Origin of the sequence: Parashewanella curva (assembly GCF_003675895.1) — a bacterium.
Taxonomy (GTDB): Bacteria; Pseudomonadota; Gammaproteobacteria; order Enterobacterales; family Shewanellaceae; genus Parashewanella; species Parashewanella curva.
The window spans coordinates 1-44,622 of the sequence record NZ_ML014786.1 but is presented as its reverse complement, the minus strand read 5'-3'; the positions used below and the strand labels follow the sequence as shown (position 1 = coordinate 44,622).

At 39.2% G+C, this 44,622-nt stretch carries 39 protein-coding genes and 3 tRNA genes; 30 read left to right on the top strand and 12 right to left on the bottom strand.

All coding sequences use genetic code 11. The features are described 5' to 3' along the window. Positions 1 to 139: 139 nt before the first annotated feature. Positions 140 to 745 carry a Yip1 family protein gene (locus tag D5018_RS12750; protein WP_121839386.1) on the bottom strand — a complete coding sequence of 202 codons (606 nt, stop codon included), beginning with the start codon at positions 743 to 745 and terminating at the stop codon, positions 140 to 142. An 834-nt stretch (positions 746 to 1,579) separates the two neighbouring features. On the opposite strand from D5018_RS12750, the gene D5018_RS12740 reads away from it, so the two are divergent. From D5018_RS12740 to miaE, 9 genes are all read left to right on the top strand, one after another. Further along, entirely contained in the window at positions 1,580 to 2,734 is a 1,155-nt protein-coding gene (locus D5018_RS12740) for an aromatic ring-hydroxylating oxygenase subunit alpha (RefSeq protein ID WP_121839384.1), read from the top strand. 265 nt (positions 2,735 to 2,999) lie between these two features. After that, entirely contained in the window at positions 3,000 to 4,037 is a 1,038-nt protein-coding gene (locus D5018_RS12735; protein ID WP_121839383.1) for a 2Fe-2S iron-sulfur cluster-binding protein, read from the top strand. Positions 4,038 to 4,509: 472 nt separating this feature from the next. Next, positions 4,510 to 4,821 (top strand): hypothetical protein, encoded by a 312-nt coding sequence (locus tag D5018_RS21555; protein WP_133309289.1) that lies wholly within the window; start codon positions 4,510 to 4,512, stop codon positions 4,819 to 4,821. Positions 4,822 to 5,068: 247 nt separating this feature from the next. Next, positions 5,069 to 6,511: a hypothetical protein gene (locus tag D5018_RS12730; protein ID WP_121839382.1), complete on the top strand. Its 1,443-nt coding sequence runs from the start codon at positions 5,069 to 5,071 to the stop codon at positions 6,509 to 6,511. A 229-nt stretch (positions 6,512 to 6,740) separates the two neighbouring features. Further along, a complete protein-coding gene (locus D5018_RS12725) occupies positions 6,741 to 8,177 on the top strand; it encodes a hypothetical protein (RefSeq protein ID WP_121839381.1) in 1,437 nt (478 codons plus the stop codon). A 105-nt stretch (positions 8,178 to 8,282) separates the two neighbouring features. Next, positions 8,283 to 8,597, top strand: a complete 315-nt coding sequence (locus tag D5018_RS12720; protein ID WP_121839380.1) for a hypothetical protein — start codon at positions 8,283 to 8,285, stop codon at positions 8,595 to 8,597. After that, positions 8,594 to 8,830, top strand: coding sequence for a hypothetical protein (locus D5018_RS12715; protein ID WP_121839379.1), 237 nt, complete (start codon positions 8,594 to 8,596; stop codon positions 8,828 to 8,830). Before D5018_RS12720 ends, D5018_RS12715 begins: the two co-directional genes overlap by 4 nt. Positions 8,831 to 9,111: 281 nt before the next feature. Further along, a complete protein-coding gene (locus D5018_RS12710) occupies positions 9,112 to 10,683 on the top strand; it encodes a hypothetical protein (RefSeq protein WP_121839378.1) in 1,572 nt (523 codons plus the stop codon). Between the two features lie 142 nt (positions 10,684 to 10,825). After that, positions 10,826 to 11,584 carry a tRNA isopentenyl-2-thiomethyl-A-37 hydroxylase MiaE gene (gene miaE, locus D5018_RS12705; RefSeq protein WP_121839377.1) on the top strand — a complete coding sequence of 253 codons (759 nt, stop codon included), beginning with the start codon at positions 10,826 to 10,828 and terminating at the stop codon, positions 11,582 to 11,584. Between the two features lie 8 nt (positions 11,585 to 11,592). Here miaE and D5018_RS12700 read toward each other — a convergent pair whose 3' ends face one another. Then, positions 11,593 to 12,303 carry a UDP-2,3-diacylglucosamine diphosphatase gene (locus D5018_RS12700; RefSeq protein WP_121839376.1) on the bottom strand — a complete coding sequence of 237 codons (711 nt, stop codon included), beginning with the start codon at positions 12,301 to 12,303 and terminating at the stop codon, positions 11,593 to 11,595. A gap of 9 nt (positions 12,304 to 12,312) precedes the next feature. Continuing rightward, complete coding sequence (locus tag D5018_RS12695) at positions 12,313 to 12,807, bottom strand: peptidylprolyl isomerase (protein WP_121839375.1); 495 nt, start codon at positions 12,805 to 12,807, stop codon at positions 12,313 to 12,315. Positions 12,808 to 13,019: 212 nt separating this feature from the next. Here D5018_RS12695 and cysS point away from each other — a divergent pair, with 212 nt between their 5' ends. Next, positions 13,020 to 14,399, top strand: a complete 1,380-nt coding sequence (gene cysS, locus D5018_RS12690; RefSeq protein ID WP_121839374.1) for a cysteine--tRNA ligase — start codon at positions 13,020 to 13,022, stop codon at positions 14,397 to 14,399. 62 nt (positions 14,400 to 14,461) lie between these two features. On the opposite strand, the gene folD is transcribed toward cysS, so the two are convergent. Next, the gene (gene folD, locus D5018_RS12685) at positions 14,462 to 15,316 is read right to left on the bottom strand and encodes a bifunctional methylenetetrahydrofolate dehydrogenase/methenyltetrahydrofolate cyclohydrolase FolD (RefSeq protein WP_121839373.1); all 855 of its coding nucleotides are present in this window, start codon (positions 15,314 to 15,316) and stop codon (positions 14,462 to 14,464) included. 361 nt (positions 15,317 to 15,677) lie between these two features. Between folD and D5018_RS12680 the strand changes: the two genes are divergently transcribed. From D5018_RS12680 to ppiD, 9 genes are all read left to right on the top strand, one after another. After that, positions 15,678 to 15,754 (top strand) — tRNA-Pro (locus D5018_RS12680). An 85-nt stretch (positions 15,755 to 15,839) separates the two neighbouring features. Continuing rightward, positions 15,840 to 15,916 (top strand) — tRNA-Arg (locus D5018_RS12675). Between the two features lie 37 nt (positions 15,917 to 15,953). Beyond that, a tRNA-His gene (locus D5018_RS12670) sits at positions 15,954 to 16,029 on the top strand. 253 nt (positions 16,030 to 16,282) lie between these two features. Next, on the top strand, positions 16,283 to 17,593 hold the full coding sequence (gene tig, locus D5018_RS12665) for a trigger factor (RefSeq protein ID WP_121839372.1): 1,311 nt from the start codon (positions 16,283 to 16,285) through the stop codon (positions 17,591 to 17,593). 92 nt (positions 17,594 to 17,685) lie between these two features. After that, positions 17,686 to 18,297: an ATP-dependent Clp endopeptidase proteolytic subunit ClpP gene (gene clpP, locus D5018_RS12660; RefSeq protein WP_121839371.1), complete on the top strand. Its 612-nt coding sequence runs from the start codon at positions 17,686 to 17,688 to the stop codon at positions 18,295 to 18,297. A gap of 83 nt (positions 18,298 to 18,380) precedes the next feature. Next, entirely contained in the window at positions 18,381 to 19,661 is a 1,281-nt protein-coding gene (clpX, locus tag D5018_RS12655; protein ID WP_121839370.1) for an ATP-dependent protease ATP-binding subunit ClpX, read from the top strand. A gap of 169 nt (positions 19,662 to 19,830) precedes the next feature. Next, positions 19,831 to 22,200: an endopeptidase La gene (lon, locus tag D5018_RS12650; RefSeq protein WP_121839369.1), complete on the top strand. Its 2,370-nt coding sequence runs from the start codon at positions 19,831 to 19,833 to the stop codon at positions 22,198 to 22,200. A 245-nt stretch (positions 22,201 to 22,445) separates the two neighbouring features. Continuing rightward, positions 22,446 to 22,718 carry a nucleoid-associated protein HU-beta gene (gene hupB / locus D5018_RS12645; RefSeq protein ID WP_121839368.1) on the top strand — a complete coding sequence of 91 codons (273 nt, stop codon included), beginning with the start codon at positions 22,446 to 22,448 and terminating at the stop codon, positions 22,716 to 22,718. A 248-nt stretch (positions 22,719 to 22,966) separates the two neighbouring features. Then, the gene (gene ppiD / locus D5018_RS12640) at positions 22,967 to 24,853 is read left to right on the top strand and encodes a peptidylprolyl isomerase (protein WP_121839367.1); all 1,887 of its coding nucleotides are present in this window, start codon (positions 22,967 to 22,969) and stop codon (positions 24,851 to 24,853) included. 63 nt (positions 24,854 to 24,916) lie between these two features. Here the strand turns inward: ppiD and D5018_RS12635 are convergent, their stop codons facing one another. From D5018_RS12635 to D5018_RS12605, 7 genes are all read right to left on the bottom strand, one after another. Beyond that, entirely contained in the window at positions 24,917 to 26,113 is a 1,197-nt protein-coding gene (locus D5018_RS12635; RefSeq protein WP_121839366.1) for a hypothetical protein, read from the bottom strand. A 244-nt stretch (positions 26,114 to 26,357) separates the two neighbouring features. Then, positions 26,358 to 27,560: an enoyl-ACP reductase FabV gene (gene fabV, locus D5018_RS12630; protein WP_121839365.1), complete on the bottom strand. Its 1,203-nt coding sequence runs from the start codon at positions 27,558 to 27,560 to the stop codon at positions 26,358 to 26,360. A 104-nt stretch (positions 27,561 to 27,664) separates the two neighbouring features. Beyond that, on the bottom strand, positions 27,665 to 28,438 hold the full coding sequence (locus D5018_RS12625) for a peptide ABC transporter ATP-binding protein (RefSeq protein WP_121839364.1): 774 nt from the start codon (positions 28,436 to 28,438) through the stop codon (positions 27,665 to 27,667). Then, a complete protein-coding gene (locus D5018_RS12620; protein ID WP_121839363.1) occupies positions 28,435 to 29,427 on the bottom strand; it encodes an oligopeptide/dipeptide ABC transporter ATP-binding protein in 993 nt (330 codons plus the stop codon). The genes D5018_RS12625 and D5018_RS12620 overlap by 4 nt, the downstream gene beginning before the upstream one ends. A 12-nt stretch (positions 29,428 to 29,439) precedes the next feature. Continuing rightward, positions 29,440 to 30,330, bottom strand: coding sequence for an ABC transporter permease subunit (locus D5018_RS12615; protein ID WP_121839362.1), 891 nt, complete (start codon positions 30,328 to 30,330; stop codon positions 29,440 to 29,442). After that, the gene (locus tag D5018_RS12610; RefSeq protein ID WP_121839361.1) at positions 30,317 to 31,348 is read right to left on the bottom strand and encodes an ABC transporter permease; all 1,032 of its coding nucleotides are present in this window, start codon (positions 31,346 to 31,348) and stop codon (positions 30,317 to 30,319) included. The genes D5018_RS12615 and D5018_RS12610 overlap by 14 nt, the downstream gene beginning before the upstream one ends. A gap of 2 nt (positions 31,349 to 31,350) precedes the next feature. Beyond that, entirely contained in the window at positions 31,351 to 32,976 is a 1,626-nt protein-coding gene (locus D5018_RS12605) for an ABC transporter substrate-binding protein (protein ID WP_121839360.1), read from the bottom strand. A gap of 195 nt (positions 32,977 to 33,171) precedes the next feature. On the opposite strand from D5018_RS12605, the gene D5018_RS12600 reads away from it, so the two are divergent. After that, positions 33,172 to 33,405, top strand: coding sequence for a hypothetical protein (locus tag D5018_RS12600; RefSeq protein ID WP_121839359.1), 234 nt, complete (start codon positions 33,172 to 33,174; stop codon positions 33,403 to 33,405). A gap of 58 nt (positions 33,406 to 33,463) precedes the next feature. On the opposite strand, the gene pspF is transcribed toward D5018_RS12600, so the two are convergent. Next, positions 33,464 to 34,537 carry a phage shock protein operon transcriptional activator gene (gene pspF / locus D5018_RS12595; RefSeq protein WP_121839358.1) on the bottom strand — a complete coding sequence of 358 codons (1,074 nt, stop codon included), beginning with the start codon at positions 34,535 to 34,537 and terminating at the stop codon, positions 33,464 to 33,466. Between the two features lie 174 nt (positions 34,538 to 34,711). Between pspF and pspA the strand changes: the two genes are divergently transcribed. The 10 genes from pspA to D5018_RS12545 all read left to right on the top strand — a co-directional run. Beyond that, positions 34,712 to 35,392: a phage shock protein PspA gene (gene pspA / locus D5018_RS12590; RefSeq protein WP_121839357.1), complete on the top strand. Its 681-nt coding sequence runs from the start codon at positions 34,712 to 34,714 to the stop codon at positions 35,390 to 35,392. Positions 35,393 to 35,418: 26 nt separating this feature from the next. Then, the gene (gene pspB, locus D5018_RS12585) at positions 35,419 to 35,661 is read left to right on the top strand and encodes an envelope stress response membrane protein PspB (protein ID WP_121839356.1); all 243 of its coding nucleotides are present in this window, start codon (positions 35,419 to 35,421) and stop codon (positions 35,659 to 35,661) included. After that, positions 35,645 to 36,040 carry an envelope stress response membrane protein PspC gene (gene pspC, locus D5018_RS12580; protein ID WP_121839355.1) on the top strand — a complete coding sequence of 132 codons (396 nt, stop codon included), beginning with the start codon at positions 35,645 to 35,647 and terminating at the stop codon, positions 36,038 to 36,040. The genes pspB and pspC overlap by 17 nt, the downstream gene beginning before the upstream one ends. A gap of 48 nt (positions 36,041 to 36,088) precedes the next feature. Next, complete coding sequence (locus D5018_RS12575) at positions 36,089 to 37,534, top strand: YcjX family GTP-binding protein (protein WP_121839354.1); 1,446 nt, start codon at positions 36,089 to 36,091, stop codon at positions 37,532 to 37,534. A gap of 1 nt (position 37,535) precedes the next feature. Next, positions 37,536 to 38,561, top strand: a complete 1,026-nt coding sequence (locus D5018_RS12570) for a TIGR01620 family protein (RefSeq protein WP_121839353.1) — start codon at positions 37,536 to 37,538, stop codon at positions 38,559 to 38,561. A 128-nt stretch (positions 38,562 to 38,689) separates the two neighbouring features. After that, positions 38,690 to 39,868, top strand: coding sequence for a trans-sulfuration enzyme family protein (locus D5018_RS12565; protein ID WP_121839352.1), 1,179 nt, complete (start codon positions 38,690 to 38,692; stop codon positions 39,866 to 39,868). A 111-nt stretch (positions 39,869 to 39,979) separates the two neighbouring features. Beyond that, on the top strand, positions 39,980 to 40,291 hold the full coding sequence (locus tag D5018_RS12560; RefSeq protein WP_121839351.1) for a ComEA family DNA-binding protein: 312 nt from the start codon (positions 39,980 to 39,982) through the stop codon (positions 40,289 to 40,291). Between the two features lie 117 nt (positions 40,292 to 40,408). After that, the gene (locus tag D5018_RS12555; protein WP_121839350.1) at positions 40,409 to 41,536 is read left to right on the top strand and encodes a 4-phosphoerythronate dehydrogenase; all 1,128 of its coding nucleotides are present in this window, start codon (positions 40,409 to 40,411) and stop codon (positions 41,534 to 41,536) included. Between the two features lie 2 nt (positions 41,537 to 41,538). Beyond that, complete coding sequence (locus tag D5018_RS12550; RefSeq protein ID WP_121839349.1) at positions 41,539 to 42,555, top strand: aspartate-semialdehyde dehydrogenase; 1,017 nt, start codon at positions 41,539 to 41,541, stop codon at positions 42,553 to 42,555. A 142-nt stretch (positions 42,556 to 42,697) separates the two neighbouring features. Then, on the top strand, positions 42,698 to 44,622 hold a 1,925-nt coding region (locus tag D5018_RS12545), incomplete at its 3' end, for a FimV/HubP family polar landmark protein (protein WP_121839348.1).

Genomic DNA, 44,622 nt, shown 5'->3' with positions numbered 1-44,622 from the left:
GATGGGACTGTACTCGTTGTTAGAAGGGTACAAGACGTTAGCAGTATAATTGGAACCGCCGTATGCGACATCGCTTGTACGGTGGTGTGAGAGGACGGGAGCCGTGAGGCTCCCTCCTACTCGATTTTAGCAATTGAACCTATCCGCCTGCTAATTCTGGGCCAAAGCCATTACTCCATAAAATTACGCTTGTTGCCATTAATGCTACTAGTAGACATAGGCCACATGTGACGAGAGAACTCGAATAAATAAAGCCCTTTTCTTCAGGTATATTCATAATGATGGGAACGCCTGTGTAGAGTAAGTATACAGAGTAAGCAACCCCAAATAGTCCTACTGTCATCATAAACCATAGCTCTGGATAGAGTGCCGATAATCCGACCATAAACATGGGAGTAGCGGTATATGAAGCTAATTCAATGGCTTGAGTAAAGGTAGGTTTAGCATCAAAGGTTTTTGCCATCCAATGGGCTAAATATGCGAGAGCAAACACGCCAACCAATAAACCGAAGTACATAGCAATAGACATTAAAATCGCGCTATGAGTAGTTAAAAATAATTTCTCTGAGCTTGCTACAGGATTCCAACCAATATGAGCAGAGCCGATATATGCACAAAGTGCAGGAATTAAAGCAACTAATAACACATGAGATAAACTACTTTGTAGCGATTCATGGTTTTTTTCAATGTTTTGCCACTCTTTCTTAGGTTGGGTATATAAACCCATTAGGTGATTTAAGATCATTATAATTATCCCTTTTCATTACTCGTTTACCATCCATGGTCATTATTAGCTAATGATCCACGGTGCCTCGGACAAGGTATCAATTGCCTTAACCAACTCCCGAATAAACAAATAATGGTTTAGACAATTTTTACGTCTCACACCACAGTGCAGGAAACCTGCACAAACCTTATGGTTATAGTCTATTTATTGAACAAAAATTTAAAAGAGTCAAGCTATATAGCTAAATCAATATAAAATGACGCACTCAGCTGGAATTAAAAGAAGTTTAGGCAAGGCAAATCGGTGAATACATAGTTGTTACCGACATACAAAGCTGTCGTTATTACATTGCTACGTTGAGACGATTTAACACAGCATAAATTTCTTTTAAACCAGCCTGCTAGGAGCTTCTGTGGAGGCACACTTTTTTGTTACATCAATTTATAAGGTATCTACATTATTGTATTGATGCGCCTCAAATTGTGTCTCCACAGAAAGCTCTGAGAAAGTCATTTTATATTGGTTTAGCTATAGATATAAATCAGCCTCTATTCGGTGGCATAATTGACTCTATTTAATGTTATGGTATATTTATTTTCATTGTGACAATTTATATTTGAGGTTCAATTATGTTCATGTCTTTACCTTGGAGCTATTGGCTTGGTTTTTTCCTTATTTTATGGCTGTTATTCGACTTGGTTCGAGGAGAGGCCTATATCTGGCAATCTTATAAACGTGAGGAAGAACCAGGGATGTACTGGTTTACCATGTTAATTTGGGCTGTAGTTGCAGCGAGTTGCTTCATCTTTGTGTAGTTTTTCGTTGTTATGATGCATTCTTTAGGAAGTTAGTATGAATAAAAATGATGTGATTCCGCTAAAAGCCTATACCGATCCCGAGTGGTTCGATTTGGAAATGAAGCATATTTTTTCCAAGAATTGGTATTTTGCTGGTTTGATGGAGGATATTACTGAGCCGGGTCAGTACAAATCTATTCAAGCAGGTTTGAACAGCATCATTATCGTAATGGGGCGAGATCATCGCTTAAGAGCTTTCCACAATATGTGTCGTCATAAAGGAACTCAATTATTAAGAGCAGAAGGAAAGGCACAAAAATCGATAACTTGTCCATATCATGATTGGACTTACGATCTCGAAGGTGAGCTTATATCTGTACCGAAAATGGCGGCTGAGTTTGCGAACTTAGATAAAAGTTGCCTTGGACTGAAACGTGCTTCAGTCGATATTTGGCGAGGTATGCTTTGGGTGCATCCAGATGAAAATCCTATGTCTATCACTGAATGGTTTAGCCCAGTTGAAAGCTTGCTAGGGCCACACCAAGTAGAAAAATTAATTGAAGCGAAAGATTATAAAGTTGTTGAAGAAATAAATGCTAACTGGAAAATCGTGGTTGAGAACTATATCGACCATTACCATCTTGCTCAACTTCATAGTGGTACGCTAAATATGTATGATCACTCAAAAGCGGAATTTGGTTTTGCTGGACCACACTTTGCATTTTGGGAACCTCTCGATGAGGAGTATGCCGCAAACCTTGAAAAACACTCTTCAATGCCATTGATTGATCATATCCCAAAAGAGTTACTTGGTGCTTACGTCCCTATGTTGTTTCCAGGGATTGGATTAGGTGAATCAGAAGCGGCTTGGTCAGTATTCCATGTTATTCCTGTCTCTGTAGATAAAACACGAGTTGAAGTCAGAACCAAAGTGATGCCAGCATCGGATTGGGAGTTTGCCAAATATAGTATGCGTTCGGCTTCTTTTTGGCAGAAACGAATCACGGCCAAATATCCAAATGAAGACAGCAAGCACCCGCTTGGTTCAGCTGATTTTATGCAAGAAGACATTTATGTTTGTGAGCAGCAACAAAAATCATTTCAAAGTCCTTATTTTGAACTCGGACCTTCGGCTGAGAATGGGGAATCGCCTGTTCGGGAGCATCAACAAGTGGTGTTAGAGTATTTGAAGCCGTATTTGTCGGAATAATACCAATCCGCATTGAAATGTGCTCACTCAGCAAGAAACAAAGGCTTGCAGAGCAAGGCACCAGTTTGAAATACTATTGAGATAATATGAAAACTTGTAACATAGCTATGAAAGCCTTTGTCCTTGCCCTCGGGAGCTTGCCAGTGTCACAATTACTGCCCTAAATTTCTTTGACGTAGTGCAGCTATGTCTGCATCAATTTAGATTGTACTTGCACCACTGGCACAGCTCTGAGCTGTTCACATCTCAATAAGGATTGGTATAAATGCACTGGTATGATTTAACTGTTTCGAATATTTCACAAGAAACAAAAGATTCTGTTTCTGTGTGTTTTTCAATTGCTGATAATTTAAAGGATTTATTTCATTGGAAAGCTGGGCAGCATATCAGGCTTCAATTCGAAGTAGCTGGAGAAAGTTATACTCGAAACTATTCAGTCTCATCGGATAAACCCAACAAACTTAGAATTACCGTAAAAAAGGTTAAGAAGGGCAGAGTTTCAACATACATCAATGAGGGATTAAGTGTTGGTGAACTAGTTAAAGCGACTCAGCCAAATGGAAACTTTGTTTTAGAGCCAGAACAGAGCAAAAGAAGAAGTCATTATTTTTTTGCGGCAGGCTCCGGAATTACTCCTATTTACGCTATGATCACCAGTGTGCTTGAAAAAGAAGCCAATAGTTTTGCTTATTTGCTATATGGAAATAAAGATGGGGCAAGCACTATTTTTGCTGACGAGCTTAACCAATTAGAAAAGAAATATTCCGATAGATTAGTGGTACAGCATTGTCACAGTTCACCTAGCTGGTTTAAGTCAAGCCCTTGGCGAACGGGTAGGATTGATGATAAAGCGGTTCAAGCTTTTATTAGTGAAAACCCACCGTATGCCCAAGACTGCCAATATTATATTTGCGGCCCAGATTCCTTTATCCCAAATGTTAAGTCAGCATTAAAGGGCATCGATGTGCCTAATAATAGAATTCATTCCGAATACTTTGGCTTAGGAAAACCGACAGAGCTTGAAGGTGGTGTAGATGCTGATTTACAAGTGCTGTTGAATGGTGAGCAGCATAAGTTAAAGGTGAATGCTGGTGAAAGTTTGCTGCAAGCTATGCTTGAAGCAGGGATTAATGCTCCTCATTCTTGTGAGGCAGGGCTGTGTGGTACTTGCCAATGTGTATTAGAAGATGGTGAAGTTAATATGCCAAATAATTCAGCACTTGAAGAAAGTGAAGTTAAATCAGGGAAAATTCTAGCTTGCCAAGCCGTCCCACATTCCCCAAAACTTAAGGTTACCTTTTAAGTTCAGGTTAAATACAGTCTCAAATACTTACACTGAGGGAATCGTCGTATCAAGGTTTCCTTCAGATTATGAATCCCAAATATATACTCGTGATACTTGAAGATGCAACTTTCAGGGCTTTTTCAGCATTGCATTATTCGAGGCGTGAAAGTGAAGAACTAGCGGGCTAATTTAAGCTTTCGCAACAAAGAATAATGCAATGCTGAAAAGCCCACGCAGTGCGAGTTTAATTGCCTTTTTCACTGCGTTATTTACCCTTGAAATAGAACAACTATTCCTACGGATAAATGCCTTGTCTAAATGGTAATAAATTCTCGCTGAAATCCTGCATCTTCAGGTATCACGAGTATAAATTGGCCATAGTGTTATCGGTTTGCTTGAGTGCAGTTATTAACTCATGTTACGCACTAACAGCTTTACAGAACTTCAGTCTCTAAAAGCTGTTAGTGCGTAACATGATTTATCTCTTCAAATGGCAAAACTAATCAAATTAGGAGATGCCTTTCAAAATGACCTTCTCGATCCTTCAGTCTTTAAAGATGGACGATTTTATATTGTAGATAGTGTTGATGCAGAAGGGCGGATAAAGCTTAAAACGATTGCACCTTTGCCAAACGGTGTGCAATCTCACTATTTTGATTTTTCTCGACTCAGTAACGGTGACATAACATGGTGGGGAAGCCGAGTCCGCTGGTTGATTAATGACGAAAAAGGTAATGAAAAATGCAAGAAGGGTATTTTGGTTATCATGCTCCAGATGGAAGCTATGGAATCCTCAATTTAAATGATGGTGTTAAATCATTATCAACCTTACCTAAAAAAGGCGAAGTGATAGCGTTTGAATTTGCAAAAGTTGGATGAGTCTCAAGATGTTCGATTGTGTATGGCTTAAAAACAATAAGTTTTAAGCCATTTTTTGCGTTCATCAAAGCTAAAGAGAAGTGGTGTGCAGATGGCAACAGTGTGAGTTCAGACTGTATTCAGGCATTTGTTATTAACATTGAGTAAATCGATTCAACTTAATCAACACTATGAACGCGATCAATAAACTTGCATCAATGGCATGCCTTGGGTTAACCATGGTAATGAATAATGCTTTTTCAGAAGACATTTCAGTGCATTTAGAGTGTTCAGCTGATGTTTCTGCTCCAGCTATTCTCACTATCCCTAGAGTCCTTGGTTTTTTTTCAATACGTCCGGCTATTACACCTAATAATATCACTAGTTTGTGGGTGTTTGGGCCATTAGTACCGGGCTTTAACACCATTCTTTTTTCAGGCCTTAAGGAGTCCATAAATTATAGTGTTGAGTTAAATAAACTGGCTACTGATCAACAGTCAGGCAAACAAGTAAGGCGCTTAAAACTTAAATTTGGAAGCCCGAAGCAAGATAATAATTTCAGTAACTCAGAGTCAGATACCGTTAAAATTAAGGGATATAATCACTTTTGCGTGAATAACCCCAATGTTCAAAAAGATTTAAAAGGAGAGGTCAAATTAGGGACAAAATACATAACGCCTCATTATGGTTTAATAAGCCTGCCTGGAGTCGTAACCACTGATGACGCTATTCCCGTTGACTTTAAAGGTGGTAATGGTTCACCTTTGAGCATTTATATTGAAGGTGGGATCACTGAGACTGGGATTAATTATTCAAAAGCAATTCCAAAAGATAACCCATTTGATAATATCGATTTAACTCTAATACCAAGTAATAATGAGTCTTTACTACCTGACGCTTCATATAGAAAGGGGGAAATAACATTTCTTCCTTACTATTCACAACATAATCCAATTGGCAGCTATAGTGATGCTGCTAGTTATGAAATTGATTCTCATAGCATCAATCTTTCAGTTGCAAGAATTGATAAAGATACAGTAGTTGATACTGACTTTAATAGTTTACCTTCAATTCAACAAACGCTGGCTGGTTACGATGCTCCACCTCCTGCACCCGGTTGGTATGTTCCTGATGTTACCCTTCAGAAAATGAATGCGGAAAATCAACCTGATATCTTTGAGTCCGTAAAATCGTTTAGCCAAGTTCCAGTTGTTATCAGTAGTAATGATTCTAAAGAGTCAATTCAAATGGCAGAGTTGATCGAGCAGGGGAGTGTGTTCCAAAACCAATTATTAAACCCTAATGTCTTTGACAATGGTCGATTTTATATCGTCGACAGTGTTGATTCTGAAGGTAGAGTTAGACTGAAGAAGTTACAACCAAATGATGATACTACTCCAATCTATTTCGATTTTTCCAAGCTTAGTGATGGCAATATAACTAAGTTTGGAAATTTAATTCGGTGGTTAATTAAGGATGAAAAAGGAAATGACAAAATTCAAGAAGGATATTTTGCTTGGCATGCACCTGATGGTAGCTACGCCTTCCTTAATTTGTATAGTGGAGGTAAGTCATTATCGACCTTGCCTAAAAAAGATGATGTGATTGCATTTGAGTTTGCAAAAGTAGAATAAGTTTGCGCATAAAGTGAATGAAATTTAATTACGCGAGATACCAAAACTTTTTATAATCTCAGCATCTTGAGTTCCTGTAGCCGTTAGCATTATGTATAAAAAGCCTATTTGATTTCAGTTCAACTCATTGTTATTTTTAATTTTCGGTATTTTATCGCCAGTAGTGCATGCCGGTACAGTAAGGATCAATGTTAACTGTGACTCCTATGATGGCTATGCGACGATAACAATGTCTAAGCACTTAGGATTTTTTAATGTCAATGCTGATGTAGATAGTCATGAGTTATCTGGGTTTGATATTAATGATCCTATCAAGGATAAACACTTTTTGATTGACGGCTTTAGTGACTCCGCAGAATTTACAACAACCTATGATGCTGTTGAAACCGATCAGCAATCAAATACCAGAGTGAAAAGATTTAAGCTGGATTTAAATATTGGTAATACTTTTGCTGGAATAAAGCCTAGCCTAAAAGTCAAACCCAAAAGCCAGCTGGAAGTGAGTAATGTAGATGGTATTTCAGTTCCTATAACTCAAATATTAGGCTTTGCCTCTCCTCAGCATAGTGTTTCTTCAATACCCAAAAATCAAGATACAGTGACATTTGTTACTACTGTTCAATTTTGTCATTTTTATGGTGAGTCAAATGAAACTCACGATGTTGAAATCTCTTTAGTCAAAAAGACTGGCGTGCATCAGGCAGCGGTTGTTAGTCAACCGGGAGTAAGTGTTACTGAAAATGCGGTTCCTGTAGAATTTAAAGGAGGCAATGGTTCGCCATTAAGTGTTTTTATTGAGGGAGAAATTTCATTCAAAAATGTTGATTTATCACAGGCCGTTGATGGATACCTGCATAGACTTGAATTACATATCACCCCTCTAAATAATGCTTCAAATTTACCAGAGCATGCTTTCGGGTATTTAAATCGTTATATAGTCCATTTTGATAAACAAAATAAAGAGACCTTGAATAATATTCTTTCAAGTATGGAGTTAATTAAAGGTGGTGTTTCAATCAATCTTGGCGATTTTGATAATAATACCAGTACAGGAAATCAATTTAACTTTGCTCCTATGATCCTCGAAACCGTTCCAACTCAAGATATCCCTGGGCAATATCCCACATCAGGAGATTATAACGATGCACCTCCTATATCTGGTTGGTATGTTCCAAATCTAAATATGTACAATATTGGTTATGGTAACGTTCAAGGCCCACTTAACCTGTCTTCTGAAGCCGAAGTTAATACTTTTAATACGAGAAACATTGCATTACAAGACTATTTGATGAGCCAAGGTGACAGTTTTCAAAATCAGCCAATAGATTTAAACGTTTTTGGAAATGATCGTTTCTTTATGGTTGATAGCATAGACGTTAACGGTCGAATAAAGCTTAAAAGGATGGATGAAAACGCCAATGAGCTGCCCACATATTTTGATTTTTCACATGTGGCTGATGGTGACCAAGTTTGGTGGGGAAGTCGAGTCAGGTGGGTAAGGCGCCCCAAAGATGGTCGAGCCAAAATTTATGAAGGGTATTTTGGTTGGCATTCTGAAGATGGTTCTTATGCTTTTCTCAATTTAAATGATGATGAAAAATCACTCGATACTCTGCCGCAAAAAGGAGATGTGATTGCCATGGAATTTGCTAAAACAGTGAATTAACCAATAAGAAAACGTTGTATCTAAAAAACACAATGCCAACGTTAAATCGTAATTCAGCCAAGCTTATTAGGATGAAAGAATACTTCTTTAAAACAATGTTATCCTATGACTCTCAAGAGTGTGTTGGTTTACATCATTTGGATTTTTAACTGGATTTCATTTGGAGTCTTTGCCGGCACAATACCTTTGCACATGGAGTGTCCTCACACATCAAGCTCAAACAATACTGTTTTTCTTTTCCCTAAAAATCTAGGGTTATTTTTTGTTAATTCAGATGTAATCCCAAGTGATATTTATGGCTTAGAGTTTAAAGATCCTAACTCAAATATCACATACGCCGTTTCGGGAATGAAATACAATATCGATTTTGCCGTAACCCTAGATAAACTCGTTACCGATCAGCAGTCGAACAAAGAGTGAGACGTTTCAAAGTTAAATTCTTAGAGCGTAACCAAGACAGTAATTTTGATCATGACAGTCTAATGAATGGTCAAAATTCAACATCAATAAGCAACCCTACACTTAATGATACTTTTGGAGTCATTACCTTTACCACATACTGTGATGTATCTCCCCAATACAGTGCTGATTTACAATACGAAGTCAGATTGATTGTTAACGTTAGCTCTGGTGGGCGTTGGGAAGTAATTTAGGCGTAGCAGCATTAGCTTTAGTCAACGGAGAATTAATCGTTTTAATTAAGTACCTAATGGGAGTTAAGTTTTCTTAATTTAAACGGTAATTCTAAGTCACTGAATACCTTGCAACGTATGGGTGATGTGGTCGAGTTTGAGTTTGCAAAAACTTCGAGATAAGCAGTGTTATTATGAATAAACATTAATCAAATTAAGACGTTATATATTATATGCTTATACCTCATAAGTTACGTTTGGTGTTCACTCCAAGAGCACCTGAATCCAATTGAGGTATTATTATGCTTAAGAAGATATTCATAACCAATATCGAAGTAATTTTTGCTATCTCTGTAGCTGTATTTGCTTCGAGTGTTCAAGCTGGAACAATTCCTATTAATGTAAATTGTGGCGGTGCCGACTCTACAGCGTTAATTACCATGCCCAAGCATCTTGGTTTTTTTAATGTAAATGCAGGTGTAACTAGCAAGGATTTATCTGGTTTTGAAGTGATTGATCCAACCAATAATCAGCGTTTTTTAATTGATGGATTAAAGGAGTTCAAGGACTATACGACGAATTTTGATGGCGTACAAACAGATCAGCAATCGAATCAAAAAGTAAGACGCATAAAAATGGATTTAGATTTGCAAACAGCATTTGCAGGTACATTTCCTAATCCTAGTGTCGCCTCTCAACAAAGTGAAAATGCAAAACTTAATGGTGAAAGTATTCCTTCAACAAGAATAATTGGGTTTGCAAAACCCATTGCCCACAGTAATAACACATTTGGGGAACAAGATACTTCTACTTTCCTTGCTACAAGTAAGTTTTGCAATGTTTATGGTATCTCAAATGGCATTCATAACGTGCAGGTGTCATTAATCACATTAGATGACTCTGCTAATGCTACAATCGTAAGTAAACCCGGAATTCAAATTACTAAAGATGCAGTACCAGTAGAGTTTAAAGGTGGCAATGGTTCTCCATTAAGTATTTTTATTGAAGGTGGTATTACTTTTAAAGATGTAGACTTAACGCATGCTATGACAGGTATCGAAAGTAAACTCTATCTCAAACTCAAGCCTTTAAACAGTTCAACTAAATTCCCTAAAAATTATTTTAGTTATGTGAGTAGGCTACTAGATCAGCATGACTCAACAAATACGTTAATCGGAAAAAGTGGGATATCTAGTATGAAATTTTTGCCTGATAGCTTTCTCTTTTCTATCGGACAGTTAGATCGAGGGGCTACAAGCGGTAACACTTTTAGTTTTCACCCAAGTATTATTGAGACAGTAAAAGACAAAGGTGAAAGTAGAGGGGATTTCAATACTGACAACTATAACGATGCCCCGCCTGTGTCAGGCTGGTATTCACCAAGCCTTGCTGTCGTGAATAGCTCTAAATCAGGAGTATTTGCTCCAATTAATCTCGATGCTCAAGTCACAACTGATACTTATATTGATTCAAGTAATTTTTATCCGTGGTTACTTATGACTTCAGGTGATCAATTCCAAGACGCACCTTTAAATATCGATACCTTTGGAAACAGCCGTTTCTTTGTTGTGGATAGTATCGATAGCAATGGGCGCATAACGTTAAGAAAAGAAAATACCAGCTCCGATGATAGATCCAATTATCTTGATTTTTCTAACATTGCCACTGGGGACAAAACTTGGCGGGGAAGCAGAGTTCGTTGGGCAAAACGTCAAGGTGATGGCTCTATAAAAATCTATGAAGGTTATATTGCTGAGCATTCGTCAGATGGGCATTCCGCAATTTTAAAACCAAATGATAGTTCTGTTACCGTCGCAGATCTTCCTGCTGTACATCAAGATGTTGCATTTGAATTTGCCAAGACGAACCAATAGAGAAGTAATGAAATAAATATAAATGCCCGTTTTATCGACGGGCATTTTTTTATGGTTTTAGTTTGTAAATGACAGTTACGACTTTGGAGTAAACGCTGATTGCGATACAATCGCGCTATTGTTATTTAAGGAAATTCAGTCGTTGAGCTACACAGAGTTACTTTCTCCAATTCATCAATTTTTAAAGTGCAGAACCCCTGACGAATGGATAACAGAGGCGATAAAGCCTGAAAATTTGTCGGTAATTTTAATCGATCATCTAATCTGTGAGTTAAAAGCCGCTCAAAGTGCCATGTACTTGATTCGCAAGTATGCCGTAGATAAAGAAAGTGGCGATGCCTTATTAGAATGGTTAAAGCCATTTGAAGATTTTGCTTATCGTAAAGAAGGTGATTGGCGCGAACTGGTTAAACACAATACGTTAACCAAATCCATGCTACCTAAGTCCGGTATGCCTTATGGTCAAGACTTGGTAGATAAAATGGTGCTTTTGATAAAAGAAGAATTGCACCATTTTTATCAAGTTTTGGAATTGATGGATGAGTTTGATATACCATACGAAAACATCACTTCAAGTCGATATGCCAAAGGCATGATCCGTCATGTAACCAGCTATGAACCTGATACCTTGATTGATAAGTTAATCATCGGTGCATACATTGAAGCCAGATCTTGTGAACGTTTTGCAGCGATTGCTCCTCATGTTGATAAACGTTTAGGTGACTTTTATGTTTCTTTACTTCGAAGTGAAGCTCGACATTATCAAGACTACTTAATGCTGGCTGAAGAAATTGAAGGTGGCGATATTTCAGAACGAGTGGCGTTTTTTGGTGAGAAAGAATCTGAGTTAATCAGTACTCCAGATTCTGATTTTAAGTTTCATAGTGGAGTGCCTCAGTAGTTGAGGCACTAAAAAGGCAGTGTGTGTAACGTCGCTCCATCTTGAGATACTTCTAACATACTGCCTTGTTCATACCAGTCACCAACCACAATTCGCTCTCTGATTTCATCGACTTGGTTATAACCTGGCCTATGGGTATGTCCGTGAATCATTTGTACCGTGTTAGTTTGCTGCATTAGCTTTTTCACAGCAGAAGGCTCAACATCCATGATTTGAGTGGTTTTATATTGGTTTGAACTTTTGCTTTTATTTCGAATTTTGCTAGCTATGGCTCTGCGGATACCACCCGGTAGACTGGCATATAACCATTTTACCCAAGCTTTGTTTCGAAACTCGCGGAATTTTTGATAGTCTTCATCTAAAGTACAAAGGCTATCACCATGGAGTATAACCGTAGGTTTACCGTATAAGTCTAAGGTATGAACTTCATCCAAAATTTTCATTCCGGCTTGACGTGCATATCTGTGGCTTAATAAGAAGTCACGATTGCCATTGATAAAATAAATTTTGGTGTATCGGGATATAGCCTTGAGTTTTTCAGCAACTTCTATTGCAAACGGCTCGGCTACATCATCACCAACCCACACTTCAAAAAGATCACCAAGGATGTACAGCGCCTCAGCTTTTTGTGCATGAGTCTGCAAAAAATGAAAAAAACAATCTGTGATATAAGGGTGATCTTCACTTAAATGAAGATCACCAATAAAAAGTACGCTCATACTAAAAAATTAGCCGTCGATAGATACTTTTTCAATAATAACCGCTTCTAATGGTACGTCAGCATGCATACCTTTAGTGCCAGTTGCAACGTTCTTGATTTTCTCAACAACGTCCATGCCTTCTACTACTTCACCGAATACACAGTAGCCCCAGCCTTGAAGAGTTTCAGATTTGAAATCTAAGAAATCATTATCTTTTACATTGATAAAGAACTGTGAAGAAGCAGAGTGAGGAGCTTGAGTACGAGCCATTGCAAGTGTACCTTTCTTGTTAGAAAGACCATTATTTGCTTCGTTTTGAATCGCTTCTTTAGTCGTTTTTTGTTGCATGTCTTCAGTGAAACCACCACCTTGGATCATGAATCCATCAATAACACGGTGGAAAATAGTACCATCAAAAAAGCCGTCTTTAACATAAGACTCAAAGTTAGCTGCTGTGATAGGCGCTTTTTCATGATTAAGTTTGATTTTGATATCGCCAAAGTTTGTATGTAATGTGATCATTTCGCTAATTACTTCATAGAATAAAGCTGAATTTTAGCTTAATCCTATATTTCACTCAATTAGTTCATCAGAAGTTAAATCAAGTGTATTCAACTTTATTGTCACCATGCTAGAATTTTACCTCTGTGACACATTAATTATGTAGTCATATTGGTAAGTGGATATGTGTTGCTAATCCACAATTGTTTTAGTTTTCCAAAAAGAGATCGAAGATGCTGAAGATATACAACAGCTTGACCCGCAAAAAAGAAGAGTTTACGCCAATTCGTTCAGACAAAGTTGGCATGTATGTTTGTGGAGTCACCATTTACGATCTCTGTCACATTGGCCATGGTAGAACCTTTGTGTCTTTTGACATGATTGCCCGTTACCTTCGTTATAAAGGCTACAACCTTGATTACCACCGCAACATTACTGATGTTGACGATAAAATTATTAAGCGTGCTAACGAAAACAACGAATCTTGTGATGCGTTGACTGAGCGCTTGATCAATGAAATGTACGCAGATTTCGATGCGTTAAATATGATCCGTCCAGATCTAGAACCTCGTGCGACTCAGCATATCCCTGAAATGATTGATATGGTTGAGCGCCTGATAGAACGCGACCATGCATACGTATCAGAAAGTGGCGACGTACTATTCCGCGTTGAATCATTTGCTGATTACGGCCGTTTATCTGGTCAAGACTTAGATCAACTAAAAGCAGGTGCTCGCGTTGAGGTTGAAGATTCAAAAGAAAATCCAATGGATTTTGTGTTATGGAAAATGTCTAAACCAGGTGAGCCTACTTGGGATTCACCATGGGGACCAGGTCGTCCAGGCTGGCACATTGAATGTTCAGCAATGAATAGCAAACATTTAGGACTGCATTTTGATATTCATGGTGGTGGTTCAGACTTACAATTTCCACACCATGAAAATGAAATTGCCCAGTCATGCTGTGCCCATGATACACCTTATGTAAATTATTGGATGCACTCAGGTATGGTGATGATCGACAAAGAGAAAATGTCGAAGTCATTGAATAACTTCTTTACCATTCGTGATGTACTTGAGCATTATGATTCTGAATCTGTACGTTATTTCTTGTTGTCAGGTCATTATCGTAGCCAAATCAACTACACCGAAGATAACTTGAATCAAGCTCGTGCAGCTGTTGAACGTTTATATACGGCAATTAACGGCTTGGATTTGAGTGTAGAGCCTGCTGAAGTACCCGAATTTGTAGCTAAATTTGATGCTGCGATGGATGACGACTTCAATACGCCAGAAGCTTATTCTGTACTGTTTGATATGGCGCGTGAAATCAATCGCCTTAAAGGTAAAGATGATGCCGCAGCAAACGCACTAGGTGCTAAGCTAAAGCAGCTAGCTGATGTTCTAGGCTTATTGAAGCAAGAGCCAGAAGCCTTCTTTAAAGGTGAGGGCAGTCAAGATGAAGTGGCTGAAATCGAAGCTTTAATTGTTGAACGTAACCGTGCAAGAACAGAAAAGGACTGGCCAGCAGCCGATAAAGCCCGTGATGCGTTAAATGCACTTGGTGTCATCTTAGAGGATGGTGCTAACGGTACTACTTGGCGTAAGAAGTAATTTATAGTTAAGCACAAAAAAAGCCAGCAGTTTGCTGGCTTTTTAATGGGCATCTCTAACGACTAATCGTGATACTCTTCAGCCGCAAATAAGGTATTTTCTAATAGGCTAACAATAGTCATTGGGCCAACACCACCAGGAACTGGCGTGATAAAGCTGGCACGCTTAACGGCTTCTTCATATTGAATATCACCAACCAAACTGCCGTCTTCAAGGCGATTAATACCCACATCAATCACTACAGCACCTTCTTTAATCCATTCACCTGGAATAAAGTTTGGTTTTCCTACTGCAACGACTAATAAATCTGCTTGTCGAACCTTTTCTTCTAAGTTCTTAGTGAAGCGGTGACAAGTCATAGTCGTGCTTCCTGCTAAAAGTAGTTCAAGCGTCATTGGACGACCAACAATATTGGAGGCACCTACAATTGTTGCATCTAATCCGTAAGTATCAACACCCGTTGACTCAATTAAAGTCATGATCCCTTTCGGAGTGCATGAACGAAGAAGTGGAATACGCTGAGCAAGGCGTCCTACATTGTATGGGTGGAAACCATCGACATCTTTATCAGGACGAATTCGTTCAATGATTTTTTCTTCATTGATATGTTCAGGTAAGGGTAATTGAACAAGAATACCATCTACAGAAGGGTCTTCGTTACATTGGTCGATAATTCGAAGTAATTCTAATTCTGTAGTGTTAGATGGGAGGTCGTGAGAGTGAGAGATAAAGCCTACTTCTTCACAAGCACGGCGTTTGCTACCAACATAAACTTCAGAGGCGGGATCGGAACCGACGAGTATTACAGCTAGTCCTGGAGCTCTTTTACCCTGAGCGATACGCTCAGCAACTTGGTTTTTTAATTGGCTACGAATGGATTTAGCGATTGCCTTGCCATCAATTATTTGGGCAGTCATAGGTGTAGGATATCCTTTAAATGCGATGCAAAGGTTAGGGCGTGCCCTAAAAATAAGACTTTAATTAAGTAGTTATTATCGACCCACGATGTTTGTTAAAGGCATTTTTTAATGGAGGGTATTAACGCCAGTAACGCATTTTTATTTATTGTAATAGGCTAACTCAATTAATAATCGGGCGTATTCTATCAATAGTAGGTATTGCTGTCATTGTGAAAGCCTCTCAAAATGCATGAAAAAAGCTTAATTAGCTTGTTAATTCATCACACAGTAAGCTTTTTCAAAAAAATCGTTGACGGAAAAAATCAGAGGCTATAATATTCGCTCCGTTCTCAAGCAGCAGGCTAGCTTGAAACACTCTCGGTGATTAGCGCAGCCCGGTAGCGCATCTGCTTTGGGAGCAGAGGGTCAGAGGTTCGAATCCTCTATCACCGACCAAATTTATTGTCATTTGCCACGGTGAGTGACTAAAATAGCTAAGGAAGCTATTTCCGGTTTAGGACATTTTTAATAAAAATGCCATGCGCCCGTAGCTCAGTTGGATAGAGCATCCGCCTTCTAAGCGGATGGTCGCAGGTTCGAATCCTGCCGGGCGTACCATCTTTCTATTTAGAAAGATATAAAATTAGTTTCAGCGGTGATTGTAGCTCAGTTGGTAGAGTCCCGGATTGTGATTCCGGTTGTCGTGGGTTCGAACCCCATCAGTCACCCCACTCTTTTAAAAAGGCGACCTTAACGGTCGCCTTTTGCTATTCAGTTGGTTCTTAAACTCGACATAATTCACACTCTTAAAATAGCTGAATTCTCAGCTTTTCTGCCCTACTTGAGTATATAGATAAGCATGGCTATAATGGCGCGTCTTATATCAAAGTAACTCGGTGTATTAAACACCCAAGAACGAATTCTTAAACGTAGCTGAGGCTTCGGCTATGACAAAGGACGTTAGACAAATTTCGAGGTAAAATAATGCAAGTTTCTGTAGAAACAACCCAAGGTTTGGAGCGTCGTTTAACGATCTCTGTACCTGCAGGCGATCTAGAAAAGCTAATCAAAAACGCACTGGTACAAGAAGCACGCCGTGCTAAAATCGCTGGGTTCCGTCCTGGTAAAGTACCTGTAAGCGTTATTCAAAAGCGTTACGGTGCTGCTATTGAGCATGATATTAAAAATGAATTCATGCAACGCAATTTCGTTGAAGCAATCATTGCTGAAAAAATTAACCCAGCAGGTGCACCAGCATTTACACCAGGTACTACAGAAGGCGAGAACTTTGAGTTCACTGCTACTTTTGAAGTTTATCCTGAAGTTGAGCTTAAAGCTTTAGATGCAATCAACGTTGAAAAGCCAGTTGCAGAAGTAACTGACGCTGACGTTGATAACATGATCGAAACTCTACGTAAGCAACACGCTACTTATGAAGTGGTTGAGCGCGCGTCAGAAGACGGTGACAAAGTTAAAATGAACTTTGTTGGTACTGTTGATGGTGAAGAGTTTGAAGGCGGTAAAGCTGAAGATTTCGAACTTCAACTAGGTAGTGGTCGTATGATCCCTGGCTTCGAAGACGGCATCCTTGGTAAGAAAGCGGGTGAAGAATTCGATATCGACGTAACTTTCCCTGAAGATTACCACGCTGAAAACCTAAAAGGTAAAGCGGCTAAGTTTGCTATCACTTTGACTGAAGTTCAAGGCGGTACATTACCAGAAGTAAACGAAGACTTTGCTGGTCTATTTGGTGTAGCTGAAGGTGGCGTTGACGCTCTTAAAGCTGAAATCCGTAAGAACATGACTCGTGAGCTTGAGCAAGCGCTTAAAGCAAACGTTAAAGAGCAAGTGATCAACGGTCTATTAGACAACAACGAAATCGAGCTACCAAAAGCATTAATCGATGGCGAAGTTCATGCTCTACGTCAGCAAGCACTTCAACGCTTTGGCGGTGCTGATCAAAATAACAACATGCCTGAGCTACCAGCTGAGTTATTTACTGAGCAAGCTGAGCGTCGTGTTAAGATCGGTCTACTTCTTGGTGAAGTTATTAAGACTAACGAACTTAAAGCTGATGACGATAAAGTTAACTCTCTAATCGAATCTATGGCTTCTGCATACGAAGACCCTTCTGAAGTTGTTGAATACTACAACAAGAACGAAGAACTTATGCAGAACATGCGTAACGTTGCCCTTGAAGAGCAAGCAGTTGAAGAAGTACTGAAAGCTGCTAAGGTTTCTGATAAGGAAGTACAGTTTGAAGAATTTATGAACAAGGCAAATGCCCAAGCATAAACTCAAGCTTGACTTGAACGGCTAGAAGCCATTTATAATGGTTCGTATGAGGCTCCTCGTGCGAGCCATTTTTATTTTAAGGAAAATAAATAATGCATAAAGCGCCAGAATCTGTCCTGAATTCATTGGTTCCAATGGTAGTCGAACAAACTGCTAAAGGTGAGCGTTCATATGATATATACTCTCGTCTATTAAAAGAGCGAGTAATTTTCTTAGTTGGTCAAATTGAAGAACACATGGCTAACTTAATTGTTGCTCAGCTTCTGTTTTTAGAATCAGAAAGCCCTGATAAAGATATCTATCTTTATATTAATTCACCTGGTGGTTCAGTAACGGCTGGTATGGCAATTTATGACACTATGAAATTTATCAAACCAGACGTAAGCACGGTTTGTTTAGGTCAAGCAGCCAGCATGGGGGCTTTCTTATTAGCGGGTGGTACTAAAGGCAAGCGCCATTGTTTGCCTAACTCTCGTGTAATGATCCATCAACCATTAGGTGGCTTCCAAGGTCAAGCTTCGGATATCGCAATTCACGCTCAAGAGATCCTAGGCATTAAAGAAAAATTAAATAAAGTTTTGGCAGAACACACGGGACAACCGCTGGAAGTTATTGAAAAAGATACAGATCGTGACAATTTTATGAGTGCTGAACAAGCATTAGATTATGGATTGATCGACTCAGTCTTAACACACAGAGACTGATTTTTTAACAAGTCTGGGTTATGCTCAGATAATAGGATTCAAAATCACTATGCCATTTTAAAGTGGCATAAAGAGGTAAAATAATGGCCGACAATAATAGTAGTGGCGATAGCGGTAAATTGCTGTATTGCTCTTTTTGTGGAAAAAGCCAACACGAAGTGCGTAAGCTAATTGCTGGTCCATCTGTGTATGTCTGTGATGAATGTGTTGAGCTATGTAACGATATTATTCGTGAAGAGATCAAAGATATTTCTCCAAAGTCAGATGAAGATAAACTGCCAACACCTCACGAACTGCGTCAGCACCTTGATGACTATGTGATTGGGCAAGATAAAGCGAAACGAGTGCTAGCTGTTGCAGTTTATAACCACTACAAACGACTTAAGCATTCAGATCCAAACACTGAAGTAGAATTAAGTAAAAGTAATATTCTGTTGATTGGTCCAACGGGTAGCGGTAAGACTTTACTTGCAGAAACGTTAGCGCGCTCTCTGAATGTGCCATTTACTATGGCCGATGCAACGACCTTAACTGAAGCGGGTTACGTTGGTGAAGATGTTGAAAACATCATTCAAAAGCTACTACAAAAATGTGATTACGACGTTGAAAAAGCTCAGCGTGGTATTGTTTACATTGACGAAATTGACAAGATCAGTCGTAAAGCAGATAACCCATCAATTACCCGTGATGTATCAGGTGAGGGTGTTCAGCAAGCATTATTGAAGCTGATTGAAGGTACAGTTGCCGCTGTTCCCCCACAAGGTGGACGTAAGCATCCTCAACAAGAATTTCTTCAGGTAGACACTTCGAAGATCTTATTTATTTGTGGTGGTGCATTTGCCGGTTTAGAAAAGGTTATTGACCAACGCATCGATACAGGAAAAGGAATTGGTTTCGGAGCGACAGTAACCAGTGATGCTGACAAGAAGTCAGTTTCAGAGACTTTTGAGCATGTTGAGCCGGAGGATTTGGTAAAATTTGGTTTGATTCCTGAATTTATTGGTCGTCTACCTGTTGTTGCTACTTTGAAAGAGCTTGATGAAGATGCATTAGTTCAGATTCTGTCTGAGCCTAAAAATGCCATCACAAAGCAGTATGCTGCTCTATTCAATATGGAAGAAGTCGAGCTTGAATTCCGTGAAGATGCATTAAAGGCAATTGCTCAAAAAGCGATGGAGCGCAATACAGGTGCCCGTGGTCTACGCTCAATTGTTGAAAACATTTTACTTGATAGCATGTACGACATTCCATCTAACAATGATGTTAGTAAAGTTGTTGTTGATGAGTCTGTGGTAAACGGTGAGTCAGATCCTATTCTGATTTACAACAACCAAGAGACACAAGTGGCGAGTGGTGAACAATAAATCATCATAATACTGATTGTCGTCTAAAAAAATTAGTATTCTAGATTGAAAAAGGAGCATTAAGCTCCTTTTTTTTGTCTATGCTATTGAAAGGGCATCTAACGCCCTTATATAGTCTTTATATAAAGTTATTTTTACCTCCTTTTTACTCATCACACGGAATTGCAATATGACCCAAGAGAGTGCTACGCATATCGAACTCCCCGTATTGCCACTGAGGGATGTGGTAGTCTATCCGCACATGGTTATTCCGTTGTTTATTGGCCGCGAAAAATCAATTCGTTGCCTTGAAGCAGCAATGGAACAGGATAAACAGATTATCCTAGTTGCCCAGCGAGACGCCGACCTAGATGAACCAACCACTGATGATATTTTCGGTGTTGGTACAGTGGCTTCAATTTTGCAATTGCTCAAACTGCCCGATGGTACTGTTAAGGTACTTGTTGAAGGTGGTAAAAGAGCAGTTATTGAAAAGTTCACCCAAGAACAAGATTTCTTTGTTGCCAGTGCAAACGTGCAAGAAACGGAAACATTAGAAGCTAAAGAAGAAGAAGTTTTGGTGCGTAGCGCCATTGGACAGTTTGAAGGCTACATAAAGCTTAACAAGAAAATTCCACCTGAAGTACTCACTTCACTTTCAGGAATTGATGAAGCCGCTCGCCTTGCTGATACCATGGCTGCGCACATGCCACTAAAGCTTGCAGATAAACAGTCTGTCCTTGAGATGTTCAATGTTGCTGAACGTCTTGAATATCTGATGAGTATGATGGAAGCGGAGATCGACTTATTGCAGGTCGAAAAACGCATTCGTACTCGTGTTAAGAAGCAGATGGAGAAAAGTCAGCGTGAGTATTATTTGAATGAGCAAATGAAAGCCATTCAAAAAGAGCTAGGAGACTTAGACGAGGGACATGACGAATTTGATGTCCTCACTCAAAAAGTCGAAGATGCTCAAATGCCTGAAGAGGCAAAAAATAAAACGCTTGCTGAACTTAAGAAACTAAAAATGATGTCACCAATGTCAGCAGAGGCCACCGTGGTTCGAAGCTACATCGATTGGATGACATCTGTACCGTGGAAGAAACGTTCTAAAATCAAACGTGATTTGTCTAAAGCTGAACAAGTACTAGATACTGACCACTATGGCTTAGAAAAAGTCAAAGAGCGCATTCTTGAGTATCTAGCAGTTCAAAGTCGCGTTAAACAACTTAAAGGGCCTATTTTGTGTTTAGTAGGACCTCCAGGGGTTGGTAAGACTTCTCTTGGGCAATCCATTGCCAAGGCAACTGGTCGTAAGTATGTTCGTGTTGCATTGGGTGGCGTGAGAGATGAAGCAGAAATTCGTGGCCACCGTCGTACTTATATCGGTTCTATGCCAGGAAAGATTATTCAAAAGATGGCAAAAGTAGAGGTTAAAAATCCGCTTTTCCTTTTGGATGAAATAGACAAAATGAGCTCAGATATGCGAGGCGACCCTGCTTCAGCATTACTAGAGGTGCTTGACCCAGAACAAAACACAACATTTAACGATCATTATCTTGAAATTGATTATGATTTGTCTGATGTCATGTTTGTGGCAACCTCTAACTCGATGGATATTCCTGGTCCGTTATTAGACCGTATGGAAGTCATTCGTCTATCAGGTTATACAGAGGACGAAAAATTAAACATTGCTAAGCAACATTTGTTGCCAAAGCAAGTTGAACGCAATGGCTTGAAACCAGCTGAGATCTCAGTAGATGACAGTGCCATTATTAGCATGATTCGTTATTATACTCGTGAAGCAGGGGTTCGTGCTCTTGAGCGTGAATTATCGAAAGTTTGCCGTAAAGTTGTAAAACAGATTTTATTAGATAAATCTCTTAAAACGGTGACTGTAAATGAAAGTAACATTAAAGAGTTCTTGGGTGTTCAGCGTCACGATTATGGTAAGGCGGAGTCTAATAACCAAGTAGGACAGGTAACGGGTCTTGCATGGACTCAAGTTGGTGGTGATTTACTGACTATCGAAGCGACCTCAGTCCCGGGCAAAGGTAAGCTTACATACACAGGTTCGTTAGGTGATGTCATGCAAGAGTCAATTCAAGCTGCATTGACTGTGGTACGGGCTCGAGCTGAGGAGTTAGGTATCAATGCCGACTTCCATGAAAAGCGTGATATCCATGTGCATGTGCCTGAAGGTGCAACACCAAAAGATGGACCATCAGCTGGTGCCGCTATGTGTACGGCATTGGTGTCGAGCTTAACTGGAAATCCAGTATGTGCCGATATCGCCATGACAGGGGAAATTACTTTACGAGGTGAAGTTTTACCTATTGGTGGTTTAAAAGAAAAGCTACTTGCAGCGCATCGTGGTGGAATAAAACGAGTATTAATTCCACATGAAAATGAGCGAGATCTTGAAGAAATTCCAGATAATGTAAAAGCTGATCTTAAAATCTTCCCTGTTAGATGGGTGGATGAAGTGCTCGAACTTGCTTTAGAAAACCCTGTGAAGGGCTTCGAAGTGGTAAAAAAAGAGCAAAAATCAAAAAAATAACGCTATTCACTTAAAAAAATTGAAAAAAGGGCTTAACAAACCGCAGACCTGTGGTAGCCTAGGTAAGTGGATAATCAAGCCTCGACAGGTGTTGGGGCAATTGATTTATAGCTGCTTCCAATATTAAATTGGTTTTTTAAATTTGCTTGATAATATTTTCAAGCTTTATACAAAGCATCCGCAAACCGCGTAGATATAGAAGGACTTGGTTGCGGTGATTAAAATAGTACATTCAAGGGGATGACATGAACAAATCTGAACTAATTGAGAAAATCGCGTCTGATGCAGACATCACTAAAGCTGCTGCTGGTCGCGCACTAGACTCTTTTATTGCTGCTGTAACTGACACTTTAAAGAGCGGTGACAAAATTTCTCTTGTTGGTTTTGGTACATTTGAAGTACGTGAGCGCGCTGCACGTACAGGCCGTAACCCACAAACTGGTGCAGAAATCAAAATCGCTGCTGCTAAAGTACCTGCTTTTAAAGCTGGTAAAGCACTAAAAGACGCTGTTAACTAAGAATAGTGATTTTGTAGCCTTTAAGGTATTTGTATTTAAGCACTGCAACGCAGTGCTTTTTACGAATTTAGGGCTTTGGATTGTAGATACAATATAGTAACAATTATGACTGATATGTGATCGACAAACAGTGATGATAACGATTACAATTCAGTACTAATTGATGTTGAATTCGAAAATTCATATTACCAAAGAAAAGGCGCACATCATTGGCGCCTTTTTTATTACTTAACTAAGCGAGATATCTGATGTTAGAAAAGATTCGCGAGGGTTCACAAGGTGTAATTGCTAAAACAATTTTAATTCTTGTGATCTTATCTTTTGCCTTTGCAGGTGTGAGCAGTTATTTAGGCTCAAAAACAACTGTGGCTGCTGCTACGGTAAACGGTGAAGAGATCAGCAAAGCTGAATTAGAGCAACTGTATCAAAATGAACGTAATCGTCTACAACAACAATTAGGCGAAATGTTTGACACACTAGCCTCAAATGATGATTACTTAAAGAGTGTTAAAAAAAGTGTATTAGAGCGCTTAGTTGCTCAAAAGCTTGTAGACCAAGCTGCTTCTAATTTAAATTTAACCGTTTCAGATGCGCAGGTAAAACAAGCAATCCTTTCTGAGCCAGCGTTTCAAACCGATGGTCACTTTGATAATGATCGTTTTCAAGCTGTTCTTCGTCAATTAGGCTATCAACCTGCAGCCTTTAGTGAAAGCATGCGTGTAGATATGACTCGTCGTCAACTAGTAGAAGCGTTGATCGGTTCTGAATTTGCACTAAAGAGTGAAGCAAAAGATATTGCAGAACTACAAGGTCAAAGCCGTGATATCCGCTATGCGATTGTTGATGCTGAGCCATACAAAGCAGACATAAAAGTGACTGACGAACAGGCTAAAGATTACTACGATCAAAATACAAACCAGTTTGTACGTCCTGAACAAGTAAGCCTAGATTACGTTGAGCTAAATGCAGCTGACTTTGCTAATAAGGTTAACGTTTCTGAAGAAGATGCAAAGACTTACTATGATGAGCATAAGAATCAGTATCAAACTACTGAAAAGCGTCTTCCTGCTCATATCTTAATTCCTTTTGGTGACGATGAAGCAGCAGCAAAATCAAAAATTGAAGCCATTAAAAAAGAATTAGACAATGGTGCTGATTTTGCCGAACTTGCTAAAAAGGACTCTCAAGATACCTTTAGCGCTAAAAATGGCGGTAAACTTGATTGGTACGAGCAAGGTGTTATGGACCCTGCATTTGATGATGCATTATTCAAACTAAAAAAAGGTCAGGTGTCTGGTATTGTAAAATCAGAGTTTGGTTTTCACCTGATTAAACTACTTGATGAAAAGCCAGTTCAAACTCAAGCTTTTGCAGATGTTAAAGCTGATATTGAAAAAGAACTTAAAAAGCGTAAGGCTGATGATGAATTCTACTCACTGCAACAGAAGCTGGCCGATACCAGCTATGAAGTACCTGATACATTAGAAGATGCAGCTAAAGCCGTAAATGCTAAAGTGATGCACTCTGGTTTATTTGCTCGTAATAATCCTCCTGCAGTATTGAATGACCCTAAAGTGATCAAGGCTGCATTTTCTGAGCAAGTGTTAGATCAAGGCATGAACAGTGATGTGATTGAACTTGGTGATAACCATGTGATTGTTTTGCGTGTGAACGAACACAAGGTAGCGGGAACTAAATCATTTGATGAAGTGAAAGCTGATATCGTTGCCCGTATCAAGCAAGATAAAGCTAATGACCAAGCTAAAATCAAAGCTGAAGAATATGCTGCAAGTATCAAAGCAGGTAAGCCAGAAGTTAAGCTAACCACGAAGGCTAACGTTCACCGTTATGATAGAGAGTTACAGCTTGAACTTGTTTCAGAAGTATTTAAGCTATCTAAACCAGAACAAGCGCCTACAGTTGGTACAGTTGAGCTAACAAATGGCTATGCGGTAGTTGCTCTTGATAAGGTTAACCCTGCGGAAGGCATCAATGATGCAGTAATCGGCAGTTTACAACAGCAGTTAGCGAATAACTTCTCAGAGTTAGATTACCGTTCATTAATTGCATATTTAAAATCTAAAGCTGAAATTACTTATGCTGAAGATGCGAATGAGATTAGTGAGCTACAGTAATCTATAAGTTGTTTACTAAATAGGTGTATCAAAATCCTCTCCAGAAATGGAGGGGATTTTTTCTTATTGGCTACTGTTTTCTTTCCTATAAGCAAAACATGCACTTGGGGGAGCTTTAAAAGGCTCAAGAGATCGAATTAATTGCTCCATACCTCTTTTGTTTTTGGTTTCTTCTATACGATTGTTCGGATTGGTACATCTAAGTTCATGTGCAATCAAAAGCCCAGTGCCGATGGCATAGCGTACACAATTGTTATAATCCAAGAGCCAGCTCAAAATGCTACCATCGTTATACGATTTAAACTGAATTGTCATAGTTGGATACGTTTCTGTACTAGGGTAGATGTTATCCTTAGAGTCTATGATTATGGCTCCATCTTTAGAGTAAACAACTAATATCGCATGGTCTGGAGCCCAATCTTTTTTTATACCTACGACTTGCATAAGAAAAGGTTGTTGACAGTGGGGAAAGTGTTCATTACGCATAAAATCAAGATATTCTGTAAACTTACTCTCCGGAACACCTTTTAGGTATGATTCATCAAGTTCATTAGAACCATGATGACTTGGGAATGTCGGTCCAATGTACTCTATAGCGTGCTCAAGACCAGTTAGGTAATGTTCGAAAGCTTCTAATGCAAGTGAAGTTTCTAATGTTCCTGTAGCTTTTACTTTTTGTCTAAACTCATCAGCATGTTCGCTTGTACGTCCTGCTACTAGAGTTCTAGAATAGGACTCATTTTGTTGAGCATCGGCGCTGGTGATACTACACATCTCATTAACCATTTTACCATCTTCATTTTTAACTTGAATGGTTCTGTGGATAGTTTTATTTGCTTTGTTTTCCACTTCATCTAATTGAATAATGTCGTCCGCCATATCGAATTCGCCTATCGAAGAGCTTGGAATAATTGGCCCAGAGCCATTTGCATTAGGTATTTTGCAAAGAGTTTCTTGCGGTAAGACTTTTGGTGGAGCAGCTTGTTCATCAAGTGCTTTATGAGGTAGGAGCTCTTCTTGTTTAAAATTCGTTGAAACTTCTGGTGCTTGTGTTGTTTCAAAAAACGCAGCGTTAGGAGAGTTAGAACCAGAGTTTGTTGTTTTTCTGACTTCAAGGATCTTAGATTTGTAACCTTCACCAGGAGTTATTATCTCAATTTCAGCCCATGACTCCGATTCATCAAATTCGTATTTGCTAAGCCATCGCCACGAACAGGAACTTTCCGTCTTCAAGGGAATTTCAGGTTTAACACTTGCCATAGCTTTATCTCAAACATTATAAGTTAGCTTCTAAAGTAATACATTAGAAGTATAATGGCATTGAAAGTGAATAATAAATAATGAAGCTAGGGAAACGATTAAAATATCAAGTGGAGTTCGATGTGGATGTCGTTGATTTATAAGTGAAAAATATATGTTTGTTATTTGTAGAGTTGTCAATGATTAATTAACATTAAAAAACGCCGCATTGGAGCGGCGTTAGAAAATCAGAAAACTAAAGGCGTTAAAGTTCGATTACATCGAAATCGACAAGTGGATTAACATCAGCCTCGTAGTCAATGCCTTCAATTCCAAAACCGAATAGTTGTAAGAATTCATCTTTATATTCTTGGTAATCGGTTAAGTCTTTTAAGTTTTCAGAGGTTACGGTAGGCCATAACTCACGACAGTGTTGTTGAATTTCGTCTCGTAATTCCCAGTCATCTAGGCGTAAACGGTTACTTTCGTCAACTTCTGCTGCATGTCCATCAATACGGTATAGGCGATCGCTGAACATGCGGTTGATTTGTTCAATACAACCTTCGTGTAAACCTGCTGCGCGCATTTTCTTAAATACCATAGCGATGTAAAGTGGCATTACAGGAATAGCGGAACTTGCTTGGGTAACGACACTCTTAAGTACAGCAACGTTGGCACTACCGCCATTAACACCAAGTTTCTCATTTAGAGCGTGGGCTGCACGGTCTAAATCCATTTTGGCTTTACCTAAAGCGCCATGCCAATAGATTGGCCAAGTCATGTCAGTACCGATGTAACTATAAGCAACCGTTTTACAGTTGTCGGTTAGTACGCCTGCTTCAGATAGAGCATCAATCCAAAGCTCCCAATCTTGACCGCCCATAACTGTTACTGTGTCTGCAATTTCTTGCTCAGTAGCGGGTTCAACATGAGCTTCAATAATCGTGTCTTTATTGGTATCAACTGCAGTTGAAGAGTAAGTTTCACCGATTGGTTTAAGTGAAGAGCGGATCACTTCACCTGAATCTGGCATTTTACGAACTGGAGAAGCCAGTGAGTACACCACCATATCTACTTGACCAAGATCTTGTTTAATCAGCTCAATGGTCTTTTGTTTAGCTTCATGGCTGAATGCGTCACAGTTGATGCTCTTTGAGTATAAGCCTTCAGCTTTGGCAAATTTGTCAAAAGCAGCAGAGTTATACCAACCAGCAGTGCCCGGTTTTTTCTCTGTTCCTGGCTTTTCAAAGAATACGCCGATAGTAGCGGCGTTGTTACCAAATGCAGCCGTGATACGAGAGGCAAGGCCATATCCGCTTGATGAACCAATAACAAGTACTTTTTTAGGACCCTTCTTTAAGTTGGCATTGGCTTTGGTTATATTAATTTGTTCAAGAACGTTTGCTTCACAGCCTACTGGGTGTGTCGTGGTACAGATAAAACCACGAATTTTTGGTTTGATGATCATAGTTATTCTTCTGTTGAGTCGATTGGGGATAGAATAATAATTTATGTGTTAAATTGGCACTTATTTTTACTTGAAATGAGTAAATCTTAAAGTGGTTGGAGCAGTTAGCATAATTCCTGATCCCTTAGCAATTTCTGAGTGTAAGGATGTTGAGGGTCAGTGAATAATTGTTCTGTCGAAGCTCGCTCTACAATTTCACCCTTAAACAATACGATCACATTATCACTAATGTGGCGAATAATATTAAGGTTATGAGATACAAAGATAAAAGAGAGCCCTAGCTCTTTTTGCAGTTCAATCAATAGATTTAAAATTTGAGCTCTTACTGATAAATCTAACGCTGTTAATGCTTCATCTGCGATGATGATTTTGGGGTTTAGCATTAAAGCTCTTGCGACTGCCACTCTTTGCTTTTGCCCCTCTGAGATCATGTGAGGGTAGAAGTCGGCGTGCTCTGGAAGTAGGCCTACTTTTTTTAAAATTGAGAGTACTTGATCGTGTCGCTGTCGATCAGATAATGAAGTATTGAATTTTAAAGGTTCATCAAGTAATTCACCTATCGTCAGACGAGGATTCAAAGACGTATTTGGGTCTTGAAAGATCATTCTAATCAGACGACAGCGCTGCTTTACATTCCGTTTTTCAAGTGGGCTGCCATCAAAAAGAATTTCTCCGCCACTGCGTGCCTCTGCGCCAACAAGAATTTTGGCTAATGTACTTTTTCCTGAGCCAGCTTCACCCACAATCGCCAACGTTTCGCCCTCTTCGAGTGAGAATGAAATGGGTTGTAAAGCCTGAGAGCACTGACGCTTAAAGCCCTTATAACCTGAAAAGTATGTTTTTTTGAGGTTTTTCACCTCAAGCAGTGGTTGGCTCATTCGTTATTCTCTTGATTATAAGGAAAGTGACAAGAATAGCTGTGCTCTTTACGATGAGAGGGCAAAGGTTGATTCACACATTGTCGTTCAGCTTTTGGGCATCGAGGGCCTAAACGACAGCCAATGGGGAGATGTTGTAAAGCTGGAATCGAACCTGGCAGAGTGTCTAATATCATTTTACTACTGGCTCGAAACTTGTCGTTTGCGTAATGATCCATCAAGGTCTTAGTGTATGGATGAAAAGGCTTTTCAACGATTTTATCTGTTAAACCTGATTCTGCAACTTGACCACAATACAGTACGGTTAAGCTATTACACCATTTAGTCAAATTCTCTAGCTCATGACTTATCAATAAAACAGTTACGTTTTGAAGTTGGTTTAATTGGGTCAGCAAGCGAAATATTTGTGCCCGTGTGCTGGCCTCCATATTGGTTGTGGGTTCATCAGCAATTAATAGCTTTGGACGATGGGCGATGGCCATCGCTATCATTACTTTTTGACATTCACCTTCGGACAATTCCCATGCATAACTATCCATAATGGTTTCAGTGTTTTTGATCCCGACTTTATGAAGCCATTTATTAGCCATTTTTAATTTTGCAGCGCCGCGTTGCCAAAAGCGAGTTCCTTTCGGAACAGGCATGCTCTCTAATAGTTGAGAGCCGATGGTTTTTGCTGGATCAAAGCTGCCAGATGGGTCTTGGAAAATCATCGAAATGCTTGAACCCATAAGTTCTCGGCGTTCACTTGATGACATGGTCATCAAATTTTTACCATCGAACATCATTCTATCTGCGCTAATTGTCCAATTTGGGTCTTCAAGACCTATGATGGCTTTTGCAAGTAGGCTGCGACCAGATCCTGATTCTCCTAGAAGTCCTCTAATGTCACCAGCATTTAAAATCATGCTTACTTTTTCTAGTGCTTTGACTTTTCCGTGGGGAGTATCAAGCTCAATGGTTAAGTTTCTAATATCAAGTAAGGGCATAATAACTCAACCTTAATTGCGTTGAGGGGATAAAGCTGAGCGTAAGCCATCCCCCACTAAATTAATAGCCAAAACGGTAATCAAAATTGCGACGCCAGGAATGGTTACAGTCCAAGGAGCGATAAGAAAATGCTCAGTTCCTTGCATTACCATTGCTCCCCATTCGGGACTTGGCGCTTGAGCACCAAGATTAAGAAAACCCAGTGCGGCAATATCAAGAACAGCGACAGATAGTGCCAAAGTCACTTGAATTATCACAATATCCCAAACATTTGGCATGATCACATACCAGTATATTTGTAATGAATTAGCACCATCCAGCCTTGCAGCTGTCACATATTCCTTTTGGAGCTCTTCATGGATTGCTTGGTGAATTGCTCGAACAAATTGCGGAACAAGGGCTAAGCCAACAGCCCAGAACACATTTTCTAGTCCAGCTCCTAATACTGCAACGACTAACATCGCTAGTATTAACGACGGAATAGATAATAGTGCATCTAATAAATGACCTAAAATACTCGATTTGATACCACTCATCATGCCGGATAGTGAACCTAGTAAGAAGCCGATAATTAGTGCGGCAACAACGACAATCAACGACAATCCAAAAGTAAGGTGTGTACCATGAAGCACACGACTTAGAATATCTCGACCCAGTTCATCTGTGCCAAAAAAGTGAGTAACAGTTCCGCTTTGATCCCACGATGGTGGTAGTAATAGTGCATTAGGATCTTGTAATTCTGGCGGGAAGGGCGCTAACAACTCCCCAAATAGCATCACAAAAACTAAGACGAAAAGCAGCCATAGTCCAATCAATGCAAAAGGGTTTGATGAAAATGCCATCCATGTTCTTTTGGTTGGAGATGGGATGGCATCGTCTTGGTAAATTCTAATTCTGGCCATAAAGTTCTTTCTTAGTGATCGGGTTAACGAGGCTGTGAATCACATCAATTAAAATGTTTAAGAAAATAATCAACAGGGCTACAACGAATACGCCACCTTGAATAACTGTATAATCACGCTGGTAAATACCTGATACGAGCCAATAGCCAACGCCCGGCCATGCAAAGCTAACTTCTACTAAAATCGCGTAACTGGCAAAAGGGCCTAGCATAACGCCTAGTTGTTTAAACACTGGAATGAGAGCGTTAGGCAAGGCATGCTTGATGATGATTTGGCCTGTATGCAATCCACGTGCTTCTGCTGCACGAATATAAGTTTGACTCATCACATTTTGCATTGCAGAGCGGGTGATACGAATAACAACGGTTAGCGGCAAAATGGATAATGTGACAGCAGGTAAAATGATGTGCTGTAGTGCATCATAAAAGGCTGACATTCCATATTGTTTACTAGCCAAAAGACTGTCTATTACCAAGAAGCCTGTGACTGGTTTTATCTCATATAGCAAATTAATTTGCCCTGATACTGGTAACCAGTCTTGTTGAATCCCAAACCAATGGGCCAACATTAGCCCTATCCAAAAAACGGGTAACGAATAGCCTGTCAACGTAGTGGCAACAATAACGTTTTGGGTCATTTTATGGTGATTAAATGACGCAAGAACTCCAATTGGTATCCCTACAACTAAGGCAATTAACCCTGCGATGACCGCCAATTCAAATGATGCAGGTAAAACGACAAACAGTTCTTGAGAAATAGGATGGTGTGAAGTTAGAGACACCCCAAAATCCCCACTCAACCTATTTTGAACATAAGCAATAAATTGACTGATTATATTGCTATTTAAACTATAAGCCTGAGTAATGACCTGTTGTTGTGAAGGGGATGGATCGGCAATGCCTGATAATGCTACAGCTGGCGAAACAGGAAATAAATGGGTGACGTAAAAAAGCACCATTAGCATCACGCAAGACGTAGCAATAAATAAATTTAATCGTCGAACTAAATACCAAGTCATGATCAGTCGTTCTGCTCCTTATTATGATATGCCTTAGCAAATGATATGCCTCCGTAAGAAGCAAGTTTCACTCCTTTTATATCAGTGCGTTTTAAAATAATTCGATTCGAGTGTGCCAAGGGAACTAATGGCATTTGCTCACTCAATAACATTTCAGCCTTTTGATAGAGTTTTTTTCTATCAGCTTGATCTGTCACAGTTTTAGCTTGCTCAAGAATAGAATCAAATTTCGTATCACACCACTGGGAACGATTATTGTTAGACTTAAGAGCCGCGCAACTTAAGAAAGGTGAAAAGAAGTTATCTGGATCACTATTATCAGCGTTCCAACCAAGTAAAACAGAATCGTATTGGGAGCGGTTTAGTTTTTTAGACAATACCCTCCAATCGTTGCTATGAATATGGGCTTTGATTCCAACTTTAGCCAAATCAGCCTGAATCAATTGAGCCGTTTTAACAGGGTTAGGGTTGTAAGTCCTAGCTGTAGGCATTGTTAAAATATTCATCCTTAAATTTGTTAACCCTTTTTTTTGCAAAATTTGTTTAGCCTTTACTGGGTTATAACCTTGATGTGTAGGGTTGATACTATGTGCCCAAGAAGCAGGAGGTAAAATACTGTCGGCTTCCACTGCTGTTTGTCGATAAACTACACTTAAAATGTCACTCTTGTTGATGGCCATGGCCAAAGCTTGTCTCACTTCTGGGTCATCAAATGGAGGTTTTAAGGTGTTAAATGCCCAAAATGCAACATTCATCCCTCTTTGCTGTTGGATTTGTACGTGCGGATATTGGTTCGCCACTTTTAATTCAAGAGGTTTTGGTAAGGCAGAGACACCACAATCATCAGTAAGTAACTTAGCCAATCTTTGTGAGTTTTTTCTGGTAATGTCAAACACTAAGTGTTCTATTACTGTCCGCTTTCCCCAGTAATCATTATTTCGCTGATAACGAATGTATTCATTTTTAACGTATTGTTTTAATACAAATGGACCGGTACCGATAGCAAACTGATCGATCCTTTGTGGAGTTCCGGCTTTTAGGAGAAAGTCAGCATATTCTTGAGATAAAACTACCGCAAAATCAGATGCTAAATTTGCTAGAAAACTGGCATCTGGACGATTTAATGTGAATGTTACTGTGTATAAATCTGGTGCTGAAATATCTTTGACTAAAGATTGAAATCCAATACTTTGAAAAAAAGGATAACCAGTTGCAGATACATCATGGTAAGGGTTATCTGCTCTAATTATTCTATTAAATGAAAAAAGCACATCAAGTGCATTAAAGTTTCTGCTTGGGGTAAACCATTGGGCGCGATGGAATTTAACACCTTTTCGAAGCTTAAATGTGTATACTTTTCCATCCTTGCTTACTTGCCAAGATGTTGCGAGCGATGGCGAGACTTTACCTGTAGTGACATCATATTCAATCAAATGATTGTAAATTTGATGCGAGCTAGCATCTATGGTTGTTCCTAGAGTTACAATCTGAGGGTTAAAACTTTCTGGGTTTCCCTCAGAGCAATATACTAATCCAATGGGAACATTTTGTGGCTGACAGCCTGAAAGTGTAATTAAGCTCAGGCAAACAGCGAGAACTAAAATGAACCGATTTCGAGCCAGTTTCATCATTAATTGTGAGTGGTTTGTTTGATCTTTTTACATTCTAACAGCCATAGAGCAAAAGCGACAATGTTGAAAACAAAGATATGTAATTTGAATCATTTATTTCCAAGGGATTAAACCTAGTTCATGTATAAGTTTTTTAACAACTCCTTGCTTAGTATTTAACAAAAATATTTATGTTAATTAAGTGAGAATGAAATGAGTAGTGCAATAGAAACGATTAACCTTGTTGCGAATATAGAGAGACATCACAAAGAAATTGTTCCTGAAAGCGAAACAGCGGTACTTGCTGAAACTATTCGAGATTACCTAATTTCAGATCAGAAGGAAAACAAATACAGTGAAGATAAAGAAGAAGATGGTTGTGTTAAAGTAATTTTAAACGAGATCTCTAAAGATGTAGCTCCCATGGGTGAAGAAATAGCAAATTAGTCTACACAATAACCTAAGTGAAATTTCAATACCTTATTGCTTGGAATAGCCTTAAATTTTAAGGCTTTTCCAATAAATTGTACTTCTTTAAGATCCCACGCAGCTGATGATAACTCAAACCAAGATTATCAGCGGTTTTTCGCTGATTAAACTGGCTATGCTCTAAGGCATTTTTAATTAAATCAATTTCAAATGCTTCAGTGGCTTCTTTAAATTGGATAGGGAACTCTAATTGAGGCTTTGCTTCTGGTTTACTAATGTCTGTAGCTTCAATTGGTGCTGGTGTGTTTATTGATATTTCTTCTTTTGCGGTACGCTGAGAAACGGTTCTAACCCTTTGTTTAGGACGATATGGAGACTCGAAAGGGTCGAGACTGATTTCTGAAATCGGCTCAGCTTCCATTCCATAACGATAAACACTTCGTTCAATCGCATTTTTTAACTCACGAATATTACCCGGCCATTCATAATCATGTAATTGTTGAACGGCATGTTGAGAAAACCCTGTAAAAAATGGCATTTCTAACTGCTTAACCATGCCCATAGCGAAATACTCAGCCAGTGGCATAATATCTTCTTTGCGGTAACGCAGAGGTGGAAGAGTGATAACATCAAACGCTAACCTATCCAGCAAGTCTGCTCTAAATTCTCCAGCCTCGGCCAAAGAGGGTAAATCTTCATTAGCGGCACATATTAAGCGAACATCAGTTTGAACTGTTTTACTGCCACCCACACGTTCAAATTCACCATATTCAATAACTCGTAAAAGCTTTTCTTGAATCAAACCACTGGTATTCGCTAATTCATCAAGAAATAAGGTTCCACCGTCAGCACGTTCGAATCGTCCCTCGTGACGACCTTTTGCCCCAGTAAAAGCACCTGATTCATGGCCAAATAATTCACTTTCAAGCAAATTTTCACTTAAAGACGAGCAATTTAATTTAATAAAGCTCTGATCCCATCGTTTCGATAGATAATGTAACCGCTCTGCGATAAGCTCTTTACCCGTACCTCGTTCACCAATAATCAACACTGGCTTGGATAGAGGTGCAACTTGCGATACATGCTCTAAAACTTCCAGCAGTGCATTAGATTCGCCAATCAAATTATCTTGTTTGAATGAATTACTCATGTGGTTATTGGTAATTTCCACTAACTTTTGGTGAAAAATATAATATGATGCTGTTTATCGAAATGAAAGAAAAAGTTATAAATTTGTTTAACATGTTGTTATTGTTGGCTTTTGAAAAGTTGGCACAGTATCTGTAGTAGTAAATCCGACATCAACAACTTTGAGGATAGAATGATGGGAATTTTTTCACGTTTTGCCGATATTATTAATTCAAATATCAGCTCACTACTCGATAAAGCAGAAGATCCTGAAAAAATGGTTCGCCTGATCATTCAGGAAATGGAAGACACACTGGTAGAGGTTCGCTCCACTAACGCTAAGGTACTGGCTGAGAAAAAAGAAATTCTTCGCCGTGTAGCTAAAGCAGAAGAGCAAGTGCAAGACTGGGAAGGTAAAGCTGAACTTGCTTTATCAAAAGATCGTGAAGACTTAGCAAAGGCTGCACTGGTTGAAAAACAAAAAGCTTCTGACTTAGTAAAAGCGTTGAGCGATGAATTACTTGTGATTGAAGAGCAAATTGCTCGCTTGAAAGAAGAAGTGGTTCAATTGCAAGAAAAGCTGGCGGATGCAAAAGCGCGTCAGAAGACCATTGTTATGCGTACACAAACTGCTTCATCTCGTTTGAACGTAAAGCGTCAGCTTGATTCAAGTAAAGTAGATGATGCCATGCTTAAATTTGAGCAATACGAGCGTCGAGTTGAAGGGCTTGAGTCTCAAGTTGAAGCTTATGACTTAGGCAAGAAAAATACCCTTGCCGACGAGTTTGCTGCACTAGAAGCTGAAGAAACGGTTAATAATGAGCTTGAAGCGCTTAAAGCCAAAGTGAAGGCGAAAAAGGAAAAAGCGAAAAGCTAACCTTAACTATGGAATTGAGGTGAATAATGGACCCAGATATTTTAATCGCACCGCTGATACTCTTTATGATTATCGTGGCTCCGATATGGATTATCATGCATTACCGCAGTAAAAAGCAGATTAATCAAGGATTATCGGAAGAAGAATATAAGACTCTAAACCAGTTGATTGCACAAGCCGATAAGATGGCACATCGAATCGAAACACTTGAAAAAATCTTAGATGCGGAGTCTCCAGAGTGGAGAAATAAACATGAGCAACAGCGATAGGAAAACCTTATATCGTATTCCCAAACAAGGGAAAGTCGCAGGTGTTTGTGCAGGGATTGCAGATTTCTTTGGCTTTGAAACATGGTTAGTTCGTGTCGTTACCGCTTCAGTATTTTTACTGGGTGGTGCTGGAATGGTGTTTATCATTTACATTGCACTTTGGGTAATTTTAGACATTAAACCTAATGAAGAGTCAGAAAGTTCACTTCATAAGGATATAGAAGTGAAAAAGAAAATCTGGCAGGCAGGAGAGCCTGCTCAACAAGCTCTGCAAGACGTTAATAAACAGTTTAGAGCATTAGAGTTAAGGCTTAGAAATCTTGAGCGCCATGTAACCTCTGATAGCTACGACTTAAAACGTCAAATTGATAATCTTTAAGGCGCATTCTAAGCGCCTTTTCGTTTTTCTTGGTTGTGTGTATTTTTTATGAGTTTATTCTCTAAGCAATTTAATAAAGTAAAAAGTAAAACTGAGTCTGTTATTAATCGAAGTGCAGATAGGCATATTCGTCTTGCAATAACTGGGTTATCTGGAGCAGGAAAAACAGCCTTTATTACGGGTTTAGTTCATCAACTATTGTTTTCTGCTACCAAAACCAAGGATTCAAATTTACCACTTTGGCACGTGGCTAGAGAAAAGCGATTGCTTGGTGTGGTTAGAGAGCAACAACCTGACCTTGCTATTCCAAGTTTTGCTCATAATGCCGCGATGGCACAGCTCTCTTCGGAATTACCTAGATGGCCTGAATCAACCAGAAACATCAGTGAACTTAGACTCGCCATTCATTTTAGGCCTCAATCAGGCGTGAGAGGTAAGCTCTTTGATAAGAGTAAGCTGTTGCTTGATATCATCGATTATCCGGGTGAGTGGTTACTTGATTTGCCGTTACTTAAGCTCAATTTTGTTGAATGGTGCATAGAGCAACAAAGCCGAATAGCCATTTTAAGTCAACAAACTGGCTATAAAACTTTTATTGAAGAGATGCAAAAGTTGGATTTTGCATCTGAAATGGATTTATTGGTTTTAGAGCGAGTTGCTAAGCAGTATCAAAATTTATTAACAACTTCCGTCAATGAAAATGGCTATTATCAGGCGCAACCTGGAAGAATGTTATTACCGGGTGATCTTGAGGGGTCTCCATTGCTTACATGGTTTCCGTTAATTCATTTGTCTAAGCCTGAATTAGAAGCTTTATCGAGTAGAGCCGAAGACAATAGTTACTTTTCTATCTTAAAACAGCGCTATAAAGCTTATCTTGATGAGGTGGTTAAGCCCTTTTATCGAGACCATTTTCGGCATTTTGATCGCCAAGTTGTCTTGGTAGATTGCTTATCAGCGTTAAATCATGGCCAAACTCAATTTACTGACATGACTCAAGCGTTATCTGGAGTCCTAAATAGCTTTCAGTTTGGTCAGACGAATTGGTTGAACCGTTTGTTTGCCCCAAAAATTGATAAATTATTATTTGTCGCCAGTAAATGTGATCAGATCACTCGAGATCAACAATCAAATTTATTGTATTTACTTAATGATATGTTGTCTGAAACTCAACAATTGGCCTCAATTAAAGGCTGTGATGTCGAAACTATGGCTATAAGTGCGATTAAAGTGACACGTCATGGTTTAGTTAAACATCAAGATCAAGAAGTCGAAGTTGTTGAAGGGCGAGTAGATGAAACTTCAGATGTATTGCGGATCTTTCCCGGCGAAGTGCCACGCACGTTGCCACAAGCCGACTTTTGGCAAAAGCAAGGTTTTCAATTTAACAACTTTCAGCCGCCCATTTCTTTTGCTAACGCGCAAAAACTACAGCTTGAACATATACGTTTAGATCACTTGTTACAGTATTTATTAGGAGACAAACTTGACTAAAATGGAGAGTGAAAAAGTCAACCTTAAACCATCGCATGTTTTCGAAACTGAACAAACTCTTTTAATCGAGCCAGAAGTAGAATTACAAGCTGCGCAAAAGTTTGAACTTGAGTTGATGGAAGAATCTGAGATCAATAAACAACTTGATGTGCTTGACGATGTTGAGCCAAAAGTATCAAAGCTAACTACTTTGTCAAAGTTAGCCAAAATAGCAATGTTAGCATTGACTGCTCTGATTTTCTTGGAGTTGGTAACAGGTTTAATCCAAGTGTGGCAGCAAAGCCCAATTTTATTTGGTGTTTATTCAGGCTTAATAGGAGTGATTTTAGCTTGGGCTGGTAAAGTAATTGTATCTGAATATAAAAAATTAAAGTCATTAAAAAACCAGCAAAATCATCAGCAGACTTCATTACGTCTAAAAAATAGTATGCAACTAGGTGAAGCCGCAGCCTTTATTCGCAACTTGTCATTCACTTCAAGTGATAAACAAAATCTGGATGAATTTAACCGACTTCGCTCACAAGAGCATAATGACGCTGAACTTTTAAAGCTATTTGAACAAACGGTATTAGCGGAGCAAGATAAAAAAGCTAAAAGAATTGTTCATAAATATGCTGCGGAATCAGCTTTATTACTTGCTGTCAGTCCATTTGCTTTATTGGACATGGCCTTAGTATTACTAAGAAATCAAAAGATGCTCACTGAATTAGCTAAGTGTTACGGTATTGAACTAGGTTACGCAAGCCGAATTAAACTGACCCGAAGCATTGTGAAGAACATCTTGTATGCTGGAACTGCCGAAGTACTAACTGATATAGGTAGCCATCTATTGTCTCTAGAACTCACAGGAAAACTTTCGGCAAAATTAGGACAGGGTCTTGGTGGAGGTCTGTTGACTGCAAGGTTAGGGTATCAAGCCATGGCACTTTGTCGACCTATAGCCTTTGATAAAAAAACTAAACCTAAACTAACCAATATTCATAAATTGCTACTCATTGAGTTGAAAAATTTCTCTAAAAATAAGTAATTACCTATGGATTGTAATTTTGCTTTTACAGCTGAATTAGGATGATTTTTATACTTCAAGATAGGCATTGGTGGAATTATAGGTATCTTTACTTACCAAATTTATAATAAAAACAAAATGAGGTAGGTATGAAAAATACATGGAGCATCTCCACCAAAGCTATTCATGCAGGTAAAATCAGTGACCCTAACGGCGCTTTAGTCTCTCCACTCAGTCAAAGTGCTACGTTTGTGTTTGACTCAGTTGAGCAAGGGGGCGCTCGCTTTAGTGGAGATGAACAGGGATACATATATACACGACTTGGAAATCCAACGACTACCGAGCTTGAAAACAAAATAGCAGTCCTTGAGGGGGCAGAAGATGCTGCTGCAACGGCATCAGGTATGGCGGCGGTATCGTCGGCGTTACTTGCTAACCTAGCACAAGGCGATCATGTTATTGCATCTCGTACGGTTTACGGGTGCTGTTTCTCATTATTGACCCATCAATTTGAACGTTTTGGAATTGAGTCTACATTTGTTGATTTTACCGATATTGAAAAAGTTCGGGCTGCGATAAAACCTAATACCAAAGTGCTTTTTTGTGAAACACCAGTTAATCCACATTTAGAAGTTTATGATTTAGTTGCAATAGCTGGGTTAGCTAAGCAGCATGATGTAACTTCAATTGTTGATAACACCTTTATGACGCCAGTTCTACAAAGACCTCTTGAGTTCGGCATTGATATGGTAGTGCACAGTGCAACCAAGTACCTTAATGGCCACGGAGATGTTGTCGCTGGTATTGTTTGTGGGAACAAGCAAATCATGGAAAAGGTGAAGTTTGAAATCATCAAGGATATTGGCGGGATCATTTCTCCCCATGATGCATGGCTGATTTTAAGAGGTATGAAAACCTTAGATGTGCGTGTACAACGCCATTGTGATAATGCTGAAAAAGTGGCTGACTTTTTAGAATCTCACCCTAAAGTTGCGAAAGTTTATTATCCAGGACTAGATTCTCATCAAGGTTCTGAATTTATCGGTACGCAGATGCAAAGAGCTGGTGGAGTCATGGCTTTCGAGTTAGAGGCCGATCTAAAGTCGAGCATGAAATTTGTAAATTCTTTGGAATTATTTTCAATCGCAGTCAGTTTAGGTGATGCAGAATCGCTGATACAGCATCCTGCTTCTATGACCCACTCTCCATATACAGAGGAAGCCAGAGCAGAAGCTGGCATTACCGATAATTTGATCCGAATATCTATCGGGCTAGAGAACGTTGAAGATATCATTGAAGATTTAGCTGCCGGTCTAATGAGGCTGTAGACTAATTTGTCTGACATTAAGGCTTGATCTTTTTTTATTTATAAGTAGTGTGGTTAATTGTTGAGCACTTGTTTCAACAATTAACAATCAATAATGGAAAGGGGAAAGCCGATGAAAGGATTAGTTCAGGCTTCATTGATTGCGCTTGCGGTAATTTCTGCGCCAGTGAACGCTGGAGATAAAACCAAGTTAGAAAAAGCTAATGTAGCCATTAAAGAGGCAACACAGCTAAAAACGATTAATATTAATACTGCTTCTGCGGAACAACTTCAAACTCTAAAAGGGATTGGGGCAAAGAAAGCGGCTGCGATTGTAAAATATCGTGAAAAGAACGGTAAATTTAAATCCGTTGCAGATTTAAAAAAGATCAAAGGCATCGGTAGCAAGTTTATCGCTAAAAATAAAAAAGTTTTGGTTTTATAGTTACTGGTAATCAAAGTATAAGGCAGCTATTTAGTTGCCTTTTTTATTGTTAAACACTTCAATGTTTTGCATAATTCTTTCTACCGTTACTATGCACCATCTTAATCCCATTTTTATATGAAAATAATCGCAGATGCCAATATGCCTTTTGCTGAAGAGCTCTTTCAGCAATTTGGTGATGTGCATAAGTTAGACGGTCGTTCAATGACAGCCGATGATGTAAAAGATGCTGATATTCTTCTTGTTCGCTCAGTTACGACTGTTAATTCATCATTACTTGCAGCTAATAGTAAATTAAAGTTCGTCGGTACAGCGACAATCGGCACTGATCATATTGATCAAGACTTTTTAAAATCCAAAAATATTGAATTTTCAAATGCACCGGGTTGCAATGCAATTGCTGTGGGTGAGTACGCTTTTACGACCATGCTGGAATTGGCACATAAATATGGCGAAGTGCTTAAAGACAAAACAGTAGGCATTGTTGGTGCTGGAAATACAGGCTCTGCTTTAGAAAAGTGTCTAAAAGCATATGGAGTTAACACTTTATTGTGTGATCCAATAAAAGCTGAACAAGGCGAACCTCGTAAATTTGTTTCTCTCGAGGCTGTAATTGAAGGTGCAGATGTGATTAGCTTGCATGTTCCCTTAACCAAGGAAGGCGAACATAAGACATTTCATCTCTTAGATGAAGCTAAATTAAAGCAACTTAAACACAATGCTTGGTTATTAAATTGTTGTCGTGGTGAAGTTATAGATAATCAGGCGTTGACCCGAGTGAAAAAGTACAGGGAGGATATTAAACTTGTCCTCGATGTCTGGGAAGGTGAGCCATATCCTATTGAAGCATTGATTCCAACGGTAGACTTCGCTACGCCACATATTGCTGGTTACAGTGTCGAAGGCAAAGCTAGAGGTACGTTTATGCTATATGAGAAGGTGTGTCAGTTGCTTTCAAAGCCTGTAAAAACAAGTATCTCGCAACTTTTACCCGAATTCTTTATCAGTAAAGTCCAGCTTGATGCAAACCTTACACAATTAGATCTGTTACGGCTTATGCGATTGGTATACGATATAAGTGATGATGACCGTAGTTTCAGGCAATTAGACTTCTCAAATAAGGAGTTTGATGTGATGAGAAAAGCTCATAAACATCGCCGTGAATGTTCAGCATTAACTATATCCTCCGTTGAAGAGTCACAAAATTGGTTATTCGAGTTAGGTTTTTCTAGAGAACAAGCATAAATATGTCACAAGAATTTAATATTGCCGTACTTGGCGCATCTGGAAATGTCGGTCAAGCAATGATCGAGATTTTAGAAGAAAGAGATTTTCCTGTTGCTAATCTATATCCATTAGGAAGTAAAAACAGCGCAGGAAATACCATTAATTTTAGAGGTGAAGATATCACCATCATCAATGTTGATGAATTTGATTGGACCCAAGCTCAAATTGGCTTCTTTTCTGCGGGTGGCAGAGTATCAGAGAAATGGGCTCCTATCGCAGGTGAGGCAGGGTGTGTGGTTATTGATAACACCTCACACTTTAGATATGACATTGATGTACCGCTTGTGATACCAGAGGTTAACCCTCAAGCCATTGCCGATTTCAGAAATCGCAACATCATTGCTAACCCAAATTGTTCAACAATTCAGATGTTAGTAGCGCTAAAACCTATTTATGATGCATTTGGTTTAGAACGAATCAATGTTTCTACATATCAGTCAGTGTCAGGATCGGGTAAACAAGCCATTGAAGAATTATCCGGACAGTGCGTAAAGCTTCTACAAGGCTTACCAGCTGAGTCGAAGGTCTATGACAAGCAAATAGCATTTAATGCACTCCCTCATATTGATGTCTTTATGGACAATGGCTTTACTAAAGAAGAAATGAAAATGGTGTGGGAAACCCATAAAATTTTGGGTGACGAGAGCATTATGGTAAATCCGACAGCAGTTCGAGTGCCTGTTTTTCATGGTCACAGTGAAGCAGTTCATGTAGAAACTCGCCAGCCTGTAGAAGCTGAAGACATCAAAGCTGTATTGTATGAGGCTCAGGGCATTGAGTTGTTTGCTGAAGATGCTGATTATCCTACAGCGGTAACAGAAGCTGCAGGAACAGACCCTGTTTATGTAGGGCGTATACGAAAAGATTTATTTTTGCCAAACGCTGTAAATTTATGGGTTGTGGCCGATAACATTCGTAAAGGCGCTGCTCTTAACAGTATACAAATTGCTGAAATCTTAATTAGAGACTATTACTAACAGTGTCAGATATAAGAAAAGCTTGCGTTGTAGCAAGCTTTTTTATTAATCGCTATATAGCGGGAATTTTTTCTACTTTATAGTAAACTCAATAAATACAAATGCATAAATCGCAACTTTTGAGCAAGAAAGGAAAGGATGAATGAACTTTCGCACCTCGTATTTGGTTGGCATATTGGCTATCGCATCGTCACTTCTATGGCAACATGATTCAATAATCAATTCTGCCCATGCTGCCACAAAATTCAAAGTTACTGGTCCAAACGGTGAACGAAAAGTAGAAAATAGCCAGTATGGCCCTACTAAAATTAATGATACGTTTTGGAGTATTGCTAATAAAGTTAGGCCTAATCAACAGGTCACGATTTATCAAGTAATGGCTGCTTTGTATGATGCCAATCCACATGCATTCGCCACTACCAACTACAACAGCCTTGAAGCTGGTATGTTTTTAGTGATCCCTCCCATTGAAAGCATAATGTCTATTCCGAAATCTGTTGCGAGAAATCGAGCAACGCAAAATGACAAAGCTTGGGGGAAACGTCAAGAACCACCAGTTAAAGCAAAAGCAGTTGCTGCACCAGTAAAACTCAAAAAAGAGTCAGCAATACTTAAATCAGATGAGACTCAAAAGCAAAAAATAACCGATCTCACAGCTTTATTAGATGCTGAAAAAGCTAAAGTTATGTCCTTAACTGATGAACTTAGCAGAACTCAAGATGAATTGAGTGCAGTTCATGAAGATATGCAAGCGTTAAAAGCACAGCTTGAAAAACTTAACGATAGAGCCGCTACGTTAGATGAAACCTTATTAGAGACAAAGCAAAAAAACGCTGCATTAGTGGCAGAAAATGTTGAATTGAAAGACAAACTTGCAGCATCAAAAGTAGAGAAACCCGAAGAAACGTGGACCAAAATTTTAGACAATCCCTGGTCGATGGTAGCAGCAACGGTCATTTCAACCTTATTGATTATCATTATTGCTTTGTTACTTTTCAAACGAAATTCAAGTGCCGATCCTGAACCAGAATCAAAACCAAACGAATTAGCAGATGCACCAATCCCTGATGAACCTGAAATCGACTTAGATTTGAATTCAGAAACTGATGATTTGAATGAGGAGCAAACTGATATAGCGGTTCATCTTGATGACGGTGAAGAACAAGCTGTTGAAGATGGTATAGAAAACGATGAATCTGAAACAGACGATATTAATACCCTTGATGCTTTATGGGCTAATGCTCTAGATGAGCAAATTGATGGTAAAGAAATCAGTGAAGACACAGAAGAACTACTCTCGAAACTAGAGCAGAATCAATTAGATGAACCACTAGAACCAGCAGTAGATGAAATTGATAGTATTTTAGCTGATGCTGAGAAAGTTGCAGGTTCATCTGAATCAGACCCCATCAATGAACTCGAGGAGCTTAGCATAGGACAAGAGCTTTCGTCTGAGTCAGTAGATACTAGTGAGGAAAGAACTGATGAAGAGTTATCAGAGATAGAACTTGATAGAATTCAAGATGAAATAATCGATGAATTTTTTGAAAAACAAGGCATTGATTCTTTACTCGACGATGCAGGTGACAATGAACCTGAAATCAAAGAGGATAATGCCGAGTTTGATATCGAGTTGACCGAGTTAGACTCGGATTCCGCTCAAGTTGAAGATGATGAAACAGAGGTACAGCCAGAAGAAAATATCTTGGAACCTAAGATGTACTCTTCGTCTGAACCTATTGTGCTACCAGCTGATGATGGTTTAATGGATGAAAGCCTTGAGCCGATAGAAGGTTTGGAACCTATAGAAGATCCAGAGCCGATAGAAGGAATTGAAACAGACGAGTTTGTCGCGGATAGCAATGAAACTCTTGATGATTTAGCTATTGACTTTGACACCACAGCTCTTGACGATGATGAGGTGAATCTACAGCCTCTTGCAGAGCCAGAGCCAGAGCCAGAGCCAGAGCCAGAGCCAGAGCCAGAGCCAGAGCCAGAGCCAGAGCCAGAGCCAGAGCCAGAGCCAGAGCCAGAGCCAGAGCCAGAGCCAGAGCCAGAGCCAGAGCC

Coding starts and splice junctions, on each gene's coding strand:
- D5018_RS12750 (WP_121839386.1), bottom strand. CDS start 745: ATGATCTTAAATCACCTAATGGGTTTATATACCCAACCTAAGAAAGAG.
- D5018_RS12740 (WP_121839384.1), top strand. CDS start 1,580: ATGAATAAAAATGATGTGATTCCGCTAAAAGCCTATACCGATCCCGAG.
- D5018_RS12735 (WP_121839383.1), top strand. CDS start 3,000: ATGCACTGGTATGATTTAACTGTTTCGAATATTTCACAAGAAACAAAA.
- D5018_RS21555 (WP_133309289.1), top strand. CDS start 4,510: ATGGCAAAACTAATCAAATTAGGAGATGCCTTTCAAAATGACCTTCTC.
- D5018_RS12730 (WP_121839382.1), top strand. CDS start 5,069: ATGAACGCGATCAATAAACTTGCATCAATGGCATGCCTTGGGTTAACC.
- D5018_RS12725 (WP_121839381.1), top strand. CDS start 6,741: ATGTCTAAGCACTTAGGATTTTTTAATGTCAATGCTGATGTAGATAGT.
- D5018_RS12720 (WP_121839380.1), top strand. CDS start 8,283: ATGACTCTCAAGAGTGTGTTGGTTTACATCATTTGGATTTTTAACTGG.
- D5018_RS12710 (WP_121839378.1), top strand. CDS start 9,112: ATGCTTAAGAAGATATTCATAACCAATATCGAAGTAATTTTTGCTATC.
- D5018_RS12700 (WP_121839376.1), bottom strand. CDS start 12,303: ATGAGCGTACTTTTTATTGGTGATCTTCATTTAAGTGAAGATCACCCT.
- D5018_RS12695 (WP_121839375.1), bottom strand. CDS start 12,807: ATGATCACATTACATACAAACTTTGGCGATATCAAAATCAAACTTAAT.
- cysS (WP_121839374.1), top strand. CDS start 13,020: ATGCTGAAGATATACAACAGCTTGACCCGCAAAAAAGAAGAGTTTACG.
- folD (WP_121839373.1), bottom strand. CDS start 15,316: ATGACTGCCCAAATAATTGATGGCAAGGCAATCGCTAAATCCATTCGT.
- tig (WP_121839372.1), top strand. CDS start 16,283: ATGCAAGTTTCTGTAGAAACAACCCAAGGTTTGGAGCGTCGTTTAACG.
- clpP (WP_121839371.1), top strand. CDS start 17,686: ATGCATAAAGCGCCAGAATCTGTCCTGAATTCATTGGTTCCAATGGTA.
- clpX (WP_121839370.1), top strand. CDS start 18,381: ATGGCCGACAATAATAGTAGTGGCGATAGCGGTAAATTGCTGTATTGC.
- lon (WP_121839369.1), top strand. CDS start 19,831: ATGACCCAAGAGAGTGCTACGCATATCGAACTCCCCGTATTGCCACTG.
- hupB (WP_121839368.1), top strand. CDS start 22,446: ATGAACAAATCTGAACTAATTGAGAAAATCGCGTCTGATGCAGACATC.
- ppiD (WP_121839367.1), top strand. CDS start 22,967: ATGTTAGAAAAGATTCGCGAGGGTTCACAAGGTGTAATTGCTAAAACA.
- D5018_RS12635 (WP_121839366.1), bottom strand. CDS start 26,113: ATGGCAAGTGTTAAACCTGAAATTCCCTTGAAGACGGAAAGTTCCTGT.
- fabV (WP_121839365.1), bottom strand. CDS start 27,560: ATGATCATCAAACCAAAAATTCGTGGTTTTATCTGTACCACGACACAC.
- D5018_RS12625 (WP_121839364.1), bottom strand. CDS start 28,438: ATGAGCCAACCACTGCTTGAGGTGAAAAACCTCAAAAAAACATACTTT.
- D5018_RS12620 (WP_121839363.1), bottom strand. CDS start 29,427: ATGCCCTTACTTGATATTAGAAACTTAACCATTGAGCTTGATACTCCC.
- D5018_RS12615 (WP_121839362.1), bottom strand. CDS start 30,330: ATGGCCAGAATTAGAATTTACCAAGACGATGCCATCCCATCTCCAACC.
- D5018_RS12610 (WP_121839361.1), bottom strand. CDS start 31,348: ATGACTTGGTATTTAGTTCGACGATTAAATTTATTTATTGCTACGTCT.
- D5018_RS12605 (WP_121839360.1), bottom strand. CDS start 32,976: ATGAAACTGGCTCGAAATCGGTTCATTTTAGTTCTCGCTGTTTGCCTG.
- D5018_RS12600 (WP_121839359.1), top strand. CDS start 33,172: ATGAGTAGTGCAATAGAAACGATTAACCTTGTTGCGAATATAGAGAGA.
- pspF (WP_121839358.1), bottom strand. CDS start 34,537: ATGAGTAATTCATTCAAACAAGATAATTTGATTGGCGAATCTAATGCA.
- pspA (WP_121839357.1), top strand. CDS start 34,712: ATGGGAATTTTTTCACGTTTTGCCGATATTATTAATTCAAATATCAGC.
- pspB (WP_121839356.1), top strand. CDS start 35,419: ATGGACCCAGATATTTTAATCGCACCGCTGATACTCTTTATGATTATC.
- pspC (WP_121839355.1), top strand. CDS start 35,645: ATGAGCAACAGCGATAGGAAAACCTTATATCGTATTCCCAAACAAGGG.
- D5018_RS12575 (WP_121839354.1), top strand. CDS start 36,089: ATGAGTTTATTCTCTAAGCAATTTAATAAAGTAAAAAGTAAAACTGAG.
- D5018_RS12570 (WP_121839353.1), top strand. CDS start 37,536: ATGGAGAGTGAAAAAGTCAACCTTAAACCATCGCATGTTTTCGAAACT.
- D5018_RS12565 (WP_121839352.1), top strand. CDS start 38,690: ATGAAAAATACATGGAGCATCTCCACCAAAGCTATTCATGCAGGTAAA.
- D5018_RS12560 (WP_121839351.1), top strand. CDS start 39,980: ATGAAAGGATTAGTTCAGGCTTCATTGATTGCGCTTGCGGTAATTTCT.
- D5018_RS12555 (WP_121839350.1), top strand. CDS start 40,409: ATGAAAATAATCGCAGATGCCAATATGCCTTTTGCTGAAGAGCTCTTT.
- D5018_RS12550 (WP_121839349.1), top strand. CDS start 41,539: ATGTCACAAGAATTTAATATTGCCGTACTTGGCGCATCTGGAAATGTC.